Annotated in this window: 63 protein-coding genes, 1 pseudogene and 1 riboswitch (1 of these 65 cut by a window edge); of the genes and pseudogenes, 39 read left to right on the top strand and 25 right to left on the bottom strand. The window is 75.4% G+C overall.

Annotated elements, in window-relative coordinates:
* Positions 1-803, top strand: partial view of a SpoIIE family protein phosphatase gene (locus tag ACRYM6_RS17555; RefSeq protein WP_432544169.1) — the final stretch only. 1,051 nt of this gene lie to the left of the window's left edge; 803 of the gene's 1,854 nt are visible here — the last part of the coding sequence; the start codon falls outside the window, past its left edge; it ends in the stop codon at positions 801-803.
* Between the two features lie 26 nt (positions 804-829).
* Here ACRYM6_RS17555 and ACRYM6_RS17550 read toward each other — a convergent pair whose 3' ends face one another.
* From ACRYM6_RS17550 to ACRYM6_RS17540, 3 genes are all read right to left on the bottom strand, one after another.
* Positions 830-1,336, bottom strand: coding sequence for a GyrI-like domain-containing protein (locus tag ACRYM6_RS17550; RefSeq protein ID WP_432544168.1), 507 nt, complete (start codon positions 1,334-1,336; stop codon positions 830-832).
* A 38-nt stretch (positions 1,337-1,374) separates the two neighbouring features.
* A complete protein-coding gene (locus tag ACRYM6_RS17545) occupies positions 1,375-2,469 on the bottom strand; it encodes a DUF475 domain-containing protein (RefSeq protein WP_432544167.1) in 1,095 nt (364 codons plus the stop codon).
* 284 nt (positions 2,470-2,753) lie between these two features.
* The gene (locus ACRYM6_RS17540) at positions 2,754-3,137 is read right to left on the bottom strand and encodes an ATP-binding protein (protein WP_432544166.1); all 384 of its coding nucleotides are present in this window, start codon (positions 3,135-3,137) and stop codon (positions 2,754-2,756) included.
* Between the two features lie 117 nt (positions 3,138-3,254).
* Here ACRYM6_RS17540 and ACRYM6_RS17535 point away from each other — a divergent pair, with 117 nt between their 5' ends.
* Both ACRYM6_RS17535 and ACRYM6_RS17530 read left to right on the top strand, forming a co-directional pair.
* Complete coding sequence (locus ACRYM6_RS17535; RefSeq protein ID WP_432544165.1) at positions 3,255-3,626, top strand: VOC family protein; 372 nt, start codon at positions 3,255-3,257, stop codon at positions 3,624-3,626.
* A gap of 538 nt (positions 3,627-4,164) precedes the next feature.
* The gene (locus ACRYM6_RS17530) at positions 4,165-4,422 is read left to right on the top strand and encodes a hypothetical protein (protein WP_432544164.1); all 258 of its coding nucleotides are present in this window, start codon (positions 4,165-4,167) and stop codon (positions 4,420-4,422) included.
* 79 nt (positions 4,423-4,501) lie between these two features.
* Here the strand turns inward: ACRYM6_RS17530 and ACRYM6_RS17525 are convergent, their stop codons facing one another.
* Complete coding sequence (locus tag ACRYM6_RS17525) at positions 4,502-6,520, bottom strand: alkaline phosphatase (RefSeq protein ID WP_432544163.1); 2,019 nt, start codon at positions 6,518-6,520, stop codon at positions 4,502-4,504.
* A 142-nt stretch (positions 6,521-6,662) separates the two neighbouring features.
* Positions 6,663-7,118 carry an Lrp/AsnC family transcriptional regulator gene (locus ACRYM6_RS17520; RefSeq protein WP_432544162.1) on the bottom strand — a complete coding sequence of 152 codons (456 nt, stop codon included), beginning with the start codon at positions 7,116-7,118 and terminating at the stop codon, positions 6,663-6,665.
* A gap of 102 nt (positions 7,119-7,220) precedes the next feature.
* On the opposite strand from ACRYM6_RS17520, the gene ACRYM6_RS17515 reads away from it, so the two are divergent.
* The 3 genes from ACRYM6_RS17515 (at position 7,221) to ACRYM6_RS17505 (ending at position 10,757) form a co-directional block, all read left to right on the top strand.
* Entirely contained in the window at positions 7,221-8,885 is a 1,665-nt protein-coding gene (locus ACRYM6_RS17515) for an alpha-keto acid decarboxylase family protein (protein ID WP_432544161.1), read from the top strand.
* A gap of 72 nt (positions 8,886-8,957) precedes the next feature.
* Positions 8,958-9,022: riboswitch (guanidine-III (ykkC-III) riboswitch) on the top strand.
* Between the two features lie 11 nt (positions 9,023-9,033).
* On the top strand, positions 9,034-9,348 hold the full coding sequence (locus ACRYM6_RS17510; RefSeq protein ID WP_432544160.1) for a DMT family transporter: 315 nt from the start codon (positions 9,034-9,036) through the stop codon (positions 9,346-9,348).
* A 188-nt stretch (positions 9,349-9,536) separates the two neighbouring features.
* Positions 9,537-10,757 (top strand): GGDEF domain-containing protein, encoded by a 1,221-nt coding sequence (locus tag ACRYM6_RS17505; protein WP_432544171.1) that lies wholly within the window; start codon positions 9,537-9,539, stop codon positions 10,755-10,757.
* A 181-nt stretch (positions 10,758-10,938) separates the two neighbouring features.
* Here ACRYM6_RS17505 and ACRYM6_RS17500 read toward each other — a convergent pair whose 3' ends face one another.
* Together ACRYM6_RS17500 and ACRYM6_RS17495 are read right to left on the bottom strand one after the other, a co-directional pair.
* Positions 10,939-11,466, bottom strand: a complete 528-nt coding sequence (locus ACRYM6_RS17500; RefSeq protein WP_432544159.1) for an SRPBCC family protein — start codon at positions 11,464-11,466, stop codon at positions 10,939-10,941.
* Between the two features lie 17 nt (positions 11,467-11,483).
* Positions 11,484-12,626 carry an MFS transporter gene (locus tag ACRYM6_RS17495; RefSeq protein WP_432544170.1) on the bottom strand — a complete coding sequence of 381 codons (1,143 nt, stop codon included), beginning with the start codon at positions 12,624-12,626 and terminating at the stop codon, positions 11,484-11,486.
* Between the two features lie 100 nt (positions 12,627-12,726).
* Between ACRYM6_RS17495 and ACRYM6_RS17490 the strand changes: the two genes are divergently transcribed.
* Complete coding sequence (locus ACRYM6_RS17490) at positions 12,727-13,404, top strand: GntR family transcriptional regulator (protein WP_432544158.1); 678 nt, start codon at positions 12,727-12,729, stop codon at positions 13,402-13,404.
* A gap of 6 nt (positions 13,405-13,410) precedes the next feature.
* Here ACRYM6_RS17490 and ACRYM6_RS17485 read toward each other — a convergent pair whose 3' ends face one another.
* Positions 13,411-13,848, bottom strand: a complete 438-nt coding sequence (locus tag ACRYM6_RS17485; RefSeq protein WP_432544157.1) for an acyl-CoA thioesterase — start codon at positions 13,846-13,848, stop codon at positions 13,411-13,413.
* Positions 13,849-13,984: 136 nt separating this feature from the next.
* Positions 13,985-14,905 (bottom strand): alpha/beta hydrolase family protein, encoded by a 921-nt coding sequence (locus ACRYM6_RS17480; protein ID WP_432544156.1) that lies wholly within the window; start codon positions 14,903-14,905, stop codon positions 13,985-13,987.
* A 95-nt stretch (positions 14,906-15,000) separates the two neighbouring features.
* Here ACRYM6_RS17480 and ACRYM6_RS17475 point away from each other — a divergent pair, with 95 nt between their 5' ends.
* Both ACRYM6_RS17475 and ACRYM6_RS17470 read left to right on the top strand, forming a co-directional pair.
* Positions 15,001-15,588, top strand: a complete 588-nt coding sequence (locus ACRYM6_RS17475; protein ID WP_432544155.1) for a TetR/AcrR family transcriptional regulator — start codon at positions 15,001-15,003, stop codon at positions 15,586-15,588.
* 80 nt (positions 15,589-15,668) lie between these two features.
* A complete protein-coding gene (locus ACRYM6_RS17470; RefSeq protein WP_432544154.1) occupies positions 15,669-16,361 on the top strand; it encodes a hypothetical protein in 693 nt (230 codons plus the stop codon).
* Between the two features lie 28 nt (positions 16,362-16,389).
* Here ACRYM6_RS17470 and ACRYM6_RS17465 read toward each other — a convergent pair whose 3' ends face one another.
* A complete protein-coding gene (locus tag ACRYM6_RS17465) occupies positions 16,390-17,328 on the bottom strand; it encodes an NADP-dependent oxidoreductase (RefSeq protein ID WP_432544153.1) in 939 nt (312 codons plus the stop codon).
* Positions 17,329-18,009: 681 nt separating this feature from the next.
* Positions 18,010-19,815: a putative bifunctional diguanylate cyclase/phosphodiesterase gene (locus tag ACRYM6_RS17460; protein ID WP_432544152.1), complete on the bottom strand. Its 1,806-nt coding sequence runs from the start codon at positions 19,813-19,815 to the stop codon at positions 18,010-18,012.
* 178 nt (positions 19,816-19,993) lie between these two features.
* Between ACRYM6_RS17460 and ppk2 the strand changes: the two genes are divergently transcribed.
* From ppk2 to nhaA, 7 genes are all read left to right on the top strand, one after another.
* Positions 19,994-20,896, top strand: a complete 903-nt coding sequence (gene ppk2, locus ACRYM6_RS17455; RefSeq protein WP_432544151.1) for a polyphosphate kinase 2 — start codon at positions 19,994-19,996, stop codon at positions 20,894-20,896.
* A gap of 107 nt (positions 20,897-21,003) precedes the next feature.
* Complete coding sequence (locus tag ACRYM6_RS17450) at positions 21,004-22,221, top strand: inorganic phosphate transporter (RefSeq protein WP_432544150.1); 1,218 nt, start codon at positions 21,004-21,006, stop codon at positions 22,219-22,221.
* Positions 22,222-22,231: 10 nt separating this feature from the next.
* A complete protein-coding gene (locus ACRYM6_RS17445; RefSeq protein WP_432544149.1) occupies positions 22,232-22,531 on the top strand; it encodes a hypothetical protein in 300 nt (99 codons plus the stop codon).
* A gap of 11 nt (positions 22,532-22,542) precedes the next feature.
* Positions 22,543-22,848: a DUF3349 domain-containing protein gene (locus tag ACRYM6_RS17440; protein ID WP_432544148.1), complete on the top strand. Its 306-nt coding sequence runs from the start codon at positions 22,543-22,545 to the stop codon at positions 22,846-22,848.
* Positions 22,849-22,923: 75 nt separating this feature from the next.
* Positions 22,924-23,349, top strand: coding sequence for a fluoride efflux transporter FluC (locus ACRYM6_RS17435; protein WP_432544147.1), 426 nt, complete (start codon positions 22,924-22,926; stop codon positions 23,347-23,349).
* Entirely contained in the window at positions 23,346-23,717 is a 372-nt protein-coding gene (locus ACRYM6_RS17430; RefSeq protein WP_432544146.1) for a fluoride efflux transporter FluC, read from the top strand. The genes ACRYM6_RS17435 and ACRYM6_RS17430 overlap by 4 nt, the downstream gene beginning before the upstream one ends.
* 82 nt (positions 23,718-23,799) lie before the next feature.
* Positions 23,800-25,104, top strand: a complete 1,305-nt coding sequence (gene nhaA / locus ACRYM6_RS17425) for a Na+/H+ antiporter NhaA (protein ID WP_432544145.1) — start codon at positions 23,800-23,802, stop codon at positions 25,102-25,104.
* A 3-nt stretch (positions 25,105-25,107) separates the two neighbouring features.
* Here nhaA and ACRYM6_RS17420 read toward each other — a convergent pair whose 3' ends face one another.
* Positions 25,108-25,374 carry a hypothetical protein gene (locus tag ACRYM6_RS17420; protein ID WP_432544144.1) on the bottom strand — a complete coding sequence of 89 codons (267 nt, stop codon included), beginning with the start codon at positions 25,372-25,374 and terminating at the stop codon, positions 25,108-25,110.
* Between the two features lie 129 nt (positions 25,375-25,503).
* Between ACRYM6_RS17420 and ACRYM6_RS17415 the strand changes: the two genes are divergently transcribed.
* Genes ACRYM6_RS17415 through ACRYM6_RS17390 form a run of 6 tightly spaced genes read left to right on the top strand, consistent with a single transcriptional unit; the run spans position 25,504 to position 31,505 of the window.
* The gene (locus ACRYM6_RS17415) at positions 25,504-26,178 is read left to right on the top strand and encodes a class I SAM-dependent methyltransferase (protein WP_432544143.1); all 675 of its coding nucleotides are present in this window, start codon (positions 25,504-25,506) and stop codon (positions 26,176-26,178) included.
* A 48-nt stretch (positions 26,179-26,226) separates the two neighbouring features.
* Positions 26,227-27,801 carry a CYTH and CHAD domain-containing protein gene (locus tag ACRYM6_RS17410; protein WP_432544142.1) on the top strand — a complete coding sequence of 525 codons (1,575 nt, stop codon included), beginning with the start codon at positions 26,227-26,229 and terminating at the stop codon, positions 27,799-27,801.
* A gap of 20 nt (positions 27,802-27,821) precedes the next feature.
* Positions 27,822-28,412, top strand: coding sequence for a GNAT family N-acetyltransferase (locus ACRYM6_RS17405; RefSeq protein WP_432544141.1), 591 nt, complete (start codon positions 27,822-27,824; stop codon positions 28,410-28,412).
* On the top strand, positions 28,367-29,161 hold the full coding sequence (locus tag ACRYM6_RS17400; protein ID WP_432544140.1) for an ABC transporter ATP-binding protein: 795 nt from the start codon (positions 28,367-28,369) through the stop codon (positions 29,159-29,161). Before ACRYM6_RS17405 ends, ACRYM6_RS17400 begins: the two co-directional genes overlap by 46 nt.
* Positions 29,158-30,750: a transporter gene (locus ACRYM6_RS17395; protein WP_432544139.1), complete on the top strand. Its 1,593-nt coding sequence runs from the start codon at positions 29,158-29,160 to the stop codon at positions 30,748-30,750. Before ACRYM6_RS17400 ends, ACRYM6_RS17395 begins: the two co-directional genes overlap by 4 nt.
* On the top strand, positions 30,747-31,505 hold the full coding sequence (locus tag ACRYM6_RS17390; RefSeq protein ID WP_432544138.1) for an ABC transporter permease: 759 nt from the start codon (positions 30,747-30,749) through the stop codon (positions 31,503-31,505). Before ACRYM6_RS17395 ends, ACRYM6_RS17390 begins: the two co-directional genes overlap by 4 nt.
* 79 nt (positions 31,506-31,584) lie before the next feature.
* On the opposite strand, the gene ACRYM6_RS17385 is transcribed toward ACRYM6_RS17390, so the two are convergent.
* The 3 genes from ACRYM6_RS17385 to ACRYM6_RS17375 all read right to left on the bottom strand — a co-directional run bounded on the left by ACRYM6_RS17385 (position 31,585) and on the right by ACRYM6_RS17375 (position 34,290).
* Positions 31,585-31,788: a cold-shock protein gene (locus tag ACRYM6_RS17385; RefSeq protein ID WP_106211855.1), complete on the bottom strand. Its 204-nt coding sequence runs from the start codon at positions 31,786-31,788 to the stop codon at positions 31,585-31,587.
* Between the two features lie 256 nt (positions 31,789-32,044).
* On the bottom strand, positions 32,045-33,247 hold the full coding sequence (locus ACRYM6_RS17380) for a glycoside hydrolase family 15 (RefSeq protein WP_432544137.1): 1,203 nt from the start codon (positions 33,245-33,247) through the stop codon (positions 32,045-32,047).
* 68 nt (positions 33,248-33,315) lie between these two features.
* Positions 33,316-34,290, bottom strand: coding sequence for an FAD-dependent oxidoreductase (locus ACRYM6_RS17375; RefSeq protein ID WP_432544136.1), 975 nt, complete (start codon positions 34,288-34,290; stop codon positions 33,316-33,318).
* 77 nt (positions 34,291-34,367) lie between these two features.
* On the opposite strand from ACRYM6_RS17375, the gene ACRYM6_RS17370 reads away from it, so the two are divergent.
* Positions 34,368-34,991 carry a helix-turn-helix domain-containing protein gene (locus ACRYM6_RS17370; protein WP_432544135.1) on the top strand — a complete coding sequence of 208 codons (624 nt, stop codon included), beginning with the start codon at positions 34,368-34,370 and terminating at the stop codon, positions 34,989-34,991.
* On the opposite strand, the gene ACRYM6_RS17365 is transcribed toward ACRYM6_RS17370, so the two are convergent.
* The 4 genes and pseudogenes from ACRYM6_RS17365 to ACRYM6_RS17350 all read right to left on the bottom strand — a co-directional run bounded on the left by ACRYM6_RS17365 (position 34,978) and on the right by ACRYM6_RS17350 (position 37,669).
* On the bottom strand, positions 34,978-35,532 hold the full coding sequence (locus ACRYM6_RS17365; RefSeq protein ID WP_432544134.1) for a GNAT family N-acetyltransferase: 555 nt from the start codon (positions 35,530-35,532) through the stop codon (positions 34,978-34,980). The genes ACRYM6_RS17370 and ACRYM6_RS17365 overlap by 14 nt on opposite strands.
* Before the next feature lie 41 nt (positions 35,533-35,573).
* Positions 35,574-36,335, bottom strand: a complete 762-nt coding sequence (locus ACRYM6_RS17360) for an ABC transporter permease (protein WP_432544133.1) — start codon at positions 36,333-36,335, stop codon at positions 35,574-35,576.
* Positions 36,332-37,189 (bottom strand): annotated as a pseudogene (locus ACRYM6_RS17355) (ABC transporter ATP-binding protein); the annotation flags it as partial. The pseudogene ACRYM6_RS17355 and the gene ACRYM6_RS17360, both read right to left, overlap by 4 nt.
* 222 nt (positions 37,190-37,411) lie before the next feature.
* Positions 37,412-37,669: a type B 50S ribosomal protein L31 gene (locus tag ACRYM6_RS17350; RefSeq protein WP_432544132.1), complete on the bottom strand. Its 258-nt coding sequence runs from the start codon at positions 37,667-37,669 to the stop codon at positions 37,412-37,414.
* Positions 37,670-37,756: 87 nt separating this feature from the next.
* Between ACRYM6_RS17350 and rpmB the strand changes: the two genes are divergently transcribed.
* The 11 genes from rpmB (at position 37,757) to ACRYM6_RS17295 (ending at position 42,808) form a co-directional block, all read left to right on the top strand.
* Entirely contained in the window at positions 37,757-37,993 is a 237-nt protein-coding gene (gene rpmB, locus ACRYM6_RS17345) for a 50S ribosomal protein L28 (protein ID WP_432544131.1), read from the top strand.
* A complete protein-coding gene (gene rpmG / locus ACRYM6_RS17340; RefSeq protein WP_432544130.1) occupies positions 37,993-38,160 on the top strand; it encodes a 50S ribosomal protein L33 in 168 nt (55 codons plus the stop codon). Before rpmB ends, rpmG begins: the two co-directional genes overlap by 1 nt.
* Entirely contained in the window at positions 38,160-38,465 is a 306-nt protein-coding gene (rpsN, locus tag ACRYM6_RS17335) for a 30S ribosomal protein S14 (protein ID WP_432544129.1), read from the top strand. The genes rpmG and rpsN overlap by 1 nt, the downstream gene beginning before the upstream one ends.
* Before the next feature lie 10 nt (positions 38,466-38,475).
* Positions 38,476-38,598, top strand: a complete 123-nt coding sequence (locus ACRYM6_RS17330; protein ID WP_432544128.1) for a ribosomal protein bL36 — start codon at positions 38,476-38,478, stop codon at positions 38,596-38,598.
* Between the two features lie 16 nt (positions 38,599-38,614).
* Positions 38,615-39,094, top strand: coding sequence for a GNAT family N-acetyltransferase (locus ACRYM6_RS17325; RefSeq protein WP_432544127.1), 480 nt, complete (start codon positions 38,615-38,617; stop codon positions 39,092-39,094).
* A 234-nt stretch (positions 39,095-39,328) separates the two neighbouring features.
* The gene (locus ACRYM6_RS17320) at positions 39,329-39,649 is read left to right on the top strand and encodes a hypothetical protein (RefSeq protein WP_432544126.1); all 321 of its coding nucleotides are present in this window, start codon (positions 39,329-39,331) and stop codon (positions 39,647-39,649) included.
* 55 nt (positions 39,650-39,704) lie between these two features.
* Positions 39,705-40,481: an SDR family NAD(P)-dependent oxidoreductase gene (locus ACRYM6_RS17315; RefSeq protein ID WP_432544125.1), complete on the top strand. Its 777-nt coding sequence runs from the start codon at positions 39,705-39,707 to the stop codon at positions 40,479-40,481.
* Positions 40,482-40,518: 37 nt separating this feature from the next.
* The gene (locus ACRYM6_RS17310) at positions 40,519-41,163 is read left to right on the top strand and encodes a maleylpyruvate isomerase family mycothiol-dependent enzyme (protein WP_432544124.1); all 645 of its coding nucleotides are present in this window, start codon (positions 40,519-40,521) and stop codon (positions 41,161-41,163) included.
* Positions 41,164-41,357: 194 nt separating this feature from the next.
* On the top strand, positions 41,358-41,744 hold the full coding sequence (locus ACRYM6_RS17305; RefSeq protein WP_432544123.1) for a hypothetical protein: 387 nt from the start codon (positions 41,358-41,360) through the stop codon (positions 41,742-41,744).
* A 326-nt stretch (positions 41,745-42,070) separates the two neighbouring features.
* Positions 42,071-42,349, top strand: a complete 279-nt coding sequence (locus ACRYM6_RS17300) for a hypothetical protein (protein ID WP_432544122.1) — start codon at positions 42,071-42,073, stop codon at positions 42,347-42,349.
* Positions 42,350-42,487: 138 nt separating this feature from the next.
* Positions 42,488-42,808, top strand: a complete 321-nt coding sequence (locus tag ACRYM6_RS17295; RefSeq protein ID WP_432544121.1) for a hypothetical protein — start codon at positions 42,488-42,490, stop codon at positions 42,806-42,808.
* Between the two features lie 4 nt (positions 42,809-42,812).
* On the opposite strand, the gene ACRYM6_RS17290 is transcribed toward ACRYM6_RS17295, so the two are convergent.
* From ACRYM6_RS17290 to ACRYM6_RS17270, 5 genes are all read right to left on the bottom strand, one after another.
* Complete coding sequence (locus ACRYM6_RS17290; protein ID WP_432544120.1) at positions 42,813-43,445, bottom strand: FMN-dependent NADH-azoreductase; 633 nt, start codon at positions 43,443-43,445, stop codon at positions 42,813-42,815.
* 347 nt (positions 43,446-43,792) lie between these two features.
* On the bottom strand, positions 43,793-44,674 hold the full coding sequence (locus ACRYM6_RS17285) for a metal ABC transporter permease (protein ID WP_432544119.1): 882 nt from the start codon (positions 44,672-44,674) through the stop codon (positions 43,793-43,795).
* Positions 44,671-45,474, bottom strand: coding sequence for a metal ABC transporter ATP-binding protein (locus ACRYM6_RS17280; RefSeq protein ID WP_432544118.1), 804 nt, complete (start codon positions 45,472-45,474; stop codon positions 44,671-44,673). The genes ACRYM6_RS17285 and ACRYM6_RS17280 overlap by 4 nt, the downstream gene beginning before the upstream one ends.
* Positions 45,471-46,406: a metal ABC transporter solute-binding protein, Zn/Mn family gene (locus tag ACRYM6_RS17275; protein ID WP_432544117.1), complete on the bottom strand. Its 936-nt coding sequence runs from the start codon at positions 46,404-46,406 to the stop codon at positions 45,471-45,473. The genes ACRYM6_RS17280 and ACRYM6_RS17275 overlap by 4 nt, the downstream gene beginning before the upstream one ends.
* A gap of 67 nt (positions 46,407-46,473) precedes the next feature.
* The gene (locus ACRYM6_RS17270; RefSeq protein ID WP_432544116.1) at positions 46,474-48,723 is read right to left on the bottom strand and encodes a hypothetical protein; all 2,250 of its coding nucleotides are present in this window, start codon (positions 48,721-48,723) and stop codon (positions 46,474-46,476) included.
* A gap of 60 nt (positions 48,724-48,783) precedes the next feature.
* On the opposite strand from ACRYM6_RS17270, the gene ACRYM6_RS17265 reads away from it, so the two are divergent.
* From ACRYM6_RS17265 to pheA, 3 genes are read left to right on the top strand one after another with little or no spacing between them, the layout of a single operon-like run.
* Positions 48,784-50,031 (top strand): glycosyltransferase 87 family protein, encoded by a 1,248-nt coding sequence (locus ACRYM6_RS17265; RefSeq protein ID WP_432544115.1) that lies wholly within the window; start codon positions 48,784-48,786, stop codon positions 50,029-50,031.
* A gap of 54 nt (positions 50,032-50,085) precedes the next feature.
* Positions 50,086-50,391 (top strand): WhiB family transcriptional regulator, encoded by a 306-nt coding sequence (locus ACRYM6_RS17260; RefSeq protein WP_432544114.1) that lies wholly within the window; start codon positions 50,086-50,088, stop codon positions 50,389-50,391.
* A gap of 43 nt (positions 50,392-50,434) precedes the next feature.
* Positions 50,435-51,379, top strand: a complete 945-nt coding sequence (pheA, locus tag ACRYM6_RS17255) for a prephenate dehydratase (RefSeq protein WP_432544113.1) — start codon at positions 50,435-50,437, stop codon at positions 51,377-51,379.
* Between the two features lie 33 nt (positions 51,380-51,412).
* On the opposite strand, the gene ACRYM6_RS17250 is transcribed toward pheA, so the two are convergent.
* A complete protein-coding gene (locus tag ACRYM6_RS17250; RefSeq protein WP_432544112.1) occupies positions 51,413-52,525 on the bottom strand; it encodes a diacylglycerol/lipid kinase family protein in 1,113 nt (370 codons plus the stop codon).
* 85 nt (positions 52,526-52,610) lie between these two features.
* On the opposite strand from ACRYM6_RS17250, the gene serS reads away from it, so the two are divergent.
* Together serS and ACRYM6_RS17240 are read left to right on the top strand one after the other, a co-directional pair.
* On the top strand, positions 52,611-53,885 hold the full coding sequence (serS, locus tag ACRYM6_RS17245; protein WP_432544111.1) for a serine--tRNA ligase: 1,275 nt from the start codon (positions 52,611-52,613) through the stop codon (positions 53,883-53,885).
* Positions 53,886-53,945: 60 nt separating this feature from the next.
* Positions 53,946-54,761: an HAD family hydrolase gene (locus ACRYM6_RS17240; protein ID WP_432544110.1), complete on the top strand. Its 816-nt coding sequence runs from the start codon at positions 53,946-53,948 to the stop codon at positions 54,759-54,761.
* Positions 54,762-54,865 lie beyond the last annotated feature (104 nt).

Below are 54,865 nucleotides of genomic sequence, written 5' to 3'. Positions count from 1 at the left end.
AGACCCTGGCCCGGCTCCGGGTCCGGGAGGCGGAGCAGCTGCAGGCGGAGCGGACGTGGCGGCTGGCGCAGGCGCTGCAGCGCAGCCTGCTGGCCGAGCCGGTGCAGCCCGACGGTTTGCGGGTCGTCACCCGGTACCGGGCCGCCGCCGAGCGCGCCCAGGTCGGGGGCGACTGGTACGACGGGTTCGTCACCTCCACGGGGGTGAGCACGCTGGTGGTGGGAGACGTCTGCGGTCACGACCGCGAGGCCGCGGCCGCCATGGCGCAGGTGCGGAACCTGCTGCGCGGCATCGCCTACACGGTCAGCCACCCGCCGGCGGGGATCCTGCGGGCGGTGGACCGGGCCGTGGCGGGGCTGGGCGTGCCGGCGCTGGCGACGGCCGTCGTGCTCAGCGTGGAGCAGGACGAGGAGCTGGCGGCCGCGGGACGGCACCGGCTGCGCTGGTCCAACGCGGGGCACCCGCCACCGGTCGTCGTGGGCCCCGACCGGCGGCTGCGGATCCTGCGGACCGAGGCCGAGCTGCTGCTGGGGCTGGACCCCGGCACCGCCCGCACCGACCACGAGGTCGTGGTCGAGGCCGGGTCGACGGTGCTGCTGTACAGCGACGGGCTCATCGAGCGGCGGTCGGCGGACATCGACGAGGGCCTGGCGTGGCTGGCGGCGACCGTCGAGGGGCACGTCCGCGGTCTGGCGCGGGGGGAGCCGGTGGACCTGGACGGGCTGTGCGACCGGCTGCTGACGGCCGTGCGGGAGACCGGGGAGGTCGAGGACGACGTGGTGCTGCTGGCCCTGCGGACCTGAGGCCGCGGCCGGTGGCCGCCGGGTCCTCAGCCGGCGAGCCGGAACGCCAGCTCGGTCTCCCACCGGTCCGGGTCCGGTTCCCCGGCGGGGTCCGTCAGGTAGCTCTCCAGCCGGCACCCCCAGCGGTCGCCGTCCCCGGAGGGGCTCACGTCGAGGGTGAGGCCCCGGTCCCGCGCCCACGCCAGCAGGTCGGCCGTGGCGCCGACGAGGGTGCCGGGGTGCCCGCGGTGGACGACGGTGGCGTACCGGCCGGCGGGCAGGGTGCCGGTGTGCACGTCACCGGGGGTGGGGACGGGCCCGTCGACGGGCACCCCCGCCACCACGACCAGGGCGGCCGCCATGTCGACGACCTCGTACCGCAGGAACGGCGGGCCGGCCGGAGCGGACCCGGCGTCCAGGACGAGCCCCACGAGGTCGCCGAGGCGGTCGGCGACCAGGCCCACCGTGGTCAGGGTGACGGTGCGGCGGACGCCCACGTACGGCACCGCGGGGCGCTGGGCGACGACGGGGTCGCGGGTCGGGGTGGTGTGCACGGGGGGTGGACCGGCGGGCGGCGCCGGACTCATCGGGCTCAGCGCCGCCGGGAGGCGCTGCGGGAGCCGCCGTGCCGTTGCGCCGGCAGGTCCGCCCCGCGCAGCGGCCGTCCCCGCCGGTGGTTGCGGACCAGGGAGCTGACCAGGGCCGCGCCGATGACGACGGCCCCGAACCAGGCCGCCACGGGTGCCGGGACGGGGGTGAGCAGCGACAGCCACAGCAGCGCCCCGAGGGCGCCCAGCGCGTACGCCGCCCCGGCGGGCAGGTGCTCGTACCGCTTCAGCGCCTCCACGGCGTCCAGCCGCCGCGTCAGCCGCACGAGGAAGACCGCGCCGATGCTGACCCCGGCGACCCCGATCGCGAGCCGTTCCCAGGCGGGCAGGCCCGTCCCGCTGTCGGAGAACGAGTACGCCCCGTCGAGGACCTCCAGGAGCAGGAACACCGCCAGGGCCCGCTCGGCGACGACCGCGAGGGCGTGGGTGAGGACGTGCCGGGCACCGAGCTTCACCAGCGCGTACCCGGCGATCCCGGCGGCCCCGGCGAGGGCGACGTCGCGGTGGTCGGCGGCGACGGCGGCGGCTGCCGCGGCGAGGACGGCGGCCATCGAGAACTGCACCAGGCGCGGGCGGCGCAGGCGGTAGAAGGGCCGTTCCAGCGGCGCGATCCACAGCGGGCGGTCCTTGCGCTCGGCGTTCACGAGGAACTCGCTGAACACCATCCACAGGAAGACGCCGCCGAAACCGGCCAGCTCCGGGCGGATCGCCGCCAGGTCCGCCGCGTACGACGTGGGGTCGGTGACGATGTCCGCGGTCGTGTCGGCCAGTTCCTCGCCCCCGGCCGTGGCCACGGCCAGCGGCGGGACGAGCAACCGCATGACGACGACGCCGACGAACAACCCGGCGGTGAGGAACACGGCCCGCGTGCGCGGGTGCAGGCGGCCCGCGACCCCGGCCATCGGGACGGCGTTGTCGACGCTGAGGGCGATCTCGTAGGCCGCCAGCGTCACGAGGGCGGCGGCGGCGAGGTGGCCGCCGAGCACCCAGGCGATCGCGGCGGCGACCAGGGCCAGGAGCAGGGGCACCCCGAGGACGTCCCGGTGGCCGGGGCGGACGGGGGTGGGGGTGGGACGCACGGTCCTCCCGGGATCTCGCGGGGCGGGGTCTCGGTCCACCTCACCGTGGCACGCGGTACCGGAACGTGCCAGCGCGGCGCGTGTCGGGGTTCAGCGCCCAGCCGTGGGAGGAGGAGCACAGGCCCAGCGCGAACGGCAGCAGCGCGAGCAGGGTCGCCACCACCCGTCCCCGGGGCCCGGAGGTCACCTCCGTGCGCGCCAGCCGGGGCAGGGGCCCTCGTCGTCGGGGGCGGCAGGGGCCGTCACCCCTCCCCGTCGGCGCCGGGGCGGCCTCCCGCGCGCGGTCAGCGGGGCAGTTCGAACCAGACGGTCTTGCCGCGCGCCTCGGGCCGCACGCCCCAGTCCCCGGCCAGGCCGTCGACGATCGCCATGCCGCGGCCGTGGACGGCGCCGGGGTCGGCCCGCTGGATCGCGGGCAGGGCGCCGTTCTGGTCGCCGACCTCGACGCGGACCCGCGCGGGCGTGACGGCGACGGCCAGCTCGACGCGGCTGCGGGCGTGCTCGACGGCGTTGGTGACGATCTCGCTGACGAGCAGCACCGCGGTGTCGCAGACGGACTCGGTGACCCCTTCGCGCACGCAGCGCTCGCGCACGAACGCGCGGGCCTGCGAGGCGGCCCGCCGGCTGCGCTCCAGGCTCAGCGACGACGGTTCGGACCGGGCGCTCACGTGACGATGGTGGACCATCCGGGACGCGGGCCGGGAACGGGGTCGCGTCGGCGTGTCGCCCCCCGGCGGCGACGCTCCCGGGGTGCGGGGGCGGCGGGGACGGACGACGCTGGGGCGGTGGCGCGCCTGCGTTTGACCTCGACCGTCCTGGACACTCCCGAACCCGTTGCGCTGGCGGCGTTCTACCGCCACCTGCTGGGGCTGGAGACCCGTGAGGAGGACCCGGACTGGGTGGTGCTGGCCGACCCGCTGGGCGGTCCGGGGCTGTCGTTCCAGCGGGAGGAGGCGTTCGTGCGGCCGCAGTGGCCCGCGCAGGCCGGTGACCAGCAGATGCAGGTCCACCTCGACGTCGCGGTCGACGACCTGGTCGCCGCGGTGGAGCACGCCGTCGCCGGTGGTGCGGTGGTCGAGGAGTTCCAGCCGCAGGAGACGGTCCGCGTGCTGCGGGACCCGCACGGGCACCTGTTCTGCCTCTACCTGCCGGACTGATCCACCGGACCGACCTGCCGCAGGGAGGTTCCGCCGGGGTTGCCTGGTGGCCGACCCCCCGGCCACCAGGCTGACACCCCAACTCCGCGAGTCCGATGCGTCCTCACCGACCCCCCGGTCGGGACGCACCCCCCGGACTCCCGGGTCTCGTCCCCGGCGGTCGACCCCCCGACCACCGGGCACAGGTACTGCTTCCCCCACGAGTCCGACGCGATCAGGTCCCCCCGGATCTGGGCGCGCCCCCCGGACTCACCCACGACATCGGCGCAGCCCCCCGGGGCGTTACGACCCCTGGATGTGTCCTGCGTCACACCCGCGCGGGGCGGGCGCGCGTGAAGCGCTCCACCCCCGGGGCACCGGCCCGGCACACTGCCCGGCGCACGGGTCGTGGCGAGCGGGCCGCCGCACGCGCAGTGGAACGACGCCGACGTGCACGCCGCCGCCGCCGTCGACGTCGACGCCCTGCGCTCCTGGTGCGGCGCGCGGGGCGTGCCCTGGGGGGGGTGCGGGTCCCCGCCGGGTCGCCCCCGAGGCCGACGTGGTGCTCGCGCACCGCGCCGGGGTGCCCGTCGGGACCGGCCACGCGCTGCGCCCGGACGGCTGGGCGGGTCCGGCGGTCCACCTCGCGGGCCTCGCCGGGCCCGTCCCGGCGCTGGTGGGCTGGCTGCTGAGCCGGGCCTTCGAGGCCGGCGCGGAGATCGCGCACACCCACCCCGGCGACGACGGCGAGGCGGCGCAGCTCGCGCGGCCGGGCTCCCGCGAGGTCGCGGCGCCGGACGTCTTCGTGGACGTCTGACCGTGCGCCCGGAACGCACGGGGGCCGCCGCCCCGGTGCCGGTCCTCGGCACCGGGGCGACGGCCCCCGTGGACGGTCGTCAGCCGACGGGCTCGGCCTGCTGCGCCGACACCTCGGCCTCGGCGGTCCTGCCCCCGGTGCTCCTCAGCGCGTAGGTCGGGATCTCCAGACCCAGCGCGGCGCACACGCCGTGGAACACGTCGGTGTTGTCGAGCAGCTTCGCGAAGCGCTGCGAACCCGGGCCCGAGGCGCCGATGAAGACGTCCTCGACGGTGTGCACGCAGTTCGTCTCGTCCAGCGGCAGGTTGCCGATCTGGACGACGGCGCCCGGGTCGCGGTCGGGGTTGGGGAACGCCTGCTCGGTGGCGGGGTCCTCCAGCGCCGGCTGCGCCAGGACGGCGTTGTGCGCGAAGTCGTCGGGGTGGTCGGGGTGGTTCGACCAGCCGAAGAACAGCTGCACGTCGGGGTTCGGGTCGTCGGGGAACCCGTCGCCGTCGGCGTCGACGTAGGTGGGGAACCCGGCGTCGGCGTACACGCCGTTCTGCTGGCGCGCGGGCGACCCCTCCTTGGAGAGGGTGTGGGTGCCGGCGATGCTCATGGCGTGGTTGTGGTCGGCGGTGACGACGATGAGGGTGTCGTCGCGGCCGGCCGCCCACTGCTTGGCGACGCCGACGGCCTGGTCGAGCTCGATCGTGTCGTACACGGCGCGGGGTCCGTCGAGCGGGTGCTCGGACTTGTCGATGGAGGCGCCCTCGACCATGAGGAAGAAGCCCTTGTCGTTCTTCTCCAGGACCTTCAGCGCGGCCTTCGTCATCTCGACCAGGCCGGGCTGGTCGTCGAACTGCTTGAGCACGTCGGGGTTCGGGGTGATCTCGCGGTCGATGTAGACGTTGAGGTTCCCGTTGTGGAACGTGCCGAGCAGCTTGTCGGGGGTCCCGGCGGCCATGACGGCCGCCAGTTCGGTGCGGGTCCCCGCGTAGGCGAAACCCTTGTCCTTGAACTCCTCGACGAGGTCGCGGTCGTCCTCGCGGCGCGACCCCTCGACCGACTGCGGCAGCAGCGAGGCGCGGCCGCCGCCCATGTACACGTCGGGCATCTGCTCCGGCGTGAGGGCCTGGTCCATGATGTCGAGGTACTCGGAGCGGCGGCGGGTGTGCGCGAACACCGCCGCGGGCGTGGCGTCCTGGATCTCGGCGGTGGTGACGATGCCGATGGACATGTCGCGCGAGCGCTTGAGGATCTCGGCGAGGGTCTCGACGCGCGGGCTGGCGGTGGGGTCCTCGGAGTTGCCGGGGTAGACGCCCATCGCGTTGACGGCCGACTTGTGGCCGGTCATGTACGCGGACATGGAGTTCGCCGAGTCGGTGGCGATCGAGTCGCAGCCGGAGGTGGTGACGTTGCCCCGGTGGTCGAGGGTGTCCATCTCCAGCAGGGCCTTGTACTTGCCCTCCACGATGCCCTTGGACAGGATCCGGGCGCCGGTGATGGCGGCCTGGCCCATGCCGTCGCCGAGGAAGAAGATGACGTTCTTCGCGGTCTTCCCGCCGGTCTGGACGGGCAGGACCTCGTGGCGGACCTCCTGGGAGGCCGAGCCCTTCGCGGAGGAGACGGCGGCGGCGATCGTGTAGGTGCCGTCGGCGGGGTAGACGAGGTCCTTGAAGGTGACCTCGACGGAGTCCGCGGCGGAACTGGTGCGGACCGGCGCCGGGCTCAGCAGGGGAGCGGGGCCGCTGCCGTCGCTGACCTTCACGACGATCTTCGTGGTCTCCGGGTCGACGCCGGTGGCCTCGACCCGCAGGTCGAACCTCGCGCCGACCTGGAAGGTGGCGCGGTCGATGGGCAGGACCCTCACGGCGCTGCCGGTGCCGGTCGCGGACAGCGCGACGCGGCGGTAGGTGGTCGAGTAGTGGGCGTCCTTGACGTTCAGCTGCGCCGGCACGTAGGCGGGGGCGGCGGACGCGGACGACGCGTCGACGAGGCCCTTGCCGAAGACGACGGCGGTCGCGAGACCACCGGTCCCGAGCAGGCCGCGGCGGGTGAAGAACCCGCGACCCTCCTGCGCGCCGTCGTCGTTCGTGCTGGGCTGGGGGTCGGTCACCGAGGTACCTCTCGTTCGAGCTCTCCGGCGACGACGCGCCGGCTCCGGGGGCAGGCACAACGTGGCAGGGCGCGGCGAACGCGGGGAGAACGCGCCGGGAACCACCGGTGCACGGTGCACGGTGCGCGGTGCGGCCCGGGGCTCAGGCGAGCAGGTGGTCCATCCGGTAGGCGAGCAGTTCGCGCAGGACGATCGAGGTCGACGTCCGGCGGATCCCGCGGCAGCGCATGAGGCGCTGGGTGATGTCGTACACGTGGTCGGCGTCCCGGGCGGCGATCTGGATCATCAGGTCCGCCTCCCCGGAGATCCCGAGGCACTCCACGACCTCGGGGATGCGGGCGACGTCCTCCACGAGCCCGGCGAACTCGCCCTGCTCGACACCCGCTGTGACCAGCGCGCGCATCGGCAGCCCGACGCGCCCGGGGTCCAGCCGGGTCGAGTTGGGCCGCAGGGTGCGGTCGGCGCCGAGGCGTTCGAGGCGGCTGTGGACGGTCCCCCGGGCCAGGCCCAGGTCGAGCGCCAGCTGGGCCACGGTCGCGCGGGGGTCGCGGTCCAGCGCCAGCAGGATGCGCCGGTCCGTGTCGTCGAGAGTGGTCACGTCGACCACCCTAGGCAGCGGATACCCCGCGTGACTGGTCGGAACGACCAACGACACGCGCGTCTCTTGTACGTTCCGACGGGATGTCGTGTCATCAGTCCCATGACTCACACCGTCACCGTCGGCGCGTACCTGGCCCGCCGCCTGGAGCAGCTCGGCGTCCGGTACCTGTTCGGCCTGCCCGGTGACTTCAACCTCGCGCTGCTCGACGAGGTGCTCGGCGGGTCGGGGTTGCGGTGGGTCGGGTCCAGCAACGAGCTGAACGCCGGGTACGCCGCCGACGGTCACGCTCGGTTGCGGCGGGGGCCGGCGGCGCTGGTGACGACGTTCGGCGTCGGGGAGCTGTCGGCCGTCAACGCGACCGCCGGCAGCTACGCCGAGGACGTCCCCGTCGTGCACGTCGTCGGGCTGCCCTCGACGCGGGCGATGGCCGAGGGCGCGCTGCTGCACCACTCCCTGGCCGACGGCGACTTCGGCCACTTCGTGCGGATCGCGGGGGAGGTGAGCGCCGCGGCCGTCGTCGTCCGGGCGCAGGGGGCGTGCACGGCGATCGACCGGGCCCTGCTGACGGCCGTCGGGTCCTCCAAACCCGTCTACCTGGGGATCCCCGCCGACGTGGCGGTCGCCCCGGTGCCCGCCGCGCCGCTGGACCGGCCGCTGCGGGTCCTGCACTCCGACGCCGCCGTGGCCGAGGAGTTCCGGGCCGCGCTGACGGACTTCCTCGGGCAGGCCCCCGAGGTGACCGTGCTCGCCGGCCCGCGCCTGCACCGCCGGCACCTGGAGGACCGCGTCCGGGCGATCGCGGCGCAGAACGGGGTGCGGATCGCGACGCAGTCGGCGTCCAAGGCGATGCTCGACGAGTCGCACCCGGCGACGCTGGGCGTGTACGCGGGGCGGTTCACCCGCGACCCGCAGACGCGGCAGCGGGTCGACGAGGCGTCCCCGCTGGTGCTGGCCGGGGTCGTGGTGACCGACTTCCTCACCGGCTCCTTCAGCCACGGGTTCAACCCCGACGCGGTGGTCGACCTGCACCTGGACCACGCCCGGATCGCCGGGTCGGCGTTCTACGGGCTGTACCTGGAGGAGTCGCTGCGCATCCTGGAGGAGGTCCTCGACGCGCGGTCCCCGCGGCCCGGGCCGCTGCCGCGCCGGGCCGTGGCCGACCCGGCCCCGCACGTGCCCGCCGACCCCGACGGGCCGCTGACGCACGCCGACCTGTGGCCGCTGCTGCAGCGATGGCTGAACCCCGGGACGCTGGTGGTCGCCGAGGCGGGGACGTCGTTCTACGGGGCGCTGGAGATGACGGTGCCCGACGGCTGCGACCTGCTGGGGCAGCCCGTGTGGAGCTCCATCGGCTACACGCTGCCCGCGACGCTGGGCGCGATGCTGGCCGCGCCGGGGCGCGAGACCGTCCTCGTCATCGGCGACGGGTCCGCGCAGCTGACGATCCAGGAACTCGGGCGGCTGCTGTCCCTCGGCCTGACCCCGACCGTGCTGCTGGTCAACAACTCCGGCTACACCGTCGAGCGGGCCATCCGCAGCCCCGAGGCCCCGTACCAGGACGTCGTGGAGTGGGACTGGACGAAGCTGCCCGCCGCCCTCGGCGCACCGCACACGCCGGTGTTCCGGGCCGCCACGCCCGCCGAGCTGCTCGACGTCCTCGGCAAGGTGCGCGCCGAACCGGAGCACGCCGCGTTCGTCGAACTCGTCCTGCCGCGCGACGACGCCCCCGAGTCCCTGCTCCAGCTGGCCCGCTCCGTCCGCTGACCCCCCGCTGTGTCCTCCCTCACCACGGGGGAGCGGGGGTTGACCGGCGGTCCGTCCCGGGAGAACCTTCCAGGAGTGCCGGGCACCCGGCGCCCGGACGAGCCCGCCGTACCCGGACAGCGACAAGACGGTGGTGGAGGTTCCCGTCGTGTCGTGGATCGTGCTCGTCGTCTCCGGTGTGCTGGAAGCCGTCTGGGCGACCGCCCTGGGGAAGTCCGAGGGTTTCACCCGTCCCGTGCCGACCGCCGTGTTCGGCGTCGCCGTCGTCGCCAGCATGGTCGGCCTGGCCTACGCCATGCGGTCCCTGCCGACCGGCACCGCGTACGCGGTGTGGGTGGGGATCGGCGCCGCCGGCACCGTGACCTACGCGATGGCGACGGGCGCCGAACCCGTCTCGATCGCGCGGGTGCTGCTCATCCTGGGTCTCGTCGGCTGCGTGATCGGGCTGAAGGTCCTGCACTGACGGTGCCGGGGAGCGTGACCCGCTTCCCCGGGGACCACCACTGAGCTGCCGGGGGACCGGGGACGAGCTCCGCAGGCCGCACGGCACGCTTCTCGGCCCCTCGCGCGCGGCGGTCGTTCCGGCTGTGCGGGCGGCGTCGTCCGGGTGAACACTGCCGTGGTGGCTGCAGCAGGACGGTCGGTGTGTCGATGGCCCCTGTCGTGAGCGTCCTGCGCAGCATCCCGCCCCTGGGTGCGGGAGCCACCCGGGTGCTCGACGCCCGGGCCACGGGCGCTGTCGCGGCGTTGTTCACCGTGGTGGGCCTGCCGTGGACGTGGATCCAGCCGAGCCTGCTGAACGTGGGTGCGAGCGCGGTGGGTTTCACGACCGGGCTGGCGCTGGTGCTCAGGCCGCCGTGCCTGCCGGGTTGGGCGCTGGCGGGGACGACGGCGCTGACGGGGGCGGCCGCGGCGTACCTGACGTTGGTGGTGCACGCGATGAGCCTGGCCGCGGCCCTCAGCTTGTGCGTGGTGCTGCAGGTGGCCGCGCTGCGCCGCCCGGTGCAGGCGTGGACGCAGCTGGGGCTGGTGGTCGGGACGTGGAGTGCAGCGCTGGTGATGGCTCCGGTACCGGGTGCGGTCCTGCGCTCGATGGTGCCGTTGGTGGCCGCGCTGGTGCTGCTGACGGCGATCACGACTTGGACGCGTCGCTACGTCGATGAGCTGCTGGTGCAGTTGCAGCACCGCGCGGACCACGACGCGCTCACGGGGTTGTTGAACCGGCAGGGCCTGGCCCGTCGCCTGGGGGAGCTGGGGTTGGCGGGTGGGTGGGGGCGCAGGGTCACCGACCTCCCCGCGGGAGCCGCCTCCGGTGGGCGCGGGCCCACCGCGCGCTCGATGGCCTCTGCCGTGGCCGCATCTCCTGCGGTCGCGTCCCCCGGAGCGGCCTCCGCTGGTGGCCCGCCGGTGAGGGGACCGGCGCAGGAGCAGCCGGAGGAGTCGACGGGGGAGTCGACGGGGGTGCTGGTCATCGACGTCGACCACTTCAAGACGGTCAACGACCAGCACGGTCACCTGGCCGGGGACGAGGCTCTGGCGTGGCTGGCCGCTCTGCTGCGAGGGGCGTTGCCGGCGCCGGTGCTGCTGGCTCGCTTCGGTGGGGAGGAGTTCCTCGCCGTCGTGCCGGGGGCGGACCTGGGGGCGCTGGTGCGGTGCGCGGAGCGGGTGCGGGTGCTGGTGGCGACGACCTCGACGTCGCGGCCGGTGACGCTGACGGTGAGCATCGGAGCGGCGGCCGGGAACGTCGACCCGGGGGGTTCTCGCGGTCGGGAGGCGGTGGCGTTCGAGGACCTCGTGGCGTGCGCGGACCGCGGGGTCTACCTGGCCAAGGCGGGCGGGCGCAACCAGGTCGGCTGTGGGACGCCCCCCTAGTCCTACGAGCGCAGGATCGTGCGAGGTGGGGGCTCGACCCGGTCCCCGGAACCCTGGTCCGGCAGGTCCTCAGCACGGCCGGTCCGCTCCTCCTGGTGGACCGCAACACGATCGAGGATTCCCCGAGCCGACCGTTGGACGTTCCGGGAGGAGACCCCGAAGCGTCCTGCGCCCACGCCCGTCACCCCGGCAGGTGCGCGGCGTACGCCGCCCGCAGCTCCCGCAGCCGCAGGTTCGTCGCGCTGCCCCAGGCGCTCCAGTCGACGTTCCCGCCGTCGAGGGCGACCTCGAGCTGCTCCAGGTGCAGGTGCCAGGCCGCGAGCGACATCGGGACCCACTCGTCCTCGCCGTCCAGGTCGTTGGTCAGCCGCAGCCGGGTGCGGGCGCGCAGGGCGCCCACGTCGAGGGGTTCGAGTTCCCAGCGCAGCAGCCCGTGCTCGGAGTTCGTGTGCTCCAGCAGCCGCGGCGGGTCGAACCCGGTGATCTGCCCGGGCCACCACTCCAGTTCCCCGGGCGGGCCGGTGAGCCACTCCAGGTCGAACCGTCCGCCCGGACGCAGGTCGGCGCGCAGGTCCGCCCACCACAGCCGGGTGAGGGTGGGGTCGGTCAGGGCGGTCCACACCGCGGCCACCGAGTGCGGGTACTCGCGGGCCAGCCGCAGCGTCGCCCGTTCGCCACCGTGCAGGACCGCGTCACCGAGGAGGTTCACGGCACCATCCTCGCCCCTCAGGAGTGCTGGTCGCGCCGCGGGACCAGCGGCAGCGCCGCGAGCGGGGCGAGGGCGACCAGGCCGATCGTCCAGCCGAAACCCACGGCCGTGACGAGCGCGCCCACCCCCGGCCCGACGGCGGAGGCGGCGATGAACTGCCCGGTGTTCTGCACGCCCAGGGCCTTGCCGGACCAGCGCGGCCCGGCGGCCTCGGCGACGGACGTGAACGCGAGCCCGTTGTCGGCCACCGAGACCGTCGTGGCCAGGACCAGGACGACCCCGACGCCGACGGCCCAGCCGGTGGTCCCGGTCAGGGCCAGCGCGACCAGCACGGCGACCCCGGCGACGGACACCCAGCGCAGCACCCGCACCCGGCTGCCCACCCGGTCGCTGAGCGCGCCGACCCCGATGCGCCCCAGCGCCCCCACGAACTGCGACAGGCCCATCAGCAGCCCCGCCGCGGTGCCGCCCCAGCCGAGCCCGACGGTCAGCCAGACCAGCCCGAAGGTGGACAGCGTGAACTGCGGGACGACGAGCAGGACCGACACGGCGTGCACGCGCCACAGGAACCCGTCGCGGCGGTAGGGGTTCGGCGCTTCGACGTCGGTCCCGGCCGCCGCGCGCGGGGGGTTGCGGATCCCGGCGGCGCAGGCGACGGCGAGCACGGCCAGCACGGCCGCCGACAGCAGCAGCGGCCCGCCGGGGCCGTACCGCGCGGCCATCGGCGGCACGACGACGGCGGCGACGGCCACGCCGAGCGGCTGGGACACCTGCCGCAGCCCCATCGCCAGGCCGCGGCGCTCGCGGGGGAACCAGCCGACGACGACGCGGCCGCTGGCGGCGTTGGTGCTGGCCGAGGCCGCGCCGCCGAGGCCGAGCAGGACGCCGAGGGCGACCAGGCCGTGCGCGGGGGCGGCGGCCAGGGCGAACGTGGCGGTCAGCGCGAGGCCGCCGGCGATGACCCAGCGTTCCCCGAACCGGTCGGCGAGCGCGCCCCACGCGACGAGGGTCAGGACCATCCCGAGGGTGGGGGCGGCGGCCAGGGTGCCGGCGCGGGACAGCGACAGGCCGTCGCGGACGTGCAGGAGGGGGATGAGGTACACCGGCGTGCTGACCAGGAGGGTGCCCGCGGCCTGGGCGGCGACGCCGAGGGTGAGCATGCGCCACGCGGCCGCCGGGACGGGGACGGGCGCGGTGTACGTTGGCACACCAGAACGGTATACCAACGTGGTGCACCAGTACGGCGACCGAGGAGGACGCGTGACCGACGGGCCCTACGAGACCCTGCGCGCCGCCATCCTCGGCTTCGACCTCGTGCCCGGCGAGAAGCTCAGCGAACGCGGCCTCGAGGAACTCCTCGGCGTCTCCCGCACCCCCGTCCGCGCCGCCCTGGCCCGCCTGGAGAACGAGGGCCTCACCGGCCGCGACGGCCGCGGCTGGCGCGTCACCCCCCTCGACCTCACCGAGGTCCGCGCCGTCGCCGAGTTCCGCCTGGCCGTCGAGACCGCCGCCGTCGCCCTCGCCGTCGAGCGCGCCACCGACGCCGAGCTGCTGGACCTGCGGGCCACCGCCGGGCGGCCCTCCGCCGACGACGAGGGCACCGGCCTGCGCGCCGGTGCCGACTTCCACGTCGCGCTGGCCCGCTTGTCCCGCAACCCCTTCCTCGCCGACGCGGTCAGCGGGGCGCTGGTCCGGCTGGCCCGCACCCGCTGGCTGGAGGTCCGCTCGGCGCGCTCGCGGGCCGCGGCGCGCGCCGAGCACCTCGGCATCGTCGACGCCGTGCTCGCCCGCGACGCCGACGCCGCCGCGGGTTTGGTCACCGCCCACGGCCGGGGGGCGGCCGACCGGCTGCTCAGCCACCTGGACGCTGAACGCCGCCGGCTGCGCGGCCGGGGTTTCGCGATCGTCGAGACGGCCGGGCCGCCCCCGTCGGCGTGAGGGGGCTCAGCCCAGGGTCATGGTGCTGGGGATGCGGTCGCGGTCGTACGTGATCGTCGTGTACCCGTGCGGCAGCGGCTGGCCGTCCGGGCCGAGGTTCACGAACACGATCTTCTCGATCGTCAGGATGCTCTGACGGGTGATCATGTTCCGGACCTCGGCCCGCATCGTCAGCGACGTGCGGCCGAACGCCGTGGCGCGCAGGCCCATCTCGACGAGGTCGCCCTGCCGGGCGGAGGAGACGAAGTTGATCTCGGAGATGTACTTCGTGACGACCTTGCCGTTGCCGAGCTGGAGGATCGCGTAGATCGCGGCCTCCTCGTCGATCCAGCGCAGCAGGCTGCCGCCGAACAGGGTCCCGTTCGCGTTGAGGTCCTCGGGTCGCACCCACTTCCTCGTGCGGAAGTTGATCGAGTCCTCGTCGGGTGCCGTCACGGGTTCCATGTCAGGACAATCTAGGTCATCCGGGACGGCTCGGGGAGGTCGGCCGGAGAGCTCCGCCGTCGGTGTCGGCCGTGCGGTGCGGTGGCCCCGCGACGCGTCCACCGAGGTCGCGCGGTTCCCCGGCCCCGGGACGAGTTCACTTCTCCTGGAGGCCGAGGGCGCCGGAGCCGGCGGCGACCCGGTCCCGGAGTTCCTGCCAGCGGGTGGCGTCGCCGGTGAGCACGTCGAGCAGGTGGGCGGCGACGGCGTCGGCGACGAGGGCGACGCGGTCGGGGTCCTCGTCGCTGGTCTCCTTCACGGCTTCGCCGGCGAGGCCGCCGAGGGTGTGCTCGCCGTCGGTGATGGTGAGCAGCCGCTTGGGTGCGGGGCTGAGGGTGTAGGCGTCGGTGAACCAGTCCGGCCCGCGGGTGGACAGGGCCGAGTCGTCCTCGCCGCCGGCGACGACGAGGGCGGGGGTGGTCATGGTGGTGTAGTCCGGCCGCATGAACGGCAGGTGCTCCTGGGCGAACGGGGTCAGGGTGTCTCCGGTGCCGGTGGTGGCCAGGAGCGCGCCGGCCTTCACGGTCGGGTGGGTGAAGTCCTCCCCCGGGGTGCCGTCGGCGTCGAGGACGCGGGCGCCGAGGAGGGCGCCGGCGCTCTGCCCGCCCCAGGAGTGGCCGACGACGGCGACGCGGTCGAGGTCGACGCGGGCGGGCAGGCCGGGGACCTGGTCGAGGACGGCGGGGAGGTGGTCCAGGACGGCGTGCAGGTCGGCGATGCGCACCCGCCAGATGGTGGGGAAGCGGGGGTCGTCGAAGCCGATGCGGTGGCGGCGGGAGTCCAGGTGGGTGGGCTGGACGACGACGAACCCGATGGCGGCCCAGCGGTCCGCGAGGGGTTCGTAGCCGTCCATGGACCAGGCGTTGCCGTGGGAGAAGACGATGACGGGCAGGTCCTGGCCGTCGACGGGTGCGGTGACCTTCACCTGCAGGTCGACGCCGCGCTCGACGGGCTGGCCGGTGGTGGGGACGGTGAGGGGCTTGACCGCGAGGAGGCGGCGGTCGGGAGTTGCGGGCACGGGGTGTCCTTCGCGAGGGGGCTGCTCTGCCAGACTGGCGGAGCGTCGTTCCGCCAAGTTAGCGGAACATTGTTCCGCGAGCAAGGGAGACCGTGGTGACCCCCACGACCGGAGTGCGCCAGGCCGGCGTGCGGCGCAGCCGCGAAGCACTGCTCACCGCCGCCGCCGCCGCGTTCGTCGAGCACGGCGTGCAGGCACCGGTGCGCGACATCGCCGAACGCGCCGGGGTCGGGGTGGGCACGGTCTACCGCCACTTCCCCACCCGCGCCGACCTGGTCAGCGCCGTCTACCGCCACCAGGTCGCCGAGTGCACGGCCCTGGCCGCGTCCTTGCGCGAGCAGCCGATCCCCGCGTTCGAGGCGCTGGAGCGGTGGGTGGCGGCTTTCGTGGAGTTCCTGGTCACCAAGCACGGCCTGAGCGAGGCCCTGCACTCGGACGACCCGAGCGCGGCCGGCCTGCACGCCCTGATCCTCGAGGAGCTGGTCCCGGCGTGCTCCAGCCTGCTCGTGGCCAGCCAGGACGCCGGGGAGGTCGACTCCCGCGTCGACGCGCTCGTCCTGCTGCGCGCGGTGGGGAACCTGTCCATCACCGGACCGGGCTACGGCGGGGAGGAGGCCGGGCAGATGGTCGCCCGCCTGCTCGCCGGGTGCCGCACCGCGGTCCACCCGGCGCCGGGAGCGTGACCGGCGTGCGCCGGGAGGAGGACGCACGCCCACCCGTCGGGGGGACGACCGGCTGCCCGGAGGCGGTCGACGATCGAGACGTGAGCGAGTTCTCCCGGGTTCCCCCCGACGAACGGCAGGACGGTTTCGACGCCCGGCGGGCGCTGCGCGAGGGTCTGGAGCAGGCCCGCGCGGCGGGCCCGGTCGGCGTCAGCCTCACGGTGGACAGCTCCGGCACGCGCGCCGCTCTGCGGGCCGCCTGGCCCGACAGCCGGCTGGTCGCCGTGCTGGCGCGGGTCTTCTCCGCGGTGCCCGCCCAGGTCGAGCTGCACGGCGTCCTGGAGCTGGCGCGGCACCGGGCCCGACTGGCCGGTCGCCACGTCTCCGTCCTGCACGACGGTGAGCGCGCGTGGAGCGGTCGCCCCGGACGGCTGCTGACCACGCTGGAACCCGAGCCGGCATCGGCCAGGACGTCCCCGCTGGTGGTGCTCGACCTGCTGGGCGCCAGCGACGACGTCACCGCCGACCGCCGGGCGGGTGCGGCCGACGCCCCCGGGGACGTCCGCGCCGAGGTGGGCGGCCCGAGCGGGTCGCCCCCGGCGCGGCACCTCGTCGTCACCACGGCGGGACCACCGGGTCGGCCCACCCCCCGCGTGCAGGTCTGGCTCGAGGGGACCGGGCGCATCCGGACGCTCCGGTACCCCGTGGATCGGGACACGATCACCGTCACCCTCCACGGCGTGGCCACCGACCCGGCCCCGGCGCCGTGGGACCGGCTGCCCGGTCCGGCCTGACCGCGCCGCTCCCCGGCTCCCCGCGGCGTCAGGCGTCTTCGGGCAGGACGACGACCTTGCCGGGGATGCGACCGGCCGCGGCTTCGGCGTGCAGGGCGGGCAGGTCGGCCAGCGCGATGCGGCGGGTCACCTCGACCGACAGGGCTCCGGAGTCGACGAGGGAGACCAGTTCGGCCAGGCGGTCGCGGTGGGGCAGGACGAACACGGTCGAGGCGGTGACGCCGCGGGCCTCGTCACCGGGGGTGGCCATGAACGCGGTCGTGCTCACGACCTTCCCGCCGTCGCGGACCACCGCCACCAGCGCGGTGAACTGCTCGGGGTCGATGGGGGCGAGGTTGAGCAGCACGTCCACCTGCTCCTGCACGGCGCTGAGCACGTCGGTGGTGGTGTGGTCGATGACCTCGTCGGCGCCGGCCGCTTGGACGGCGTCGGCGCTGCGGGGGCTGGCGGTGGCCACGACGTGCGCGCCGGCCCGCTTCGCCAGGGCGATGGCGTACTTGCCGACCACACCACCGGCGCCGTTGACGAGCACCCGCTGCCCCGCGGTGAGCTCGCCGTCGTCGAACAGGGCCTGCCAGGCGGTCAGGGCCACCGACGGCAGGGACGCCGCGTCCGGCAGCGGGATGCTGGTGGGAGCCGTGACCAGCGCGTCGGCGGGGGCGACGACGTACTGCGCCGCGCCACCGTCGCGTTCCATCGGCAGGAAGCCGATGACGCTGTCCCCGACGGCCAGGCCGTCGACCCCGTCGCCGAGCTCGTCGACCGTGCCGGAGACGTCGTAGCCGGGGACGTGCGGCAGCACGATGGGGATGGGCAGGAAACCGGCGCGCATGCCGTTGTCCGCGGCGTTGAACGCGGAGGCGGCCACCCGCACCCGCACCTGACCGGCGCCGGGGCTGGGCACGTCGACGTCCTCGTACCGCAGGACCTCGGGACCGCCGACCTCGTGGAACCGCACTGCCTTCATCGCTGAGCCTGCTTTCGTCGGGCGTCGGGTGGGGACGGCGCGGACCCGGGGAGTCACCGCGGATCCGGCGCCGTCGACGACAGTCGCAGCTCCCGGGACGCCCAACCTGGGCCGGGTTGGCCCACCTCGGAGGCGTCCGTCCACGGACGGGCGGACCACGCCCCTCGACGGGTGCGGCTGAGCAGGCCCGCCCGAGGGGGCCAGGTGGGGTGCCACCTGGATCTCGACCGCTTCCACGCTCCGCTGCACCACCACGCCGTCGGACTGGCCGGGCCGGGAACCCTGGACGGGCTGCGGGCAGCTCGCACGGTCCTGACGCCCAGCCTCACGGGGCGGACGGCGCCCGACCTCGTCGGCCACCTGGGACAGCCGCGACGCAGCTGCGACGACGAGACCCGGGTCCGGGTCGAACGCGGGCGACGCCCGGTCGACCCGCACGGTCCGTTCGCGGGCGACGTGGCACCGGTTCGCGGTGGGAGCCGAACTCCTCCCCCGCGACGCTCCCCGCACTCCTGCGCCGCGCGAGGACAACCACCCCGTCGTGGACCCTCGGCCCCGGATCGTCGCCGAGCCGCCCGCGGGACCCGCCGCGCTGCCCCACCTCGCCGGTCGTCGCCGTCCGTGCTCCGTCGAGGCACGGGCCCGGAAGAGGACGGAAGAGGACGGAAGACGACGGAGAGGTCAGCGGAACAGCTCGGCCGCCGGGACGGGCCGGGCGGTGTGGAACCCCTGCAACGCGTCCACGCCCAGGTCGCGCAGCTCCCGGGCCTGCTCGGCCGTCTCCACGCCCTCGGCGGTGACGTGCAGCCCGAGCCCCGCGCCGAGGTTGACCAGCAGCTCCACCACCGCGCGGTCGCCGTCGCGCTGGAGCATCCCGGCGACGAACGACCGGTCGATCTTCAGGCCCTGCACGGGGAACGCCGACAGGTGCCGCAGGCTCGACGACCCGGCGCCCATGTCGTCCACCACCAGCGCGACGCCCCGCTCGGCGAGGCGCTGCAACTGCGGCGCCGCGGACTGCACGGTCGCCAGCGACGCCGTCTCGGGCAGTTCCAGCCGCAGTTCACCGGGGGCGGTCCCGGTGTCCCGCAGCAGCTCCAGCACGTCGTCGGCGAACGTCGCCGACTCCAGGCCGGCCGTGGAGACGTTCACGTTCAGCAGCCCGGGGGCACCGGGCGCGCCCCGCCAGCGGGCGTGCTGCTCCAGGGCCCGGCGCAGGACGTGGCGGTCCAGCTCCACCGCCAGCCCCTCGTCGCGGGCCGCGCGCAGCACGCGGTCGGCGCCCAGCAGCCCGGCGCGCGGGTGCTCCCAGCGCACCAGGGCCTCGGTGCTGAGCACCCGGCGGGTGCGGGCGTCCACGATCGGCTGGTGGTGCAGGACCACCTCCCCGCGACGCAGCGCCCGCGCGAACCCGCCCGCCTGCTCCGGCACCACCCCGAGGGCGTGGACGCCGCTGACGCGGTCGCCGCCGGCCTGCTTGGCCGCGTACATCGCCGTGTCGGCCTCGCGGACGAGGGCGTCGACGCGCACCGCGCCGTCGACCGGGCCCGACAGCGCGGCCCCCACGCTGGCGCTGCTGCGGGCCGCGGCGTCCAGGTCGGGGTCCTGCGCGCGGACCGCCTCCAGGTGGCGGGTCGCGATGTCCTCCAGCGCCCGGCGCGCCCCGCCCGAGGTGGTCTCGGTGAGCCGGCACGCGACGGCGAACTCGTCACCGCCGAGGCGGGCGACGACGTCGCCCGGGCGCGACGCGGCCCGCAACCGCTCGGCGACCGAGCGGATCAGGGCGTCGCCCAAGGCGTGCCCGAGGGAGTCGTTGACGGCCTTCAGCCGGTCGAGGTCGACGTACACGACCCCGATGCGGACGTCACCGGCCCCGCGCGAGGCGGTGACGAGGTGCTCGAGGTGGCTGAAGAACGCCGCCCGGTTCGCCAGGCCCGTCAGCGGGTCGCGGCTGGCGTGCCAGGCCATCCGGGACGCCGCCGCCTCCAGCACCGCCGTCACCGGCAGCCGCCGCCACGCGTCGCCGCGGCGCAGGACGAGGTCGTCGTAGCGGCGGTCCTCGGGCCGGTCGAAGATCGTGGCGAGGGCGTCGCCCAGGGTCGCCGACGGCGGCAGCACCGGCTCGTCGAAGACGGTCACCGCCGTCACCGGCCGGCGGTTCAGCAGGGCGCGCCCGAACCCGAACGGGCCGCTCATGGCCCGCTCGAACCGGGTCCGCTGCACCGAGCCGGTCCGCCCGTCGCGGGGGTCGCGGACCACCACGCTGGAGTGGGCCTCGCCGCCGCCGCCGCGCAGGCGCGCGTCGAGCTGCCCGCACGTCATCGTCGGGGGCACCACCCAGGCGGGCGCGGACAGGTCCCACAGCGAGACCGCGGACTGCGCGGGCAGGGAGCTGAGCCGCACCGCGTCGGTGATCGTCATGTCGGCGCGTTCGGCACCGGGGGCCGCCGACCCGAGCGCGGTCGACCGCTGTTCACCTGGGAGCACGTTGAACCACCTGATCGGCCGACCGGGCGCGCCGGCCCGGGATCACCCCACCCGTCGCGCGGGGACGACGTCGACGCTACCCGCCACGCGTCGAGCAGACCGTCCCAGGTTCCTGTTCAGGTGGTGTTCACCGCACGGTCACTCCGGGGACCTCCCGGGACGGGGAGCCGGGGGTTCCATGCCCCCCGTGCAGCTGAACCCCGACCTGGGCATGTCCGTGCGGGACGACGAGGACGACCCCGAGCTCCTGTTCGCCGACGGGCGCGCGGCCGACACCTGGCGCGAGGACTACCCCTACGACGAGCGGCTCAGCCGCGCGGCCTACGAGCACGAGAAGCGGCTCCTGCAGATCGAGCTGCTCAAGCTCCAGCGCTGGCTGAAGGAGTCCGGCGAACGCCTGGTCGTGCTGTGCGAGGGCCGCGACGCGGCCGGCAAGGGCGGCACCATCAAGCGCTTCATGGAGCACCTCAACCCGCGCGGGGCCCGCGTCGTGGCGCTGGAGAAGCCCAGCGAGCGCGAGTCCACCCAGTGGTTCTTCCAGCGCTACGTGCAGCACCTGCCCGCCGCCGGGGAGTTCGTGCTGTTCGACCGGTCCTGGTACAACCGCGCCGGCGTGGAGCGGGTCATGGGCTTCGCGACCCCCGCCGAGTACGACCGCTTCATCAGCCAGGTCCCGCTGTTCGAGCAGATGCTCACCGACGACGGCATCCACCTGGTCAAGTTCTGGTTCTCGGTGACCCGCGCCGAGCAGCGCACCCGGTTCCTCATCCGGCAGATCGACCCCGTCCGGCAGTGGAAGCTGTCGCCGATGGACCTGGCCAGCCTGGACCGGTGGGACGACTACACCGCGGCCAAGGAGGCGATGTTCGAGAAGACCGACACCGCGTTCGCGCCCTGGACGGTCGTCAAGACGAACGACAAGAAGCGCGCCCGGCTGGCCGCCATGCGCCACGTCCTGGCCCGGTTCGACTACACCGACAAGGACGCCGACGTCGTCGGGCAGCCCGACCCGCTGCTCGTCGTGCACGCCCGGACGATCCTGGAGGCCGACCGCCGGCCGGAGACCGCGCCCGTCGGCTGAACCGCCCGGGCCGAGTTCCCGCGCTCCGGTGAACTCGCGGTGAACACTGCCGCGGAACGGCTCCCCCCGCTGTCGGTCACCCGGCGGCGGGGGCAGCCTGGGACCTCGTGGAGACAGCAACCGTCATCCTCGTGCTCGTCGTGGTGGTCGCACTCTCGTTCGACTTCACCAACGGCTTCCACGACACCGCGAACGCGATGGCCACGTCCATCGCCACCGGCGCGCTCAAGCCCAAGACGGCCGTCGCGCTCTCCGGCATCCTCAACCTCGTCGGCGCGTTCCTGTCCGTCGAGGTCGCCCTCACCGTCACCAACGCCGTCGTCAAGATCCAGAACTCCGACGGCTCACCCAGACCCGAACTGCTCGACGGCGGCGGGTCCGCCCTGCTGCTCATCGTCCTGGCCGGCCTCGTCGGGGCCATCGCCTGGAACCTGCTGACCTGGCTCGTCGGCCTGCCCTCCAGCTCCTCGCACGCCCTGTTCGGCGGCCTCATCGGCGCCACCGTGGCCGGTCTCGGCTGGGCCGGGGTGAACTGGAACGGTGACGGCAGCAAGATCGACGGGGTCGTGGGGAAGGTCATCGTCCCCGCGCTCGCCTCACCCGTCCTGGCCTGCCTCGTCGCGACCGTCGGCACCTGGCTCGTCCACAAGGTCGTCTCCGGGGTCGCGCAGCGGTTCACCGACCAGGGTTTCCGCTGGGGCCAGATCGGCTCGGCCTCCCTCGTCTCCCTGGCCCACGGCACCAACGACGCGCAGAAGACGATGGGCGTCATCACCCTCGGCCTCATCGCCTCCGGGCACTGGACCGACACCGGGTCCGTCCCGTTCTGGGTGAAGGCCGCCTGCGCCGTGGCGATCGCCTCCGGCACCTACCTCGGCGGCTGGCGCATCATCCGCACCCTCGGCAAGGGCCTCATCGAGATCACCCCGCCGCAGGGCATGGCCGCCGAGACCTCCTCCGGCGCCGTCATCCTCATCTCCAGCCACATGGGCTTCGCCCTGTCCACCACCCACGTCACCACCGGGTCGGTCCTGGGGGCCGGGCTGGGCAAACCCGGCGCGACCGTGCGCTGGAGGGTCGCCGGCCGCATGGTCGTCGCCTGGGTGACGACCATCCCGGCCGCCGGTCTCGTCGGGGCCCTGACGTGGTGGGTCGGCCACACCCTCGGCGGCGGCGTCCTCGGCGCCCTCGTCATCAGCCTCGCGCTGCTGGCGTTCACGGTGCTGGTGCTGCGCCACTCCCGCAAGAACCCGGTGCACGCCGGCAACGTCAACGACGAGTGGGACGCGACCGAGGGTGCGCAGCGCACCCCGGCCGCGGTCTGAGGGGGACACCGTGACCCAGAACCTGGTCCTCGTCGGCGAAGCCCTCTGGAAGATCCTGCTCGCCGCCCTCGTCCTCGGCGCCGGGCTGCCCGTGCTGTTCTCCGCCGGGGTCCGCGCGATGGCCCTCGGCGCCGGCGGCGACGCCGAGGACAGCCACGCGCCCGGCCGCCCGGTCGGGAAGGTCCTGGCCGTCATCTGCTTCGCGGTCGTCGTCGCGGCCGTCGCCCTCGGCATCGCCTTCATCGTCGCCGGCGGGTTCGGCAAGGCGCTGAGCTTCGAGCACGTCTACCCGACCCTCGTGGACAAGTGACGGGAGCACCCATGCCCTCCACCACCCTCGCCGGCCGCGTCGTCGACTGGCTGCGCGCCGGGTACCCCGGCGGGGTGCCCCGGCAGGACTACGTCGCGCTGCTGGGCCTGCTGCGGCGCAAGCTGACCGACACCGAGGTCCACGAGATCGCGGCCGAGATCGCCGGCCTGGCCCGCCAGGGCGAGGTCATCACCGTCGCCGACGTCGAGCGGCTCGTGGAGCAGGCGACGCTCGACGAACCGTCCGAGGCGGACATCGCCCGCGTCTCCTCCCACCTCGCCGCGGGGGGCTGGCCGCTGGCCGACCGCCCCTCCTGACCCACCACCGGCACCACCGGGGGTCGCGGTCCACGTCCGGACCGCGGCCCCCGGCCGTCGTGGGAGGGTGTCGCGGTGACGGTTCCGCACCGCGACCCCCGGCTGGTGCTGCTCGTCGCGGCCGGCGGTGCCGCCGGCACGCTGCTGCGCCACCTCGTCTCGCAGGCCCTGCCCGCCCCCGGCGGGTTCCCCGCCGCCACCCTCGCCGTGAACGTCGCCGGCTCCTTCGTGCTGGGCCTGCTGCTGGAGGCCCTCGCGCGCCGCGGCCCGGAGACCCCCGCCGCCCTGCGGTGGCGGCTCGGGCTCGGGACCGGCTTCTGCGGCGGCCTCACCACCTGGTCGAGCTTCGCCGTCGAGCTCGACCGGCTCGTCAGCACCGGCGCCCCCGCCACCGCCCTGGCCCACGCCGCCACCTCCCTGACCGCCGGGCTGCTCGCCGCCGCGGCCGGGGTCGCGCTCGGCGCCCTCACCGCCCGCCTCACCGCCCGCAGGTCGCGGTGACGACCACGACCGTGCTCCTGGCGCTCGCCGGGGGAGCGGGCGCCGCGGCGCGGTTCGGGCTCGACGGGGCCGTCCGCGACCGCTGGCCCTCCCGGTTCCCCTGGGGCACCCTGCTCGTCAACGTCCTGGGCTCGCTGCTGCTGGGGTTCCTCACCGGTCTCGTCCTCGACGGCGCCGACCGGCGCTGGCTCCTCGTCCTCGGCGTCGGGTTCTGCGGCGGGTTCACCACGTTCAGCACCGTGATGGCCGACACCGTGCGGCTGGCGCGGGAGCGCCAGTGGTGGCTCGCGGCGGGGAACGTGCTGGTGAACCTCGCGGCCACCGTGGTCGCCGCCGCGCTCGGGCTGGGTCTGGCGGTGCTCGGGTAGGCTGGACCGCGGTGTGCCGGGAAGTCTGGTCGGCGGTCCCGTCAGGGATCCCACCTCCCGTCGACCCCGGAAGCAGGCCCCCGTGCCCTCCACCCCCCAGCGCCCCCTCTTCTCCCGCGGTTCCTGGACCGAGGCCCGCCGCATCGCCGACGTGCTGCGGCAGGAGACCACCGGCGGGCTGCTGCTGCTGGTCTTCACCGTCATCGCCCTCGTGTGGGCGAACCTGCCCGGCGGCAGCTACGAGGACGTGCGGCAGTTCCACCTCGGCCCGGCCTCGCTGCACCTGGACCTGTCCATCGAGCACTGGGCCGCCGACGGCCTGCTCGCGATCTTCTTCTTCGTCACCGGCCTGGAGCTGAAGAAGGAGTTCGTCGCCGGGGACCTGCGCAGCCCCCGCGCGGCGGCGCTGCCGATCGCCGCGGCCGTCGGCGGCATGGCCGTCCCGGCGCTGCTGTTCGTGCTGGTGAACGTCCTGCACCCCGACGCGCCCGAGGGGGCCCTCGTCGGCTGGGCCACCCCCACCGCCACCGACATCGCCTTCGCCCTGGGCATCCTCGCCGTCGTCGGGTCCCACCTGCCGTCGGCGCTGCGGACGTTCCTGCTGACCCTGGCCGTCGTCGACGACCTGCTCGGCATCACCGTCATCGCGGTCTTCTACACCGACCAGGTCCACTGGACGCCGCTGCTGCTGGCCCTGCTGACCCTCGCCGCGTTCACCGTCGCCGTCCAGCGCCGCATCCGCTCGTGGTGGCTGCTGCTGCCGCTGGCGGTCGCGACGTGGGCGCTGGTGCACGCCTCCGGCATCCACGCCACCGTCGCCGGGGTGCTGCTCGGGCTGGTCGTCCCGGTGCTGCGCAGCGAGAAGAACGGCGGCCCCGAGGCCGGGCCGGGGCTCTCGGAGCACTTCGAGCACCGCTGGCGCCCGCTCTCGACGGGTTTCGCGGTCCCCGTCTTCGCGCTGTTCTCCGCCGGTGTCGCGATCGGCGGCGTGTCCGGCTTCACCTCCGCGATGCAGGACTCCGTCGCGCTCGGCGTCATCGCCGGCCTCGTGCTCGGCAAGCCGATCGGCATCGTCGGCACCACCTGGCTGGTGGCGAAGCTGACGAGGGCCGAGCTCGACGAGAACCTGCGCTGGGTCGACGTGCTCGGCATGTCGATGCTCGCGGGGATGGGGTTCACGGTGTCGCTGCTCATCGGGTCCCTCGCCTTCGGCGAGGGCACCGAGGCGGGTGAGCACGTCACCCTCGGCGTCCTCGTGGGCTCGTTCCTCTCGGCGGTCCTGGCCGCGGTCGTGCTGGCGCGCCGCAACCGCGTGTACCGCCGGATCGAGGAGGAGGAGGGCGTCGACGCCGACGGGAACGGCATCCCCGACGTCTACGAGCGCTGAGGCTCAGGAGTCGGCGGGCGGGGTCCCCGCGGGGCGCTCCACGAGGTAGCTGTGCCCGCCGCGGGTGACGCGCTCCCACTGCGCGTACCCCGCGCGGGCCTCCTCGTCGGTGCGCGGCCCGCGCTGGGGGCCCTCCTCGTGGGAGACCTGCGCCGGGCCGGTGAAGCTGAACACGGCGTCGAGGAACAGGTCGACGAACTTGTTCTTCGACGTCGGCCGACGCAGGTTGCGGGGGGTGCGGGCCGGGTCGGACGACGATCGTTCGTGCATGAACGGTTAGTGTACGCGTGGTCGTCCCGCCCCTCAACGCGATCCGCGTCACCCGCCCGTCACCGGGGGCGTCTTGCCAGGACGGCAAGGGAGGTCGACGGCCGGCGAGCCGGTCCCCAGGATCGGGGCATGGCCCTCTTCGACCCCACCGCCCGCGACGCCCGTGAACTCTGGGAGGGGGTGTACGCCGCCCGCGACGGGCACGTCTGGAGCGGGCACCCCAACGCCGCGCTCGTCGACGCCGTCGCCGACCTCACCCCCGGCACCGCCCTGGACCTCGGCTGCGGGGAGGGCGGGGACGTCCTGCACCTCGCCGCCCACGGCTGGCGCGCCACCGGCGCCGACGTCTCCGACACCGCCGTCGAGCGCGCCCGCGCGCACGCCGCCGACGCCGGCCTGGCCGACCGGGCCACCTTCGAGCGGCACGACCTCGGCGTCTCCCTGCCCGCCGGGCGGTACGACCTCGTCACCGCGTCCTTCCTGCACTCCTACGCCTTCCTCGACCGGGTCGCCGTCCTGCGCCGCGCCGCCGGAGTCGTCGCCCCCGGCGGCTCCCTGCTCGTCCTCGGCCACGTCTCCCGCCCCGAGCAGCTCGGCCCCTTCGCGGCCGACGGCTTCCCCGACGCCGTCGTCGACCTGCCCACCCCCGAGGAGCTGCGGGCCGCGCTGGCCCTGCCCGAGCAGGAGTGGACCGTGGCCCGCAGCGCCCTGACCGAGCGCACCACCACCTTCGACGACGGCTCCACCGGCGTCTGGGTCGACGGGGTCCTGCGACTCGACCGCCGGCCCGCGCACCGCCCCTGACCTGCGAGGATGCGTGATCGTTCAGCGACTCGTGGTATTCCTGGGCCCATGCCGACGCCTCGCCTGGCCCTCACCCGCACGTACCTCGCGCCGACCAGCGGGTCCGCGCCCGGCGGCGCGGACCTGCCCGGCGTCGCCGACGTCGGCGCCACCGTCGAGGTGACCAGCGAGGAGACGCACTACGACACCAGCGACCTCGCGCTCGCGGCCGCCGGGGTGTCCGTGCGCCGGCAGACCGCCGAGCGCACCAGCCCCGCCCCGCGCGGCTGGGTCCTGGAACTGCCCGGCCGCGGCCCCCGCACCCACGAGGTCCGCCACGCCCTCGGCCGCGCCGTCCGCACCGCCCCCGCCGCGCTCCAGCGCCTCACCTGGGCCGCGGCCCGCGGCCGCTCGCTCGGCCCCGTGCTCGCGCTGACCACCACCGCCTCCCAGCGCGACCTGCTCGACGCCGACGGCTCCGTCGTCGCCCGGCTGACCACCCGCCAGGTCCAGGCCCGCGCCCTGGTCCCGGAGGACTCCTCCGCGCAGACCTGGGGGGAGTGGCAGGTCGAGGTCGTCGACGGCCGCCGCGACCTGCTCGACGCCGTCACCGACACCTGGGAGGCCCTCGGCGCCGAGGAGTCCGACCGCACCGCGCAGCTGCGCACCGTCCTCGACGGCCCCGACGACGAGGACGGTCTCGACGCCGTGTCCGCCGACGACAGCGCCGGCGCCCTCGTCCTGGGCCGCCTCGCCCAGGACGTCGGCTGGCTGCTGTCCCAGGACCCGCTGGCCCGCATCGACGCCCCCGACGCCGTCCGCTCCCTGCGCGTCGCGGCCCGCCGCCTGCACAACGTGCTCACGACGTTCGCGCCGCTGTTCACCGAGGGCGCCACCGAGCCGCTGCGCGCCGAGCTGACCTGGATCGCCGACGTCACCCGCCCCTCCCGCGACCTCGACGTACTCGCCGACAAGCTGCTCGAGGACCTCGACGAGGAAGCCGCCGGGCACACCGCCGGCAGCGGCACCGGCGACCCCGCCGTCGTCGCCGAGACCGTCCGCGCCACCCTCGTCGACCGCGCCACCGCCGCCCACGCCACCGTCCTGGAGGCGTTGGACTCCCAGCGCTACCGCGACCTCGTCGCCGCCCTCGAGGCGTTCGTCGCCGACCCGCCCACCGTCAAGGCCGCCCGCCGCGAGGCGCGCAAGGCGCTGCTGCCGCTCGTCGCCGAGGCCCACCGCGCCGCCCGCGACGCCTACCGCGACGTCGACCTCGACGTCGACGTCGAGATCGACCACGACGTCGAGAAGGCCACCGCCGAGGACGCCGCGGCCCTGGCCCGGCTGCGGACCGCCGTCGCCGTCGCCCGCGACGCCGCCGCCGTCGTCGCCCCCCGGGTCGGCGAGGACGCCGAGGAGTACGTCGACGTCCTCAAGGAACTGCTCGACCTGCTCGACGAGCACGCCGACACCGTCGTGACCCGCGAGTTCCTCGCCGGCCTCGTCGCCGGGGCCGGTTCCGGCGCGTTCGTCCTCGGCCGCCTGCACGCCCTCGAGGAGGTCCGTTCCGCCGTCGCGTTCCACGACGTCGAGACCGCCTGGGACGCCGCGAACCGCAAGAAGCTGCGCCGCTTCCTGAAGTGAGCCGTGGGTAGGGTCGCGGGGTGAGCGAGTTCGCCGACCCCGTGCCCCTGACCGGTGAGCGAGTGGCGCTGGAGCCGCTCGCCCACCACCACGCCGGCGAACTGCGCGCCGTCGTCGCCGAGGGCGACCTGCACCGCACCTGGTACACGCGGATCCCCGCGCCCGACGCCGTCGAGGCCGAGATCGAGCGCCGGCTCGGGCTGCAGCGGCAGGGCGTCATGGCCCCCTGGGCGATCCGCCGCCTCGACACCGGCGCGCTGTGCGGGGCCACCACCTACATGAACGTCCGCCCCGGCGACCGCAAGCTGGAGGTCGGGTCGACGTTCCTGGCCCCCGGCGCCCAGCGCACCGGGATCAACGCCGAGGCCAAGCTCCTCCTGCTGACCCGCGCGTTCGAGGTCCTGCGCTGCGTCGCGGTCGAGTTCCGCACCCACTGGCACAACCACCAGTCCCGCACCGCGATCGCCCGCCTGGGCGCCAAGCAGGACGGCGTGCTGCGCAACGACACCGTCATGCCCGACGGCACGCTGCGCGACACCGTCGTGTTCTCCGTCCTCGACACCGAGTGGCCCGCCGTCCGCAACGGGCTGCGCCACCGGCTCGCCCGGTGACGGCCGCGCTCGCCCTGCGCGGGCTCGTCAAGCGCTTCGGCCCGAAGGTCGCCGTCGACCACCTCGACCTCGACGTGCCCGCCGGGTCGTTCTACGGCGTCGTCGGCCCCAACGGCGCCGGGAAGACGACCACCCTGTCCATGGCCACCGGGTTGCTGCGCCCCGACGCCGGGCGCGCGTGGGTCGCCGGGGCCGACGTGTGGGCCGACCCCGTCGGCGCCAAGCGCCTGCTCGGCGTCCTGCCCGACGGCGTGCGGTTGTTCGACCGCCTCTCCGGCCGCGAGCTCGTCCGCTACTCCGGGCTGCTGCGCGGGATGCCCCGCGACGTCGTGGAGGGACGCACCGGTGAACTCCTCGACGCCCTCGGCCTGGCCGACGCCGCGAGCACCCTCGTCGTCGACTACTCCGCCGGCATGACGAAGAAGGTCGCGCTGGCCTGCGCCCTCGTCCACGCCCCCCGCGTCCTCGTCCTCGACGAACCCTTCGAGGCCGTCGACCCCGTCAGCGGCGCCACCATCCGCGCCATCCTGGAGGGGTACGTGCGCGGCGGCGGGACCGTCGTCCTGTCCAGCCACGTGATGGACCTCGTCGAGCGGCTGTGCAGCCACGTCGCCGTCATCGCCGGCGGTCACGTCCTGGCCGCCGGGGAGCTCGCCGACGTCCGCGGGCCGGGTTCCCTGGAGGAACGTTTCGTCGACCTCGTCGGCGGCACCCGCGACGTCTCCGGCACCCTGGACTGGCTGCGGTGAACGACCCCTCCCTCGCCACCTTCGCCCGCCTGCGGCTGACGCTGCTGCGCAACGGCTTCCGCCGCAGCCCCTGGCAGGTCGTCGCGTTCGTCCTCGGGGCCGTCTGGGCCGCGGGCCTCGTCGTGACCCTCGGCGGGGGACTGGTCGCGCTGCGGTTCTCCGCCCTCGACGTCGCCCGGCCCGTCGTCGTCGGTCTCGGGGCGCTCGCCGTCCTCGGCTGGGCGCTGCTGCCGCTCGTCGCGTTCGGCGTCGACGAGACCCTCGACCCCGCCCGGTTCGCCACCCTCGGCGTCCGCCGCCGCCGCCTCGTGCCCGGCCTGCTGCTCGCCGGTCTCCTCGGCCTGCCCGGCACCGCGACCGCCCTGCTCGGCGCCGCGTCCGTCGTCACGTTCTCCCGCAGCCTGCCCGCCGCGCTCTTCGCCGTCCCCGCGCTCGCCGTGGCCGTCCTCACCGCCGTCGCCGCGTCCCGCGCCACCACCACCGCCGCGGCGTCCCTGCTGCGCCGCCGCCGCACCCGCGACGCCCTCGTGATCGCCGGGGGCCTGCTGCTGGTGTCGGCGGGCCCGCTGCTGAACGTCGTCGCCGCCCGCGCCGGGCAGGGCCTGGTCGACCTCGCCCGCGACGCCGCCGCCGTCGCCGGGTGGACCCCGCCGGGGTTCGCGTTCGCCGCGGCCGCCGACGCCGCCGGCGGGCAGTGGGCCCGCGCCGCGCTGCGGCTCGCCCTGGCCGTCGCCGTCCTGGCCCTCGTGCTGGCCGCCTGGTCCGCCGCGCTCGGCCCGGCCGGGACGGGACCGTCGGCGCACGCCGTCGCCTCCGCCCGCGCCGACGAGCGCCACCACCCGCTGCTGGACCGGCTGCCGCCCACCCCCGCCGTCGCCGTCGCCGTCCGCTGCACCCGCTACTGGCGCCGTGACCCCCGGTACCTGATGAGCGCCGCGTCCCTGCTCGTCGTCCCCCTGCTGCTGGTCGTGCTGCCGCTGGCGCAGGGCGGCGGCGCCGGTGCCTGGCCGCTGCTCACCGGCCCCGCCCTCGCGTTCGTCACGGGCTGGTCGCTGCACAACGACGTCGCCTACGACCACTCCGCGTTCGCCCTGCACCTGGCCACCGGGCTGCGCGGTCGCGACGACCGCGCCGGGCGCGTCCTGGCCGCCGTCGTGTGGCAGGTGCCGGTCCTGCTCGTCGCCGCCGTGGGCGGGTCGCTGCTCGCCGGGCGCCCCGACCTGCTGCCCGCCGTCCTCGGCGCGACCCTGGCCCTGTTCGGCGCCGCGCTGGCCGTGTCGTCCGTCGCCAGCGCCCTGGTGCCCTACCCGGCCCCCGCTCCCGGCGCGAACCCCTTCCAGTCGCCCCGGGGCGCCTCCGCGGCCACCGTCGCCGTCCAGCTCGGGACCTCCGCCGTCACCACCGCCCTGGCCGTGCCGGCGCTCGTGCCCGCCGTCGTCGCGGTCCTGGGGCCCGCCTGGGCCGGCTGGATCGCCCTCGCGCTCGGCGCGGCCGGCGCCGTGCTGCTCCCGTGGCTGGGCGTCGTCCAGGGCGGCGCCGTCCTGGACCGCAGGGGACCGGAGGTGCTGGCCCGGGTCGGCTCGTCGTGAGCTGGTCCGCGCTGGGGCCCGCCGCGCTGGCCGTGGTCCTGCTCGCGGCCCTCGCCGCCGGTGCCGGCGCCCTCGGCGGCCTGCGGCACGGCCGCGACGTCGTCACCGCCGTCGCCCGCGCCGTCGTCCAGATCGGCGCCGTGGGGCTGGTCCTGGGGGTGGTGCTGCGCACCCCCGCGCTGGCGCCGCTCTACCTGGCCGCGGCCCTGGCCGTGGCGTCCTGGACGTCCGCGCGGCGGCTGCGGACGCCGGGGGTGGCGTCGCTGTGGCCGCTGACGGCGCTGGCGATCGGGGCGGGAGCGGCCTCGGCGGCCGCCGTGGTCGTGGCGGTGGGGGCGCTGGAGCTGCGGGTCCTGCACGTGGTGCCGTTCACCGCGCAGCTCGTCGGGGGGTGCATGAGCGCGACGACGCTGGCCGGGCGGCGGATGCTCGACGACGTCGACAGCGGCTGGGACCAGGTCGAGGGGTGGCTGGCGATCGGGGCGCGGCCGGCGCGGGCGGTGGCGCCGCTGGGCCGGACCGCGGCGTCGCGGGCGCTGGCGCCGGCGCTGGACCAGACCCGGACGGTGGGGCTGGTGACGTTGCCGGGGGCGTTCGTGGGGTTGCTGCTGGGCGGCGCGACGCCGTGGGAGGCGGCGCGGGTGCAGCTGCTCGTGCTCGCCGGGCTCCTGGCCGCGGAGACGATCGCGGCGGTGGTCGTGACGGCCGGCCTGGGGCGGCGGGTGCGGGTGAAACCCTCCCGCGGGAGTTCGTGAAACCGTTCACGAACGACGGAGGACCCCCGCCCGCGGGCGAGGGTCCTCCGGTGGTCCACGAGCTCAGCGGCTCACGAGCTCAGAGCGCGACGACCTGCTCGGCCTGCGGGCCCTTCTGGCCCTGCGTCACCTCGAACTCCACGCGCTGGTTCTCCTCCAGCGAGCGGTAGCCGTTGCCGCCGATGGCGGAGTAGTGCACGAAGACGTCGGGGCCGCCGCCGTCCTGTTCGATGAACCCGTAGCCCTTCTCGGCGTTGAACCACTTGACGGTGCCCTGAGCCATGCTTTCTCCAACACGTTTCCAGTCGGTCAAGCCCCGCGCGTCTACGGGACTCGGGCTGAGTGGAACGCCACGCTGGACCGTTCCCGGCCCGCGCGACGCCCGCAACACACTCCGCGGGCGTTCAGAACGATCGAGGAGCTGCCGTGACCTGCAGCCGTGGGGAAGCTAACACGCAAACTGCAACTGTGCGCAAGACCTCCACGGTCCCCGATCGCCTGCCCGGCAGCGTCCCCGGTGCCGCGCGGCGGTCCCGCCCTCACCCGCGCTCGAGCGTGTCGACGGCCAGGACGGCGCAGGCGGCGGACCAGCCCAGCGGGGCGGGGCCCGCCGGGGAACCGTCGGCGAGGACCTTCTCGGGGATGCTGCCCCAGCCGGTCCGGTGCACGTTCAACCAGTCCAGCCGGGCGTGCGCCTCCCCGTCCCGGCCGACCTGCGCGGACACCCACGCCGCGAGCGCCGTCTGCGGCGTCCAGGACACCCCGTCGCGCCGCCACCCGGCGCCGGGGGCCAAACCCCCGGCGGGACGGCGGGCCCGCTCCTGGTAGGCGTCGAACGCGGCCAGGACGGCGGGGCGCGCGCGGGCGGTGAACGGGGGCAGCAGGAACGCGGTGGCCGCGTCGACGCCCGCGTCGGGGTTCTGCGCGTAGCGGGGGTACCCGGCCGGGCCGAACCGGTCGTGGACGAGTTCGGCCAGGCGGCCGGCGGCCGCGGACACCTCCCGGGCCCGGGTCCGCTCGCGCAGGCGGGACAGCACGGCGGCGGCCGCGTCCAGCCCCGCCAGCAGCGGCGCCACGGCTCCCAGCGTCAGGCTCGCCTCGCGGCGTTCCCAGTAGTCCGGGGAGGGGACGGGCAGCCGCCGGCCGGAGCCGGTGCGCTCGAGGGTGAAGCCGAGGGTGCCCTCCAGCAGGTCGCGCAGCTCCTCGGCGCGGGCGTGGCCGCCGGGGCCGTCCAGGACGGCGCGCAACGCCCACAGCGCCCAGCCGGCGCCGTCGTCCTGGCGGCGGCGGTCGTCGGGGGGCCCGCTGCCGTCGAGGAGGTAGCGAGCCTCGAACCCGCCGTCGGGCAGCATCACGGAGGCCAGGAACCGCAGGACCCGCACGGCGTCGTCGAGGTGGCCGGTGCGGGCCAGCGCGACCGCCGCGAAGGCGGAGTCGCGCGGCCAGGCGTGGTTCCAGGAGGGGGCGGGCCCGGCGGAGACGGCGCCGTTGGCGCGGCTGAGGGCCCGCAGGTCCAGCAGGGCCCGCCGGACCATGTCGCCGTGCGGGCCGCCGTCGCCGGGGACGGTGCCCCCTGCGAGCCACGCCGCCTCGGCCGCCGGGTCGGGGGTGTACCAGTCGGGCCCGGACAGCAGGCGCGGCACGGGGGCGGCCTCGGTGCGGTCGGCCACCAGGGCCGTCCCGGCCACGGGGGCGCCCAGCAGGGCCGTGCCCCCGGCCAGCAGCACCCAGCGCCGACGCACCCCGCACCTCCCCGTCCGACGTCTCCTCGACCGTAACCCGGCCCCGCGCGGGCCGGGGAGGTTTCGGGTCAGGCGGGGGTCCCGGCGGGGGTGAGCCGGTACCGCGCCACCGCCGCGGCGGTCTCCTCGGCGATCAGGTCGGCGTTCACGGCGGCCCCGGCCATCAACCCCGCCCCGGCGGCGGTGACGACCTGCGCCTGCGGGTCGGTCACGTTGCCCGCCAGGTGGAGCCCGGGCACGGTCGTCGCCCCGCCGACGCCGGACGGGTAGCGTTCGCCCACCGCGAAACCGCCCATGACGACGGGTTCGCGGGCCAGACCGAGCGCGTCCAGGACGGGGGAGTGGACCCGGAGGGGGACGCCGACCACCAGGGCCCGGCGGGCGACGACGGTGCCGTCGGCCAGCCGCACCCCGGCCAGGGCGCCGCCCTCCGTCACGACCTCGACGACCTCGCCGTCGACGATGCGGACGCCGCGGGCGAGGAGTTCCTCGCGCCGTCCCGCGTCCAGCTCCGGGCCGGTGTGGGTGAAGTAGGTGACGTCCTCGCTCCACTGCCGGAACAACCACGCCTGGTGGCCGGACAGGCCGCTGAGGCCGAGGACCCCGAGCGGCTGCCCGGCGACCTCGTACCCGTGGCAGTAGGGGCAGTGGACGACGTCGTTCCCCCAGCGCTCGCGCAGCCCGGGGATCGGCGGGAGGTCGTCGACGAGGCCGGTCGCGACGACCAGCCGCCGGGCGCCGACCGGCCCGTCGGGGGTTTCCACGGTGAACCCGGTGCCGGTGCGGGTGGCGCCGGTGGCGGTGGTGGTGCGCACGGTCCCGCCGTAGCGGCGGACCTCCTCGGCGCCCAGGCGCTGGAGTTCGAGGGGTTCGACGCCGTCGCGGGTGAGGAAGTTGTGGACCCCGTGCGCGGGGGCGTTGCGCGGGTTCCCGGCGTCGAGCACGACGACGGTGCGGCGGGCGCGCAGGAGGGCGACGGCGGCGGCGAGGCCGGCGGCCCCGCCCCCGACCACGGCGGCGTCGAAGGACTGGTTCTCGCTCATGCCGGGAGTTTCGGCGGCGCGGGTCCGGCCGGGCCAGCGGTGTTGCCGGAACGGCAACCGTGGGGTTGTCTGCGGGGGTGGACGCCACGCAGGACACCGCCGGGCACGCCGCCGGGGACGTGGCCGGGGCCATCGCCGCGGTCGGGCCGAGGTTGCGCCGGTTGCGCACCGCCGCGGGGGCGACCCTGGCCGAGGTGGGCGCGGCGACGGGGATCTCGGTGAGCACGTTGTCGCGGCTGGAGTCGGGGGGCCGCAAGGCGACCCTGGAACTCCTGCTCCCGCTGGCCGGGCACTTCGGGGTGGGGCTGGACGAGCTCGTCCACCCCGACCGCCCGCCCACCCGGCGACCGGCCCGCGCCCGGTCCGGCGGGCCGGGCGCGACCTTCGTCCCGCTGTCGGCGGTGCCCGGCGGGTTGCGCGCCTACAAGCTGGTCCTGGAACCGGGGGCGGGGGAGGAGTCCGACGAGCAGAACGTCCACGAGGGGTACGAGTGGGTGTACGTCATGTCGGGGCGGTTGCGCCTGCGGCTGGGCGCGGACGACTTCGAGATCGCCGCGGGGGAGGCCGCCGAGTTCGACACCCGGCTGCCGCACCGGGTCAGCAACCGCGGCACGGTCGTCACCGAGTGCCTGGTGCTGTTCGGGCGGCAGGGTGAGCGGATGCACGTCCGCGCCCGGCCGAAGGGGGTCAGGTCGCGGTGAGCTCGCGCACCACGATCGCGCTCAGCGGCCGGTCGGCGTAGAGCAGCCGGACGGCGGCCGGGTCGGGGTTCCCGGCGTCGGGCCCGCGCCACACCAGGTCCAGCCCGGCGCGTTCGGCGGCGGCCCGCGACCGCGCGTTGTGCTCCAGCAGGTAGGCGGTGACGGCGACGTCGGGCCGGACCCGCGCCGCGGCGGCCAGCGCGGCCCGCACGACCTCCTGCGCCAGCCCCCGGCCCCAGCGGTCCCGCGCCAGCCGGTACCCCAGGTTCCACGCCAGCCCCAGCCGCAGGTCGCAGCCGCCGGTGCCGACGAGGCCGCCGTCGTGGTCGCGGACGACCCAGCTGCCCAGGCCCATCGCCTCCCAGCCCGCCTCGACGTGGTCGAGCAGCCGCCGGGTCGTGGCGGGGTCGGTGTGCCGGCCGCTGGGCAGGTGCTCCCACACGCCCGGGTCGGAGTACAGCGCGAAGACGTCGTCGAGGTCGGCGGGGACGGGCCGGGTCAGGACGAGCCGTTCGGTGCGGACCAGTTCCTCGGGGTTCACCCGCCCACCCTGGCACGGGGGTCACCGGGGGCCTGCGGGGCTCAGCGGAACCGGCGGCCCTGGTCGCGCCGGATCGCCCACACCGCGACGGCGCCGAACACGGCGGTCCAGCCGGCCAGGACGGTCACCAGCCGGGTCCCCACGTCCAGGCCCGTCGCGGCGCCGATGACGAGGTCGCGCCCGGCCCGCGTCGGCGTCCACACCGAGATCGCCTCCAGCCACCCCGGCATGGCCTCCGGCGGCAGGAACAGCCCGCCCGCGAACGCCAGCGGCAGCAGCAGCACCTGGGCCAGGGCGAGGGCCGCCTTGGCCGGCATCGAGTACCCCAGCGCGAGGCCGAGCGCGAGCAGCGGGACCCCGGCGGCGAGCAGGGCGAGCAGGCCGGTGAGGAAACCGCCGACGGTGATGGTCGCGTCGGTGAGCAGGGTGGCCAGGAGCACGAGGGGGACGAGCCCGACGAGGGTGAAGAACGCGCCCATGACGACGCGGGCGACGAAGCGCGGCGCGGCGCCGACGGGCAGCGTCCGCAGATGGGTGTCCCACGGCAGGGCGCGGTCCTCGGCGATGCCGGCGCCGTGGGTGAACAGCGAGACGCTCATGGCGGAGAACACGGCGAGCTGCGCGGTGGCCGCGGTGGCCTGGACCGGGCTCATGCCCCCGGCCTGCGGGACGACGAACACGACGAGGATCAGGGCGGGGAACACCGCGGTGCTGACGACGACGACGGGCACGCGCAGGGTCTCCAGGACCTGGTACCTGGTGTGCAGCAGGGTGAGCCGGGCGGCCCCGGCGGCGGTGCTCACGCGCGCACCCCCTCGGGCGCGGTGCCGGGCGCGGTGCCGGGCGCGGTGCCGTGGGCGGTGAGGGCCAGGAACGCCTCCTCCAGCGAGGCGGTCGAGACCTCCAGGTCGCGGAAACCGACGTCGGCGCGGACGAGGTCGCGCACGAACGCGTCGGCGTCGGGGACGAGGAGTTCCCAGCGGCCGGCGGTCCCGGCGACGAGGACGTCGGCGTCGCGGGTGAGCCCGGCGGGCAGGTCGTCGGCGCCGAACCGGACCCGCCGCACCCGGGTCCGGCCCCGGACCTCCTCGACGGTGCCCTCGGCGATGACGCGGCCGTGGTCGACGACGACGACGCGGCTCGCGAGCGCCTCGACCTCCTCCAGGTGGTGCGAGGTCAGCAGGAGGGTCCCGCCGTCGGCGACGAAACCCCGCACGGCCTCCCACAGCGCGAGCCGGGCGGGGACGTCGAGCCCGGTGGTGGGTTCGTCGAGGAGGACGACGTCGGGGCGGCCGACGAACGCGAGCGCGACCGCGACGCGGCGCTGCTGGCCGCCGGACAGGCCGCCGCACTGGCGGCCGGCGAGGTCGGTGAGGTCGAACCGGGCGAGGACGTCCGCGCGCGGGAGGGGGTCGCGGTGGTGGCCGGCGACGAAGTCGACGACCTCGCCGACCTTGAGGGTCTGCGGCAGGCCGGTGGCCTGCGGGGTGACGCCGAGGCGGGCGCGGGTGCGGGGTTCGCGGGGGTCGCCGCCGCCGACGCGGACGGTCCCGCGGTCGGGGCGGCGCAGGCCGGCGAGCAGCGAGAGCAGCGTCGACTTCCCGGCGCCGTTGGGTCCCAGGACGCCGACGGCCTCCCCGGGGCGCACGCGCAGGCTCACGTCGTCCAGGGCGGTGACGGGGCCGAAGGTGCGGGTGACGTGGTCGACCTCGACCACGGGGTGTGCGTCCACGTCTCCTCCGCGTCCCTCGTCGTCGCGCGTCCCACCCTGGGTGCTGCCGGGCGGGGGCGCAAGAGGGGTGGGGCGCGGAGCACGGCCCGGGCCGGTCGAGGCCCCTCGGAGGGGCCCGGGCCGTGCTCCGCGCGTTCGGGGGGCCGGTCAGTCCTTCTTCGCGTAGCGGCGGCGGAACTTCTCGACGCGGCCCTCGGTGTCCAGGACGCGGCTGGTGCCGGTCCAGAAGGGGTGGCTGGCGGCGGAGACGTCGACGTCGACGAGGGGGTAGGTGCGCCCGTCCTCCCACTCGATCGTCGGCAGGCCGGCGCGGGAGGCCAGCGTCGACCGGGAGAGGAACGCGGTGCCGGCGGACTTGTCGCGGAAGACGACGTCGCCGTAGGCGGGGTGGATGTCGGGCTGCACGCGGGGCTCCTCGTCGTGTGGTTGTCAGGAATGATTATCGTTGGCGCTAGTGTTGCACAGACCGTCCGACGACCACGAGGAGAGAACGTGTCGGCTCGATGCCAGGTGACGGGGTCCGAACCCGGGTTCGGGAAGTCCGTCTCGCACTCGCACCGCCGGACCAGCCGGCGCTGGGACCCCAACCTCCAGCGCAAGAAGTACTTCGTGCCCTCGCTGGGGCGCACGGTCACCCTGACCGTGTCGGCGCGGGGCATCAAGACCATCGACCGCCAGGGCATCGAGTCCGTGGTGGCCCGGATCCGAGCACGAGGGGAAAGCATCTGATGGCGAAGTCCGCCGACGTCCGTCCGGTGATCAAGCTGCGGTCGACCGCGGGGACCGGGTACACCTACGTGACCCGCAAGAACCGCCGCAACGACCCCGACCGCATGGTGATCCGCAAGTTCGACCCGGTCGCCCGCAAGCACGTCGACTTCCGGGAAGAGCGCTGATGGCCAAGAAGTCGAAGATCGCCAAGAACGAGCAGCGCCGCGTCGTCGTCGAGCGCTGGGCCGAGCGCCGCGCCGACCTCAAGCGCCGGGCCGTGGACCCGGCGCTGAGCGCCGACGACCGCGCCGCGGCCCAGCTCGCGCTGCAGAAGCTGCCGCGCGACGCCAGCCCCACCCGGCTGCGCAACCGCGACGCCGCCGACGGCCGCCCCCGCGGCTACCTGCGCAAGTTCGGCCTCTCGCGCGTGAAGGTGCGCCAGATGGCCCACGCCGGGGAACTGCCCGGCGTCACGAAGTCCAGCTGGTGAGGAGCGCGTCGTGAAGGTCGTCAAGTCGCTGAGGTCGCTGAAGCAGAAGGACGGTTCCATCGTCGTCCGGCGGCACGGCAAGGTGTTCGTCGTCAACAAGCGCAACCCCCGGTGGAAGGCCCGCCAGGGCTGAGCGGCACCATGGCCGCGTGGACGGCGTGAGGTTGCAGGAGGAACCGCCCGGCGGGGACGCCGGGCGGTTCCTGCGTTCGGCGTTCTGGGCGGAGGCCTCCCGGATCGCCGACCTGCCCGCGGACGAGGACGGCGCGCCGCCGGGCGACCTCGTGGACCTGGTGCCGCCCGGCGGGTCGTTCGTCGTCGCCGTCCGCGACGGCGAACCCCTGGGCTGCGTCGGGGTGCGGGAACTGGCCGACGGGTCCGTCGAGGTCAAGCGCCTCTACGTCACCGGCCGCGCCCGCGGTCTGGGTCTCGGCCGGCGGTTGCTGACCTGGTGCGAGGACTGGGCCCGGGCCCGCGGCGCCGCCCGGGTCGTGCTCGACACCCACGGCGAACTGACCGCCGCGCTCGGCCTGTACCGGTCCGCGGGGTTCGTCGAGGTCGAGCCCTACAACGACAACCCGCACGCCCAGCTGTGGTTCGCGAAGGCGCTGACCTCAGGGCAGCGCTGACACGTGGGGGAACGTCGCCGTCGGCGGGTGCGGCACCGACTCCCCGCCCGATCCCCAGCTCGACTGGGGAGTTCGCCGCCAGGATGAACACCACGTCCGGCGCGTCGTCGGTGAGCGTGCACCCGTTCCACCCCGGCAGGTCGAAGGAGGCGGCCGACCCCACCGCGTGCGGCAGCACGTTCGGCAGCAGGCCGCCAGGCGCCGGGCGTGCTCGCCCGGGTCCCGGGCCGTCCCGTGCGCCGCGACGAAACCCGTGAGGCGCTCGGTCACCAGGGCGTGGTGCTCGGCGCGGTCGGTGCCGCGGGCCCCCGCGTTGAGGCGCTCGCCGAGGTCCTCGTCGAGCTGGGTGAGCAGTGGGTGCAGCGGGTGCAGCACGGGCGGCCCGGCGTCCGGCAGTTCCAGCACGTCCGGTCCGATCCAGAACGGGTCCGCGGCGCCGGTGACAACGTGCACGGTGAACCCCTGCGTCCCGTCGGTGTCGGGCTCGTCGGAGGTGGAGCGGTGGGTGAGTTCCTCGACGGCGCCGCCGTCGAGGTCGACCTCGCACCTGCCTGACCGGGCTGACCGGCCGCGAGGTGCCGGACCCCGCCCCGGCCGGTAGGAAGGGCGCGTGCGCATCGATCTCACCGGGAAGACCGCCCTCGTCACCGGCTCCAGCTCCGGCATCGGCCTGGCCATCGCGCAGGGTCTGAGCGCCTGCGGGGCCGCGGTGGTGATCACCGGCCGCGACGACGACCGGCTCGCGGCGGCGGCCGCCACCCTCGACGGGGACGTCCGCAGCGTCCGCGGCGACCTCACCACCGTCGAGGGGCACTCCGACCTCGTCGCCGCCGTCCCCGAGGTCGACGTCCTCGTCAACAACCTCGGCATCTTCGGCCACGCCGACCCGCTCGACATCAGCGACGACGAGTGGCGGCGCTACTTCGAGACGAACGTCCTCACCGCCGTCCGGCTCACCCGGCACTACCTGCCGGGCATGACCGCGAAGGGCTGGGGGCGGGTCCAGTACATCTCCAGCGACTCCGCCGTCGTCACCCCCGCCGAGATGATCCACTACGGCGTCTCCAAGACCGCGCTGCTCGGCGTGCACCGCGGGTTCGCCAAGGCCGCCGCCGGGACCGGCGTCACCGTGAACTCCGTCCTCGCCGGGCCCACGCACACCGGCGGCGTCGAGACCTTCGTCCGCGACCTCGTCGGTGACGGCCCCTGGGAGGACGCCCAGCGGGAGTTCATGACCAAGCACCGGCCGCAGTCCCTGCTGCGACGGTTCATCGAACCCGAGGAGATCGCGAACATGGTCTGCTACCTCGCCTCCCCGCTGGCCTCGGCGACGACGGGCGCCGCGGTCCGCGTCGACGGCGGGTACGTCGACGCGATCGTGCCCTGAGCGCTCAGTCCCGCACCCCGCCCCGGTCCTCCAGGACGTGGACGCCCTGACCCGGACCCGGATCGACGCGGCCGTCGCGGCCGAACGCCTCCGCCTGGCCGACCTCGCCGACGGCCTCGACGAGCACCGGTGGGCCACGCCGTCGCTGTGCGCGGGGTGGACGGTCGCGCACGTCGTCGCGCACCTCACCGTGACGACCCGCCTCACGCTGCCGTCGTTGGCCCGCGCGGCCCTGCGCGCCCGGGGGGACTTCGACCGGATGGAGGTGGACCTCGCGCAGGACCGGGTCACCCGGCACACCCCCGCCGACCTCGTGGACCTGCTGCGCCGCAGCGCCGCCTCGAACCGCCGGTTCCCCGGCAGCGCGCCGATGGACCCCCTCATGGACCTGGTGATCCACGGCCAGGACGTCGCCCGCCCCCTCGGCCTGGTCCACACCTCCCCGCCGGAGGTGGTCGCCGCCAGCCTGGAGCACGTCGCCGCCAGCCGGTTCCTCGGCGGACCGCGCCGCACGGCCGGGCTGCGGCTGGAGGCCACCGGCTCGGGGTGGACCCGGGGGTCCGGCCCGGTCGTGCGCGGCCCCGACCTGGACCTGCTGCTCGCCGTGTCCGGCCGCCCCGCCGGGCTGGACGCGCTGGAGGGCGACGGGGTGGTGCTGCTGCGCGACCGGCTGGGCGGGTGACCGCTGATCACCACCCCGTCGACCGCTGTCCGATCCCACGAGCGCACCGGAGCGCGGCGGTGCCGCCGAGGTCCCCGCCGACGGTGGCGGTACGTGTGGTGTGGTGATCCGGGACCTGTCGATCCGAGAGGGCGGGAACGTGACGCGAACCGCTGGGACGGTGCCGCCTGCGATCGACAGGGAGCTGGAGCGCTGTGACCGGTCCTGACGCAGGAGCGACCGGACCCGGTTCCTGGCCGACCCGGGAGCAGGTGGACCGGCGGTGGCGGCAGGTCCTCGAGGGCCGCGTCGGTCGCGAGGAGGCGCACGACTGGGCGGCGAGGTGGGTCGAGTCCGACCTCCCCCACCCGGAAGACCTGGTGCTGGGGAGCGGTCTCCAGCACCTCCACGGCGTCGACGAGCGGTCGAGGGGCGGTGGCGCGGGCCCGGGCTACGCGCGGAGTCTCGCGAGCGTCGAGCGTCTCCTGGTCGAGTGGCGCGACGAGTGCGAGGACTACGACCGGGACCTCGAGGGGTGCGTCGCCGAGAAGCGGGCCGAGGCGCTCCGCCTCCTGACGGAGGAGGAACGGGGTGCTCGCTGAGAGGCCACCGACCCGCTCCCGAGGACGGCAGGCGCGGGTCCTCGTGGAGGTGACGGTGTGGCGCGGAGAACCGCACCGGCCGTTCCCACACGTCCTGCACCGGGAAGCCCTGCCGCTGCGGCACGGGTGCCTGGTGGTCCACGACCCGGACGAGGACGTCCGCGTGCTCGTCCGCCACCTGGGCGAGGGACGTCGATCCGTCACCCGTCCGGGATGCGGGCGGCTGCCTGCTCCCGGGCAGGAGCGTGGGCGGTGTGGCTCGGTGATGGGTGAAGGTCCCCGGAGTCGGCCGTGCACCCGCCCGACGGACCGGGTAGGAGTGGGTGGTGGACGTGGAACGCCGGGGCTCCGTGGTCACCGTCTCCCTGGAGCCGGACGAGGCGTCGCGACTCGCGGCGGCTCTGACCGAGGCCACCCTCGTGCTCTCGCGCGCTGAGCACTGGATGCGCGTCGGCTGCCCGAAGGCGGCGGTGGAACACCTCTCGGACACGCTGCTGCTGGCGGCGAGGGGGCAGGAGGGGGTGGTGCGCGTTCCGCTGCCACCCGGTGAGGAGTCGCAGGAGAACCCTCGCCGCCCTCGTCCTCGCCGCGACGACCCGCAGTGAGCTCCACGGTCGGAGGGGGCGGGCGTACCGACCTCGGGGAGGAGTGCTGACGTGGCCGCCGTGCGCACGTACCTGCGGGCCACCAGCAGGTCGCTGCCCTTGTCCCGGTTGCGAGGACTGGCCGGGTTCCCGGGTGACGTGGAGCGCGATCTGGACGTCACGGACGACGAGGGTGCTCCCGGGGGCCGACGGTACTTCAGCCAGTGGGCACTGCAGGAGATCGGTGCTCACGACGAGCCGACGGAGCAGGTGGTGTCGCGGCTGTGGCAGCGGCTCCAGCCTGCGGAGAGCAGCTTCACCGCCCTGCGTCTGGCTGGGTGTCCCCTCCACTTCGCGATCACGCAGGACGTGACGATCGCGGACGGTGAGGGGAGGACGAGTTTCGTCCTCCCCTCACCGTTCGTGCGGTTCCTCGGTGACCTCGGTGCCGTCGTGGAGTTCGACCAGCACGTGGCCTGACCGGTCAGAGCGTCGCGGCCAGCTCCCGCGCCGCCGCCTGCGCCGCCTCGAACTCCGCCGCCCCGCGGTCCTTCAGCTCCGCCAGCTCGGGCAGCCGGTCGGCCAGCGTCGCGCTGGTCTGCACGACGTGCACGTCCATCCCCAGGGAGTTGCCCAGGACGATCTTCAGCACCGGGACGCCGTGGTCCCAGCCCTCGGTCTCGGTGCCCGCGTCGTACGTGGCGCCGCGGGAGCTGACGACGACGGCGGGCCGGCCCGCCAGCGGCTGGGTGCCCGCCCCGGCGAGCGCGCCGGGGATGTGGACGTGGTCCAGCCACACCTTCAGCGTGGAGGGGACCGTGTAGTTGTACAGCGGCGCCCCCACGAGCAGGACGTCCGCGGCGAGCAGCTCGGCGTGGATGGCCGCGGTCAGCGCGTCCTGGTCGGCGGGCACCTGCGCCCCGGGCAGGCGGTCGGCGGCGGGCCAGTGCTGCTCGTTCGTCGCGAAGTGCGGCAGCGGGTCGCGGTGCAGGTCGCGGTGGGTGACGGTGAAGTCGTCCCCGCGGGCGGTCCACACCTGGGCGAAGGCGGCGGTGATGGCCCGCGACCGCGACGTCGCGAGGTCGGCGGAGGAGTCCAGGTGCAACAGGTGCGGCATGCGCCGAGGCTACTGGCGGGGGTCGGGGCGGGGGTCCGGGCGGGACCGCGACCATCGGCGGACCCGGCCCGCGCCGGGCGGGCGAGGCGCCGCGCGGGCCACCGGGTCCAGGCTCGGGGCCGTGGACCCCCGACCCGCCGCGCGCCGGCGCGCCGACGCCCCCGGGGGTGTCCTGGACCGCTGGTGGGTCCTGGCGTGGGCGGCGCTCGCCCTGGCCTGGTGGAGCCTGGCGCTGCGCGGTGGCGGGGTCCTGGACCGGGTGGTCGCGGGGGCGTTCACCCTGGTCGCGCTCGGGCAGGGCGCCGCGGTGGCCCTTCGCCGGGCGCGGGGCCGGGCGCGGGGACGGGTCAGGCGACCTCGGCGACGACGGGACGAGCCGGTTCGGGCCGCTTCGCGGGGCGCCGCAGACGGGCCACGAGGCGGCACACGAGGTAGATCGTGAACGACACCGTCGTCACGTACGGGCTGATCGGCACCGAGGAGCCGATCGCCAGCAGCATCCCGCCGACCATCGCCGTCAGCGCGAACGCCACCGACAGCAGCGGCACGACGAACGGGGAGGAGCTGACCCGGGTCGCGGCCGCGGCGGGCGTCACGAGCAGCGCCAGCACGAGCAGCGCGCCGACGATCTGCACGCTCATCGCGACGGCCAGGCCCAGGACCAGCATGAACGCCGGGGACAGGAACCGCACCGGCACGCCGCGGGCGGCGGCGACGTCGGGGTCCAGGCTCGCGAACAGCAGCGGGCGCCACATGACGACCAGCGCGACGAGGACGACGACGGACAGCACCGCCAGGGACACCAGCTGCGGGTTGTCGACGGCGACGATCTGGCCGGTCAGCAGCCCGAACTTGTTCGCGGCGCGCCCCTCGTACAGGGCCAGGAACAGCACGCCCAGCCCCAGGCCGAACGGCATGAGGACGCCGATCGCGGAGTTGTGCTCGCGGGCCCGGTTGCCCAGGACGCCGAACAGGCCGGCGGCCAGGACGGACCCCACCAGGGACCCGGCGACGACGTCGGCGCCGATGAGCAGCGCGAACGCGGCCCCGGCGAAGCTGAGCTCGGCGGTGCCGTGCACGGCGAACGGCAGGTCGCGGGCGACGATGAACACCCCGACGAGGCCGCCGATGAGCCCCAGCAGCGCCCCGGCGTACAGGGAGTTGTGGACCAGCGCCAGCAGGGCGCCGTAGTCGGAGAAGTCGAAGACCTTCTCCCAGGAGATGTTCACGAGGCTTCCTGTTCGTGCGCGTGCGGGTGGTCGCTGGGGGCGGCCCCGCCGGCGACGAGCAGGCGGCCGTTGGACCGGAGCACCTCGACGGGGGAGCCGTACAGGTCGCTGAGCGTCCGGGAGTTCATGACCTCGTCGGGGGTGCCGACGCGGAACCGGCCGGCGGCGAGGTACAGGACCCGGTCGGCGTAGGGCAGGACGGGGTTCACGTCGTGCGTCACGAAGACCACCGCGGCGCCGGTGCGCACGCGGGACTCGTGCAGCAGCGCGCTGACCGAGGCGGCGTGGTGCAGGTCCAGGGACAGCAGCGGCTCGTCGGCGAGCACGACGTCGGGGTCCCCGACGATGCTCTGCGCGACCCGCAGCCGCTGCTGCTCACCGCCGGACAGGCGCCCGACGGGGGCGTCGGCGTAGGCGGTGGCCCCGACGGCCTCCAGGACGCGGTCGACGGCGTGCCGGGCCCGGCGCGAGGGCAGCAGCGGTCCCCACCGGTGGCCGTCGAGGCCGAGGCGCACGAAGTCGCGGGCGCGCAGTGGGGTGTCGGGGTCCAGGCCCTTCTGCTGCGGGACGTAGCCGATGCGGCGGCTGCCGCGCTGCACGGGGCGCCCGCCGACCTCGACGGTGCCGCGCTCGAGGGGCTGCTGGCCGAGGAGGACCTTCAGGAGGCTGGACTTGCCGGCGCCGTTGGCGCCGAGGACGGCGATGAACTCGCCGGGGGCGACGTCGAGGTCGAGGCCGGACCACAGGCGCCGGTCGCCGTAGGCCAGCGAGGCGCCCGCCAGGCGCAGCGCGGGGGTCACGGCCGCGCCAACGCCGCCGTGATCGCGTCGACGTTCTGCGTCATCCACGTCGTGTAGTCCTCGCCCTCGGGGAGCGTCTCGGTCACCGGCACCGCGGGGATCCCCGCGTCCTGCGCCGCCCGCAGCACCTGCTCGGTCTGCGGGCTGGTGGTCTGCTCGTTGTGGACGAGCGCGCGCACCTGCTGCTGGGTGAACAGTGCCAGGGTCTGCTGGAGGACGTCGACGGGCACGTCGCTCTCCTCCTCGATGGCCTCGGAGAACTCCTCGGGGGTGGCGTTCGTCGTGCCGAGGGCGTCGAGCAGGTACCCGGGGACGGGCTCGGTGATCGCGACGGGCTGGCCCTGGGTGGCGGCCCGGTCGGTCTGGATCTTCTGCTCCAGGGTGTCGAGGCCGGCCTCGAAGGTCGCCAGGTTGGCCGCGAAGGTGTCCGCGTCGTCGGGGGAGGCCTGCGCGAGGGTCGCCTCCAGCTCCTGCGCGACCTTCCGGACGGTCTCGACGTCGTACCAGACGTGCTCGTTGAGCTCCTCGCCCGCGGCGGCCGTCTTGCCGGAGATCTCCACGGCGTTCAGGACGGTGGCGTCGGAGCCGGCGCTGTCGAGCATGGTGTCGACGAAGTCGTCGTACCCGCCGCCGTTCTCGATGACGACGGTCGCCCGGGACAGCTCCAGCTGGGTGCGGGTGTTCGCCTCGTAGCTGTGCGGGTCGGCGCTGGGGTCGTCGATGATCGAGGTGACGGTGGCGGCGTCCCCGGCGACGGCCTCGGCGATGGAGCCGTAGACGTTCGTGGAGGCGACGACGCTCAGGCCGTCGCCGCCGGCGGTGGCTCCCGTCGTGCCGGTGCCCGCGTCGGTGTCGTCGCCGCCGCAGGCGCCGAGGGTGAGTGCGGCGGTCAGGGCGGTGGCGAGGGCGAGGGACGAACGGCGCGACAGCATGCGGCGGCTTCCTGACGATGGGAACGGTTCGCAACAACTGTAACCCCGGCGAACCACCGCCCCCGCCTCACACCCGCGCCCGCTCACCCGCCCCGGCCACCTCCGGCGCCTCGTCCAGCACCCGGGTGACGCACGCGATGAGCAGCGGCACCGCGAGCATCGCCCCCACCGCCGGCACTGCCGCCCCCGAGTCGTTCACCGCGAACCCCACCGCCAGCAGCACCAGCAGGCAGGCCAGCCCCGGCCGCAGCACCGGGTGCCGCTCGTAGGCGCGCTCCAGCACCGAGACGCCCAGCACCCTCGGCCGCGCCAGCACGAACGCGATGAACACCGCCGCGAGCGCCAGGACCAGGCTCAGCAGCCAGTTGCCGTACAGGATCCGCAGGTTCTGCGCGGCCTTGCGCTCCACGACCTGCCAGGCCCCGCCGTCGACCAGGGTCTGCACGAACCGGCCCAGGTGGGTCTGGTCGTCGACGGGCCGCAGCCAGTCCGCCACGGAGATCGCCGCGAGCGCCAGGACGGTCGCGCCGCCGATGAGCAGGACCCGCCGCCAGGTGATCCGCACCCCGGCCACGACGAGGGCCAGCAGCCCGAACGCGGGCAGGATCGCCGGTGGGCCGCCGAAGTCCGAGCCCAGGACGCCGTCGACGTAGGTGGCGAGCAGCCCGGCGACGGCGACGAGGACGACGGCGGCCCGGCGGCGGCGGTCGCGCACGAGCCGGTCGGCGACGGCGATCGTGAACAGCAGCGCCCCGGTCGCGAACAGCGCGAACTGCTGGTTGCCCAGGCCGTAGAAGCGGCCGGCGACGACCGGCTGCAGGCCGTTGAGGCTGGAGGTGATGAGCCGGGAGCCGGTGGCGCAGTCCACGGCCAGGACGGCGGCGGTGACGAACCCGACGAACCCGAGGGGACCCAGGGCCGCGCGCCGCCACGGGCCGAGCAGCGCCAGCGCCGTGATGACGGCGACGTACAGGGCCACGGCCCCGGTCACGGCGAGCAGGTGGTCGCCGGTGCTGTCGCCGTGGCGCCACCAGGGGATCGTGTTGGCCAGGAAGGTGGAGGCGCACACGGCCCCGAACACGACGGTCAGCGCGCGCAGCCAGGCCAGGACGCGGCGGCGGCCGGCCGGGCCGCCCCAGGCCTTGCGCAGCGCGAGGGTCGCGACGGCGTACAGGACGATCTGCGAGGCGCCCCAGACGGTGAAGAACGGCCCGACGAGGGGCTGGACGGCCTGCGCGGCGGCGTCGAGGTCGCGGACCTTCAGCTCCCGGGCGGCGGCGCCGGTGTCGGCGTCGGTGCTGGTCACGGGGGCGCCGACGAGCCCGGGGGTGCCGTGGTCGGAGCCGAGGGCCAGGGCCAGGACGGTGGGGGTGAGGTCGGTGGTCTGGACGATCGCGGTCTGGCGGGTGGAGCGGGAGCCGAGGAACCCCTCGTAGCTCCCGCCGCCGGGCTGCGGGCCGGTGGCGGCGCCGAACTGCAGGTGGGCGGTCCGGCCGGCGTCGGCGAGGGAGACGGCGAGCAGGGTGGTGGCGCCGGTGCCGGTGGAGCCGGCGACCGCGCGCTGGACGGCGGCGACGGCGGCGTCGACGGCGGCGACCTGCTCGGCGCGCGAGGCGGCCGGCGGCGTCTCGCGCGCGGGCAGGTCGGCGGGGTCGCGGACGGTGCCGGCGTCGACGACGACGACCTGCGCGCCGGTCTCCAGGGCGTCCTGGACGACGCCGCCGATCTCGGCGGGCGTGCTCGCCGCGACGTACGACGGGACGGCCCCGGTGGTGCCGGCCAGCGCGATCGAGGCGCCGGGGTTCACGGCCAGGGTGCGGGTGCCGGCCTCGGCCAGGGCCCGGCCCAGGGTGCCGGGGACGGCGCTGAAGGTGTCGCCCTCGGCGGTGCGCCGGTACTCGGCGAAGTCGGGCTGCACCCCGTCGACCGGGGCGGCGACCGGTGCGCAGGGGGCGCCGACGTGCTCAGCGGAGGTGCCGTCGAAGTCGGTGGCGCGCCGGCCGGCGGACAGGCCGAGCCAGCCGTCGGCGGGGCAGGCGGCGGTGAAGACGCTGCGGACGGCGACGGTGCCGATCGCGCCGGACGTCATCGAGGCGAGCGCGGGGGTGGCCTGCGCGGACACGTCGCTCCAGCGGACGCCGGAGAACCCGACGAGGACGAGGGGGGCGCGGTCGGTGGTCGTGGCGGCCTGCGCGGTCCCGGCCCCGACCCCCGTGCCGATCCCGAGCAGCGCCCCGAGCACGGCCAGGACGGCCGACAGGACGGTCACCCGCCGCAGGGGGTGGGCGGGGGGCGGGGTCGCGCTGGGGTGGGGCACCGTCACAGGCTAGGGGCGGTGGTGGTCGGGACCCGTGTGCTGCTGGGGGAGGATCGGGGGGTGCTGAGCCAGGGGACCTCACGGACTGCTGCGTGGCGGTGGCTGGGGGTGGTGGTGCTCCTGGTGGCCGTCGCGCCGATCGTGCACCGCTACCTCGTCGCCTACCCCGACGACCAGTGGCAGGTCGACCTGGAGGTGTACCGGGAGGCGGGGCGGTCGCTGCTGCTGGGGCGGCCGGTGTACCAGTTCGAGACCGAGGTCCCGCAGCTGCTGCCGTTCACGTACCCCACGTTCTCGGCGGTCCTGTCGATCCCGCTGGCGCTGATGCCGTGGGCGGTGGCGGGCTGGGTGTGGACGGCGTTCCAGCTGTGCCTGCTGTGGGTGGTCGTGGGGCTGGCGTTCGGCCCGCTGCTGGCGCGCGCGGGCCGGTTCGCGGGGCTGGCGCAGGGGCTGGTCGCGGCGGCGTGCGTGTGGATCTCGCCGGTGGGGGAGAACATCCGCTTCGGGCAGGTCAACGCGGTCCTGGTGACGCTGTGCCTGCTGGACCTGGTGAAGGGGTCCGAGGGGCTGCGGGTGGGGCGCTTCACGGTCCGCTGGCCGCGGGGGTCGCTCATCGGCGTCGCGGTGGCGGTCAAGCTGACGCCGGGGGTGTTCCTGGTGCACCTGGCGGTGACGCGGCAGTGGCGGGAGCTGCGCAACGCGGTGGCGGCGGCGGTGGCGGTGACGGTCGCGACGTTCCTGGTGGCCCCGGAGGGGTCGCTGGAGTTCTGGACGTCGGCGCTGCTGAACTCCGACCGGCTCGGCCCGAACGCGGGGTCCTCCAACCAGTCGCTGCGCGGGTTCGTGCTCCGGCTGTACCTGTCGGACGGGGCGACGGTGCTGGTGTGGGGGGTGCTGGCGGCGGCCGCGGCGGTCGCGGGGTTCGCGCTGGCGCGGGCGCTGCACCGGCGCGGGGACCTGGTGGGGGAGGTCGCGGCGTGCGGGCTGGTCGCGCTCCTGGTCTCGCCGGTGTCGTGGCTGCACCACTACCTGTGGGGCGTGGTGGTGCTCGGGGCGCTGGTGGGTGACGCCCGGGTGCGGGCCCGCGTGGTGGCGGCGGTCGTGGGTCTGGTGCTGCTGTGGGTGGCGTGGCCGTGGTGGGGGGCGAACCTCCTCGCCGAGCGGAGCGTGCCGGTCGTGGTGGCGCGGGCCGTGCAGAACGGGAACCTGTGGTGGGCGTGCGCGTCGGTGGTGGTGCTGTGGCGGCTGGTGGTGCGACACACCCCTCGGCAATCACAGCTAGTGACGGATCGATCGCATAGCGTTTAGATTTTCTCCCCTCAGGGCAAGACAGGTCCACGTGACCAACCGAGGGGGGCAACAGTGAGCGAGACGAGCAAGGGCCTGCGACCCACGGTCGAGGCGTGGGAGTGGCAGCTCTCCGGGGCCTGCCGCGACGCCGACTCCGAGCTCTTCTTCCACCCCGAGCTCGAACGGGGCGCAGCCCGCCAGCACCGCGACGCCGCGGCCCTGGCGATCTGCGCCGAGTGTCCCGTGCTGCGGCAGTGCCGCCAGCACGTCCTGACGCACCGCGAGAACTACGGGGTCTGGGGCGGGCTGACCGAGGACCAGCGCGACGCCATCTGGGCCGAGCGCACCGACAAGCGCAAGCTGCGCAGGGCGGGCTGACCGCGGGGGACCCGACCACCACCGGGGGCTACTGTTCCTGACCGTGCTGCGCTACGCGTTCTTCGGTCCGGTCGGGACCTTCTCCGAAGCCGCCCTGCGGACCGTCACCGGTGACGCCCCGGCGGTCGCGATGCCCAGCGTCGACGCGACCATCGACGCCGTGCGCACCGGGGCGGCCGACGTCGGGTGCGTCCCGATCGAGAACTCCGTCGAGGGCGGCGTGCCCGCCACCCTCGACGGGCTCGCCGTCGGCGACCCCCTGGTCGTCGTCGCCGAGGTCGTCATCCCCGTGACCTTCGTGCTCGCCGCGCGGCCCGGGGTGCGCCTGCAGGACGTCACCCGCGTCAGCACCCACTCCCACGCCTACGCGCAGGTCCGCCGCTGGCTGCACGCCAACCTGCCCGGCGCCTCCTACGTGCCCGCGACCTCCACGGCCGCCTCCGCGCAGTCCCTGGCCGACGAGGTCGCCGGCGGCGAGCCCGCCGGGTTCGAGGGCGCCATCTGCGCGCCCTTCGCCGCCGCCCGGCACGGCCTGGACGTCCTCGCCGAGCGCATCGAGGACCGCGAGGGCGCCCAGACCCGGTTCGTCCTGCTCTCCCGGCCCGGGGTCGAGGCCGTGCCCGCCCCCACCGGCGACGACAAGACGTCCCTGGTCGTCTTCCTGCGCGAGGAGCGCCCCGGCGCGCTCGTCGAGGCCCTGGAGCAGTTCGTCACCCGCGGCATCAACCTCACCCGCATCGAGTCGCGCCCCTCCGGCGACGCCCTGGGCCGGTACTGCTTCTCCATCGACTGCGACGGCCACGTCACCGACGCCCGCGTCGGGGAGGCCCTCATGGGGCTGCACCGCGTGTGCGAGCGCGTCCGCTTCGTCGGCAGCTACCCCCGCGCCGACGGCGGCCGCACCGTCACCGGCACCGGGCCCACCGAGGCCGACTTCGCCGCCGCCCAGGACTGGCTCGACCGGCTGCGCGCCGGGTCCGCCTCCTGAGCCCGCACCCCGGGGCGCGCCCCCGGGGTGCCGTCAGGGGCCCTCGGGGGTGTGCAGCGGCGGGCACCGCACCAGCAGCACCCCCGGCTCCACCGACAGCGTGATCCGGTGGGCCGGCCCGATCGGGTCCCCGTCCAGCTCCACCTCCTGCGGCTCGCCGGAGCGGACCTCGAAGCGCCGCCCGCGCAGGTGCTGCACCCGCCGCTGACCCCGCCGGTCCCGCGTCGCGATCGCCCACGCCACCTCGCCCCACCCGATCCCGCCGCGCGGGGAGAGCACCACCGCGTCCAGGAACCCGTCGTCGATCTCGGCGTCCGGCATCAGCACCAGCTGCCGCGTCAGCTTGCCGCAGTTGCCCACGATGACCGCCCGGGTCCGCGCCGCCGCCGGCGCCCCGCCGTCCACCGAGATCTGCACCTTCGCCTGCGGGCCCCACAGCGCCCGCGCCCCCGAGACCACGTACGCCCCGTACCCCAGCCGCGCCTTCAGCCGGTCCTCGACCCCGGCCATCATCGCCGCGTCGAACCCCAGCCCCGCCATCACCAGGAACAGGTGCCGCTCCGGCTCGGCGTCCCGGCCGCTGCGGTCCACCTCCAGCCAGCCCACGTCGACCCGCTGGTCCCGCGCCGAGAACACCAGGTCCAGCGCCGCCGCCAGGTCCGTGTGCGGCACGTCCAGGTTGCGCGCCAGCAGGTTCGCCGTCCCCGCCGGCAGCAGCGCCATCGGCGTCGACGTCCCCGCCAGGCCCTCGCCCACCGCCCGCACCGTGCCGTCCCCGCCGGCCGCCACCACGACCTCGACCCCGGCCGCCACCGCCTCGCGCGCCTGCCGCTGCCCGTGCTCGGTCGGCGTCGTCTCCAGCCACAGCGGGTCGTCCCAGCCGTGCGAGCGGAACACCGCCGCCACGTACGCCTGCCGCCGCCGCAGCGCGTCCTCGTCCAGGCCCGTGAACTTCGACGGGTTCACCACGATCGCCGCCCGCCGCTGCCGGGCCGGGTCCGAGCGCGGCGACGTCGGGGGGACCTGCTGCGTGCGCAGCCGGCGGGTCGTGCGGCGCTCGCGCGCCAGCAGCGCCAGGGTCACGACGCACAGCAGCGCGAGGACGACGGCGAGCACGCCGGTGTCGAGGAGTTCGCCCGGCGTCATCCGGCCAAGCTACCGGCCCCCCCGCCACCGCCCCGCCGCGGGAATCGGGTCGGACGCGCCGGGGACGACCGGTTAGTGTCGTGCCGTGATCGACCTGCGACTCCTTCGGGACGAACCGGACGTCGTCCGCGCCAGCCAGCGGGCCCGCGGCGAGGACGAGGCCGCCGTCGACCGGGTGCTGGACCTCGACGCGCGCCGCCGCACCGCCATCGCCGAGTTCGAGCAGCTGCGCGCCGAGCAGAAGTCCCGCGGCAAGGAGGTCGCCGCCGCCAAGGGCGAGGAGAAGCAGAAGGTCCTCGCCGGCGTCAGGGAACTGGCCGAGCGGGTCAAGGCCGCCGAGGCCGCGTCCGTCGCCGTCGGCGCCGAGTTCGACGCCGCGCTGCGCGCCATCCCCAACGTCGTCGAGGACGGCGTCCCGGCCGGCGGCGAGGACGACTACGTCGTCGTCGAGGAGGTCGGCACCCCGCCGCAGCTGCCCGAGGGCCTGGACGCCTGGCGCGACCACCTCGAACTCGGCGAGCTGCTCGGCGCCATCGACACCGAGCGCGGCGCGAAGGTCTCCGGGTCGCGGTTCTACTTCCTCACCGGCGTCGGGGCGCGCCTGGAACTGGCGCTGCTGAACCTGGCCGTCGCCAAGGCCGTCGAGAACGGCTTCACCCCGATGATCACCCCGACGCTGGTGAAGCCGGAGGTCATGGCGGGCACCGGGTTCCTCGGCGCCCACGCGGCCGAGGTGTACCACCTGGAGGAGGACGACCTCTACCTCACCGGGACGAGCGAGGTCGCGCTCGCCGGGTACCACGCCGACGAGATCCTCGACCTGTCCGCCGGGCCGAAGCGGTACGCGGGCTGGTCGGCGTGCTACCGCCGCGAGGCCGGCTCCTACGGCAAGGACACCCGCGGCATCATCCGCGTCCACCAGTTCCACAAGGTGGAGATGTTCTCGTACTGCCGCGCCGAGGACGCCGCCGCCGAGCACCGGCGGCTGCTGGACCTCGAGAAGGAGGTGCTCGCCGCGATCGAGGTCCCGTACCGGGTCATCGACACCGCCGCAGGTGATCTCGGCACCTCGGCCGCGCGCAAGTTCGACTGCGAGGCGTGGGTCCCCTCCCAGGGCGCCTACCGCGAACTCACCTCCACCTCGAACTGCACCACGTTCCAGGCCCGCCGCCTCGGGGTGCGCGAGCGCCTGGAGGACGGCCCGGGGACGCGCCCGGTCGCGACCCTGAACGGGACCCTGGCGACGACCCGCTGGATCGTCGCGATCCTGGAGAACCACCAGCAGCCCGACGGCTCGGTGCGGGTCCCCGCTGCGCTGCAGCCCTTCCTCGGCCTGGACGTCCTCACGCCGGTCGGCTGAACGGGTGCCGTCGCCGTCTCGGCGGGCCCGGTGCCCCGGTCACCCCGTAGGGTGCCGAACGTGAGTGGGGGCCTTCAGGGCGTGCTGGTCGCGCTCGACGTCGACGGGACCGTCGTCGACCTGGACGAGTCGATGTCCGACCGCGTCCGCGACGCCGTGCGGAGCGTCGACGACGCCGGCGCGCACGTCGTCGTCGCCACCGGCCGCTCGCTGCACGGCACGCTGCCGGTCCTGCAGCGGCTCGGCCTGCACCGCGGTTTCGCGGTGTGCTCCAACGGGGCGGTGACGGTCCAGCTCGACCCGGCCGAACCCGAGGGGTACCGCGTCGTGTCGCTGCACACCTTCGACCCGTCGGGGGTCGCCGAACTGCTGCGCGAGCACCTGCCGGCCGGGTTGTTCGCCGTCGAGGTCCTCGGCCGCGGGTACAAGCTGACCGCCCCGTTCCCCGAGGGCGAGCTCACCGGCGAGATGACGATCGTGCCGTTCGACGAGTTGTTCTCCGAACCCGTCATGCGCGTCATCATCCGCAGCCCCGAGCACACCTCCGCGGAGTTCTCCCGCCTCGTCGACGACGTCGGCCTGCACGGCGTCGCCTACTCCGTCGGCTGGACCGCCTGGCTCGACCTGGCCCCCGACGGCGTCACCAAGGCCAGCGCGCTGGAGGAGGTGCGGATGCGGCTCGACGTCGCCCGGGGCCGCACCCTGGCCGTCGGCGACGGCCGCAACGACGTCGAGATGCTCCGGTGGGCCGGTCGCGGCGTCGCCATGGGCAACGCCCCCGAGGAGGTCAAGGCCGCCGCCGACGACGTCACCGGCACCGTCGGCGAGGACGGGCTGGCGCAGGTCCTGGAGGCCGTCGCCGCCGCCGAGCGGTGAGCGGCCCGGGGGGGGGGGGCGGCGGGGGGGCGCGGCGGGGGCGGGGGCTCCCGCGCGGCTGACGCGGGTCGCGGTCGAGCCCGGGGTCGCCCAGACCTGGAAGC

Source organism: Kineococcus rugosus, assembly GCF_050871975.1.
Lineage (GTDB): Bacteria > Actinomycetota > Actinomycetes > Actinomycetales > Kineococcaceae > Kineococcus.
Note: the sequence above shows the minus strand (reverse complement) of the source record. Positions and strands in the feature narration are given on the sequence as shown.

What these genes read in the sequence shown, in the direction of transcription:
- ACRYM6_RS17515 (WP_432544161.1), top strand. Translation starts at nt 7,221, where the DNA reads ATGACTCACACCGTCACCGTCGGCGCGTACCTGGCCCGCCGCCTGGAG.
- ACRYM6_RS17505 (WP_432544171.1), top strand. Translation starts at nt 9,537, where the DNA reads ATGGCCCCTGTCGTGAGCGTCCTGCGCAGCATCCCGCCCCTGGGTGCG.
- ACRYM6_RS17495 (WP_432544170.1), bottom strand. Translation starts at nt 12,626, where the DNA reads ATGCTCACCCTCGGCGTCGCCGCCCAGGCCGCGGGCACCCTCCTGGTC.
- ACRYM6_RS17485 (WP_432544157.1), bottom strand. Translation starts at nt 13,848, where the DNA reads ATGGAACCCGTGACGGCACCCGACGAGGACTCGATCAACTTCCGCACG.
- ACRYM6_RS17465 (WP_432544153.1), bottom strand. Translation starts at nt 17,328, where the DNA reads ATGAAGGCAGTGCGGTTCCACGAGGTCGGCGGTCCCGAGGTCCTGCGG.
- ppk2 (WP_432544151.1), top strand. Translation starts at nt 19,994, where the DNA reads ATGCCCCCCGTGCAGCTGAACCCCGACCTGGGCATGTCCGTGCGGGAC.
- ACRYM6_RS17440 (WP_432544148.1), top strand. Translation starts at nt 22,543, where the DNA reads ATGCCCTCCACCACCCTCGCCGGCCGCGTCGTCGACTGGCTGCGCGCC.
- ACRYM6_RS17420 (WP_432544144.1), bottom strand. Translation starts at nt 25,374, where the DNA reads ATGCACGAACGATCGTCGTCCGACCCGGCCCGCACCCCCCGCAACCTG.
- ACRYM6_RS17415 (WP_432544143.1), top strand. Translation starts at nt 25,504, where the DNA reads ATGGCCCTCTTCGACCCCACCGCCCGCGACGCCCGTGAACTCTGGGAG.
- ACRYM6_RS17410 (WP_432544142.1), top strand. Translation starts at nt 26,227, where the DNA reads ATGCCGACGCCTCGCCTGGCCCTCACCCGCACGTACCTCGCGCCGACC.
- ACRYM6_RS17385 (WP_106211855.1), bottom strand. Translation starts at nt 31,788, where the DNA reads ATGGCTCAGGGCACCGTCAAGTGGTTCAACGCCGAGAAGGGCTACGGG.
- ACRYM6_RS17375 (WP_432544136.1), bottom strand. Translation starts at nt 34,290, where the DNA reads ATGAGCGAGAACCAGTCCTTCGACGCCGCCGTGGTCGGGGGCGGGGCC.
- rpmG (WP_432544130.1), top strand. Translation starts at nt 37,993, where the DNA reads ATGGCGAAGTCCGCCGACGTCCGTCCGGTGATCAAGCTGCGGTCGACC.
- rpsN (WP_432544129.1), top strand. Translation starts at nt 38,160, where the DNA reads ATGGCCAAGAAGTCGAAGATCGCCAAGAACGAGCAGCGCCGCGTCGTC.
- ACRYM6_RS17290 (WP_432544120.1), bottom strand. Translation starts at nt 43,445, where the DNA reads ATGCCGCACCTGTTGCACCTGGACTCCTCCGCCGACCTCGCGACGTCG.
- ACRYM6_RS17275 (WP_432544117.1), bottom strand. Translation starts at nt 46,406, where the DNA reads ATGCTGTCGCGCCGTTCGTCCCTCGCCCTCGCCACCGCCCTGACCGCC.
- ACRYM6_RS17250 (WP_432544112.1), bottom strand. Translation starts at nt 52,525, where the DNA reads ATGACGCCGGGCGAACTCCTCGACACCGGCGTGCTCGCCGTCGTCCTC.